The 57,671-nt window shown below is 71.0% G+C and carries 46 protein-coding genes, 11 pseudogenes and 2 riboswitches (2 of these 59 running past the window's edge); of the genes and pseudogenes, 31 read left to right on the top strand and 26 right to left on the bottom strand.

The window, feature by feature from the left end; genetic code table 11:
• The 3 genes and pseudogenes from ectB to thpD form a co-directional block, all read left to right on the top strand.
• Positions 1-58: pseudogene (ectB, locus tag BJF85_RS04340) on the top strand (diaminobutyrate--2-oxoglutarate transaminase) (it extends 1,195 nt beyond the left edge of the window).
• A gap of 117 nt (positions 59-175) precedes the next feature.
• Positions 176-568, top strand: coding sequence for an ectoine synthase (locus tag BJF85_RS04345; RefSeq protein ID WP_075845868.1), 393 nt, complete (start codon positions 176-178; stop codon positions 566-568).
• 224 nt (positions 569-792) lie between these two features.
• A complete protein-coding gene (gene thpD, locus BJF85_RS04350; protein ID WP_075845869.1) occupies positions 793-1,713 on the top strand; it encodes an ectoine hydroxylase in 921 nt (306 codons plus the stop codon).
• A gap of 322 nt (positions 1,714-2,035) precedes the next feature.
• On the opposite strand, the gene BJF85_RS04355 is transcribed toward thpD, so the two are convergent.
• From BJF85_RS04355 to BJF85_RS04375, 5 genes are all read right to left on the bottom strand, one after another.
• Positions 2,036-2,914, bottom strand: coding sequence for a hypothetical protein (locus BJF85_RS04355; protein WP_369822073.1), 879 nt, complete (start codon positions 2,912-2,914; stop codon positions 2,036-2,038).
• The gene (locus BJF85_RS04360; RefSeq protein WP_075845871.1) at positions 2,911-3,402 is read right to left on the bottom strand and encodes a hypothetical protein; all 492 of its coding nucleotides are present in this window, start codon (positions 3,400-3,402) and stop codon (positions 2,911-2,913) included. The genes BJF85_RS04355 and BJF85_RS04360 overlap by 4 nt, the downstream gene beginning before the upstream one ends.
• Before the next feature lie 73 nt (positions 3,403-3,475).
• Positions 3,476-4,024 carry a hypothetical protein gene (locus BJF85_RS04365; protein ID WP_075845872.1) on the bottom strand — a complete coding sequence of 183 codons (549 nt, stop codon included), beginning with the start codon at positions 4,022-4,024 and terminating at the stop codon, positions 3,476-3,478.
• Positions 4,025-4,056: 32 nt separating this feature from the next.
• Positions 4,057-4,710, bottom strand: coding sequence for an OmpA family protein (locus tag BJF85_RS04370; protein WP_075845873.1), 654 nt, complete (start codon positions 4,708-4,710; stop codon positions 4,057-4,059).
• A 157-nt stretch (positions 4,711-4,867) separates the two neighbouring features.
• Positions 4,868-5,644, bottom strand: a complete 777-nt coding sequence (locus tag BJF85_RS04375) for an SGNH/GDSL hydrolase family protein (protein WP_075845913.1) — start codon at positions 5,642-5,644, stop codon at positions 4,868-4,870.
• Positions 5,645-5,914: 270 nt separating this feature from the next.
• On the opposite strand from BJF85_RS04375, the pseudogene BJF85_RS04380 reads away from it, so the two are divergent.
• A pseudogene (locus tag BJF85_RS04380) lies at positions 5,915-6,565 on the top strand (DUF3159 domain-containing protein); the annotation flags it as partial.
• A 181-nt stretch (positions 6,566-6,746) separates the two neighbouring features.
• Here BJF85_RS04380 and BJF85_RS04385 read toward each other — a convergent pair.
• Together BJF85_RS04385 and BJF85_RS04390 are read right to left on the bottom strand one after the other, a co-directional pair.
• Positions 6,747-7,750: pseudogene (locus BJF85_RS04385) on the bottom strand (N-acetylglucosamine kinase).
• A complete protein-coding gene (locus BJF85_RS04390; RefSeq protein ID WP_075845874.1) occupies positions 7,747-8,763 on the bottom strand; it encodes an SIS domain-containing protein in 1,017 nt (338 codons plus the stop codon). The pseudogene BJF85_RS04385 and the gene BJF85_RS04390 overlap by 4 nt, the downstream one beginning before the upstream one ends.
• Before the next feature lie 154 nt (positions 8,764-8,917).
• Here BJF85_RS04390 and BJF85_RS04395 point away from each other — a divergent pair.
• A pseudogene (locus BJF85_RS04395) lies at positions 8,918-9,672 on the top strand (GntR family transcriptional regulator).
• Positions 9,673-10,935: 1,263 nt separating this feature from the next.
• Here the strand turns inward: BJF85_RS04395 and thiE are convergent.
• A pseudogene (gene thiE, locus BJF85_RS29595) lies at positions 10,936-11,633 on the bottom strand (thiamine phosphate synthase).
• Between the two features lie 31 nt (positions 11,634-11,664).
• A riboswitch (TPP riboswitch) is annotated at positions 11,665-11,786 on the top strand.
• Here thiE and thiO point away from each other — a divergent pair.
• The 4 genes and pseudogenes from thiO (at position 11,781) to BJF85_RS04425 (ending at position 14,445) form a co-directional block, all read left to right on the top strand.
• A complete protein-coding gene (gene thiO, locus BJF85_RS04410) occupies positions 11,781-12,905 on the top strand; it encodes a glycine oxidase ThiO (protein ID WP_187346863.1) in 1,125 nt (374 codons plus the stop codon). (Overlaps the previous riboswitch by 6 nt.)
• Positions 12,905-13,104, top strand: a pseudogene (gene thiS, locus BJF85_RS04415) (sulfur carrier protein ThiS). The gene thiO and the pseudogene thiS overlap by 1 nt, the downstream one beginning before the upstream one ends.
• A gap of 36 nt (positions 13,105-13,140) precedes the next feature.
• A complete protein-coding gene (locus BJF85_RS04420) occupies positions 13,141-13,911 on the top strand; it encodes a thiazole synthase (protein ID WP_075845877.1) in 771 nt (256 codons plus the stop codon).
• A 111-nt stretch (positions 13,912-14,022) separates the two neighbouring features.
• Positions 14,023-14,445 (top strand): MarR family winged helix-turn-helix transcriptional regulator, encoded by a 423-nt coding sequence (locus BJF85_RS04425; RefSeq protein WP_075845878.1) that lies wholly within the window; start codon positions 14,023-14,025, stop codon positions 14,443-14,445.
• On the opposite strand, the gene thiD (BJF85_RS04430) is transcribed toward BJF85_RS04425, so the two are convergent.
• Positions 14,446-15,279: a bifunctional hydroxymethylpyrimidine kinase/phosphomethylpyrimidine kinase gene (thiD, locus tag BJF85_RS04430; protein WP_075845879.1), complete on the bottom strand. Its 834-nt coding sequence runs from the start codon at positions 15,277-15,279 to the stop codon at positions 14,446-14,448.
• A 152-nt stretch (positions 15,280-15,431) separates the two neighbouring features.
• Here thiD (BJF85_RS04430) and BJF85_RS27065 point away from each other — a divergent pair, with 152 nt between their 5' ends.
• Positions 15,432-16,193, top strand: a complete 762-nt coding sequence (locus BJF85_RS27065) for a hypothetical protein (protein ID WP_139320455.1) — start codon at positions 15,432-15,434, stop codon at positions 16,191-16,193.
• The gene (locus tag BJF85_RS27070) at positions 16,190-17,152 is read left to right on the top strand and encodes a PstS family phosphate ABC transporter substrate-binding protein (RefSeq protein WP_158056763.1); all 963 of its coding nucleotides are present in this window, start codon (positions 16,190-16,192) and stop codon (positions 17,150-17,152) included. Before BJF85_RS27065 ends, BJF85_RS27070 begins: the two co-directional genes overlap by 4 nt.
• A 41-nt stretch (positions 17,153-17,193) precedes the next feature.
• On the opposite strand, the gene thiD (BJF85_RS04440) is transcribed toward BJF85_RS27070, so the two are convergent.
• From thiD (BJF85_RS04440) to BJF85_RS04450, 3 genes are all read right to left on the bottom strand, one after another.
• A complete protein-coding gene (gene thiD / locus BJF85_RS04440; RefSeq protein WP_075845880.1) occupies positions 17,194-18,039 on the bottom strand; it encodes a bifunctional hydroxymethylpyrimidine kinase/phosphomethylpyrimidine kinase in 846 nt (281 codons plus the stop codon).
• Positions 18,036-19,655 (bottom strand): phosphomethylpyrimidine synthase ThiC, encoded by a 1,620-nt coding sequence (thiC, locus tag BJF85_RS04445; protein WP_075845914.1) that lies wholly within the window; start codon positions 19,653-19,655, stop codon positions 18,036-18,038. The genes thiD (BJF85_RS04440) and thiC overlap by 4 nt, the downstream gene beginning before the upstream one ends.
• Positions 19,649-19,774: riboswitch (TPP riboswitch) on the bottom strand. Its footprint overlaps the gene before it by 7 nt.
• A gap of 89 nt (positions 19,775-19,863) precedes the next feature.
• Positions 19,864-20,421 (bottom strand): peptide deformylase, encoded by a 558-nt coding sequence (locus tag BJF85_RS04450; RefSeq protein WP_075845881.1) that lies wholly within the window; start codon positions 20,419-20,421, stop codon positions 19,864-19,866.
• Positions 20,422-20,599: 178 nt separating this feature from the next.
• Between BJF85_RS04450 and BJF85_RS04455 the strand changes: the two genes are divergently transcribed.
• Together BJF85_RS04455 and BJF85_RS04460 are read left to right on the top strand one after the other, a co-directional pair.
• Entirely contained in the window at positions 20,600-20,959 is a 360-nt protein-coding gene (locus BJF85_RS04455; RefSeq protein WP_075845882.1) for a DUF3263 domain-containing protein, read from the top strand.
• Positions 20,956-21,696, top strand: a complete 741-nt coding sequence (locus BJF85_RS04460) for a LytR C-terminal domain-containing protein (RefSeq protein WP_075845883.1) — start codon at positions 20,956-20,958, stop codon at positions 21,694-21,696. Before BJF85_RS04455 ends, BJF85_RS04460 begins: the two co-directional genes overlap by 4 nt.
• A gap of 48 nt (positions 21,697-21,744) precedes the next feature.
• Here BJF85_RS04460 and BJF85_RS04465 read toward each other — a convergent pair whose 3' ends face one another.
• From BJF85_RS04465 to glp, 4 genes are all read right to left on the bottom strand, one after another.
• Positions 21,745-24,054: an AAA family ATPase gene (locus BJF85_RS04465; RefSeq protein ID WP_075845884.1), complete on the bottom strand. Its 2,310-nt coding sequence runs from the start codon at positions 24,052-24,054 to the stop codon at positions 21,745-21,747.
• A 23-nt stretch (positions 24,055-24,077) separates the two neighbouring features.
• The gene (gene pssA, locus BJF85_RS04470) at positions 24,078-25,055 is read right to left on the bottom strand and encodes a CDP-diacylglycerol--serine O-phosphatidyltransferase (protein ID WP_075845885.1); all 978 of its coding nucleotides are present in this window, start codon (positions 25,053-25,055) and stop codon (positions 24,078-24,080) included.
• 6 nt (positions 25,056-25,061) lie between these two features.
• Entirely contained in the window at positions 25,062-25,757 is a 696-nt protein-coding gene (locus BJF85_RS04475) for a phosphatidylserine decarboxylase (RefSeq protein ID WP_075845886.1), read from the bottom strand.
• 92 nt (positions 25,758-25,849) lie between these two features.
• Positions 25,850-27,064 carry a gephyrin-like molybdotransferase Glp gene (gene glp / locus BJF85_RS04480; protein WP_075845887.1) on the bottom strand — a complete coding sequence of 405 codons (1,215 nt, stop codon included), beginning with the start codon at positions 27,062-27,064 and terminating at the stop codon, positions 25,850-25,852.
• A gap of 135 nt (positions 27,065-27,199) precedes the next feature.
• Between glp and BJF85_RS04485 the strand changes: the two genes are divergently transcribed.
• The 3 genes and pseudogenes from BJF85_RS04485 (at position 27,200) to BJF85_RS04495 (ending at position 30,031) form a co-directional block, all read left to right on the top strand.
• Complete coding sequence (locus BJF85_RS04485; RefSeq protein ID WP_075845888.1) at positions 27,200-27,790, top strand: AIM24 family protein; 591 nt, start codon at positions 27,200-27,202, stop codon at positions 27,788-27,790.
• Between the two features lie 265 nt (positions 27,791-28,055).
• Complete coding sequence (locus BJF85_RS04490) at positions 28,056-28,262, top strand: cold-shock protein (RefSeq protein WP_075845889.1); 207 nt, start codon at positions 28,056-28,058, stop codon at positions 28,260-28,262.
• 183 nt (positions 28,263-28,445) lie between these two features.
• Positions 28,446-30,031: pseudogene (locus BJF85_RS04495) on the top strand (serine/threonine-protein kinase).
• Positions 30,032-30,069: 38 nt separating this feature from the next.
• On the opposite strand, the gene BJF85_RS29600 reads toward BJF85_RS04495, so the two are convergent.
• Both BJF85_RS29600 and BJF85_RS29605 read right to left on the bottom strand, forming a co-directional pair.
• Positions 30,070-30,576: a hypothetical protein gene (locus BJF85_RS29600; protein WP_255375382.1), complete on the bottom strand. Its 507-nt coding sequence runs from the start codon at positions 30,574-30,576 to the stop codon at positions 30,070-30,072.
• Positions 30,498-31,061 (bottom strand): NAD(P)-dependent oxidoreductase, encoded by a 564-nt coding sequence (locus BJF85_RS29605; RefSeq protein WP_255375383.1) that lies wholly within the window; start codon positions 31,059-31,061, stop codon positions 30,498-30,500. The genes BJF85_RS29600 and BJF85_RS29605 overlap by 79 nt, the downstream gene beginning before the upstream one ends.
• Before the next feature lie 250 nt (positions 31,062-31,311).
• Between BJF85_RS29605 and groL the strand changes: the two are divergent.
• A pseudogene (groL, locus tag BJF85_RS04505) lies at positions 31,312-32,945 on the top strand (chaperonin GroEL).
• 221 nt (positions 32,946-33,166) lie between these two features.
• Here groL and BJF85_RS04510 read toward each other — a convergent pair.
• On the bottom strand, positions 33,167-33,574 hold the full coding sequence (locus BJF85_RS04510) for an NUDIX domain-containing protein (RefSeq protein WP_255375384.1): 408 nt from the start codon (positions 33,572-33,574) through the stop codon (positions 33,167-33,169).
• 169 nt (positions 33,575-33,743) lie between these two features.
• Between BJF85_RS04510 and BJF85_RS04515 the strand changes: the two are divergent.
• Positions 33,744-36,125 (top strand): annotated as a pseudogene (locus tag BJF85_RS04515) (xanthine dehydrogenase family protein molybdopterin-binding subunit).
• A 27-nt stretch (positions 36,126-36,152) separates the two neighbouring features.
• Here the strand turns inward: BJF85_RS04515 and BJF85_RS04520 are convergent.
• Positions 36,153-37,133, bottom strand: a complete 981-nt coding sequence (locus BJF85_RS04520; RefSeq protein WP_075845890.1) for an o-succinylbenzoate synthase — start codon at positions 37,131-37,133, stop codon at positions 36,153-36,155.
• A 76-nt stretch (positions 37,134-37,209) separates the two neighbouring features.
• Here BJF85_RS04520 and BJF85_RS04525 point away from each other — a divergent pair, with 76 nt between their 5' ends.
• The gene (locus BJF85_RS04525; RefSeq protein WP_075845891.1) at positions 37,210-37,788 is read left to right on the top strand and encodes a type 1 glutamine amidotransferase domain-containing protein; all 579 of its coding nucleotides are present in this window, start codon (positions 37,210-37,212) and stop codon (positions 37,786-37,788) included.
• A gap of 41 nt (positions 37,789-37,829) precedes the next feature.
• On the opposite strand, the gene BJF85_RS04530 is transcribed toward BJF85_RS04525, so the two are convergent.
• Both BJF85_RS04530 and BJF85_RS04535 read right to left on the bottom strand, forming a co-directional pair.
• A complete protein-coding gene (locus BJF85_RS04530; RefSeq protein WP_075845892.1) occupies positions 37,830-38,591 on the bottom strand; it encodes a DUF4253 domain-containing protein in 762 nt (253 codons plus the stop codon).
• A 64-nt stretch (positions 38,592-38,655) separates the two neighbouring features.
• Positions 38,656-40,332, bottom strand: coding sequence for a DNA repair helicase XPB (locus BJF85_RS04535; RefSeq protein ID WP_139320457.1), 1,677 nt, complete (start codon positions 40,330-40,332; stop codon positions 38,656-38,658).
• 190 nt (positions 40,333-40,522) lie between these two features.
• Here BJF85_RS04535 and BJF85_RS04540 point away from each other — a divergent pair, with 190 nt between their 5' ends.
• Positions 40,523-43,726, top strand: coding sequence for a nitrate- and nitrite sensing domain-containing protein (locus BJF85_RS04540; RefSeq protein WP_075845893.1), 3,204 nt, complete (start codon positions 40,523-40,525; stop codon positions 43,724-43,726).
• Between the two features lie 40 nt (positions 43,727-43,766).
• On the opposite strand, the gene BJF85_RS04545 is transcribed toward BJF85_RS04540, so the two are convergent.
• From BJF85_RS04545 to BJF85_RS04560, 4 genes are all read right to left on the bottom strand, one after another.
• Positions 43,767-44,606 carry an ABC transporter ATP-binding protein gene (locus BJF85_RS04545; RefSeq protein ID WP_083665913.1) on the bottom strand — a complete coding sequence of 280 codons (840 nt, stop codon included), beginning with the start codon at positions 44,604-44,606 and terminating at the stop codon, positions 43,767-43,769.
• A 30-nt stretch (positions 44,607-44,636) separates the two neighbouring features.
• Positions 44,637-45,404, bottom strand: coding sequence for an ABC transporter permease (locus tag BJF85_RS04550; protein WP_075845916.1), 768 nt, complete (start codon positions 45,402-45,404; stop codon positions 44,637-44,639).
• A gap of 95 nt (positions 45,405-45,499) precedes the next feature.
• Entirely contained in the window at positions 45,500-46,183 is a 684-nt protein-coding gene (locus tag BJF85_RS04555; protein ID WP_369822074.1) for an ABC transporter permease, read from the bottom strand.
• A gap of 101 nt (positions 46,184-46,284) precedes the next feature.
• Positions 46,285-47,313: an ABC transporter substrate-binding protein gene (locus BJF85_RS04560; RefSeq protein WP_075845894.1), complete on the bottom strand. Its 1,029-nt coding sequence runs from the start codon at positions 47,311-47,313 to the stop codon at positions 46,285-46,287.
• Positions 47,314-48,171: 858 nt separating this feature from the next.
• Between BJF85_RS04560 and BJF85_RS31080 the strand changes: the two are divergent.
• From BJF85_RS31080 to BJF85_RS30875, 11 genes and pseudogenes are all read left to right on the top strand, one after another.
• Positions 48,172-48,906, top strand: a pseudogene (locus tag BJF85_RS31080) (nitrate- and nitrite sensing domain-containing protein); the annotation flags it as partial.
• Positions 48,907-49,604: 698 nt separating this feature from the next.
• Positions 49,605-51,314 carry an ATP-binding protein gene (locus BJF85_RS29610; RefSeq protein WP_075845896.1) on the top strand — a complete coding sequence of 570 codons (1,710 nt, stop codon included), beginning with the start codon at positions 49,605-49,607 and terminating at the stop codon, positions 51,312-51,314.
• Between the two features lie 3 nt (positions 51,315-51,317).
• A complete protein-coding gene (locus BJF85_RS04575) occupies positions 51,318-51,776 on the top strand; it encodes a roadblock/LC7 domain-containing protein (protein ID WP_075845897.1) in 459 nt (152 codons plus the stop codon).
• Between the two features lie 160 nt (positions 51,777-51,936).
• A pseudogene (locus BJF85_RS27085) lies at positions 51,937-52,817 on the top strand (DUF742 domain-containing protein).
• On the top strand, positions 52,798-53,406 hold the full coding sequence (locus tag BJF85_RS04590) for an ATP/GTP-binding protein (protein WP_075845899.1): 609 nt from the start codon (positions 52,798-52,800) through the stop codon (positions 53,404-53,406). Before BJF85_RS27085 ends, BJF85_RS04590 begins: the two are co-directional and overlap by 20 nt.
• Before the next feature lie 121 nt (positions 53,407-53,527).
• Complete coding sequence (locus BJF85_RS04595) at positions 53,528-53,995, top strand: roadblock/LC7 domain-containing protein (protein WP_075845900.1); 468 nt, start codon at positions 53,528-53,530, stop codon at positions 53,993-53,995.
• The gene (locus BJF85_RS04600; RefSeq protein WP_075845917.1) at positions 53,988-54,698 is read left to right on the top strand and encodes a DUF742 domain-containing protein; all 711 of its coding nucleotides are present in this window, start codon (positions 53,988-53,990) and stop codon (positions 54,696-54,698) included. Before BJF85_RS04595 ends, BJF85_RS04600 begins: the two co-directional genes overlap by 8 nt.
• 35 nt (positions 54,699-54,733) lie before the next feature.
• On the top strand, positions 54,734-55,381 hold the full coding sequence (locus tag BJF85_RS04605; protein ID WP_075845901.1) for a DUF3558 domain-containing protein: 648 nt from the start codon (positions 54,734-54,736) through the stop codon (positions 55,379-55,381).
• A 132-nt stretch (positions 55,382-55,513) separates the two neighbouring features.
• Positions 55,514-55,951, top strand: coding sequence for a hypothetical protein (locus tag BJF85_RS04610; RefSeq protein ID WP_075845902.1), 438 nt, complete (start codon positions 55,514-55,516; stop codon positions 55,949-55,951).
• 23 nt (positions 55,952-55,974) lie between these two features.
• Complete coding sequence (locus BJF85_RS04615; RefSeq protein ID WP_222844436.1) at positions 55,975-56,580, top strand: DUF3558 domain-containing protein; 606 nt, start codon at positions 55,975-55,977, stop codon at positions 56,578-56,580.
• A gap of 15 nt (positions 56,581-56,595) precedes the next feature.
• Positions 56,596-57,671: the 5' portion of a hypothetical protein gene (locus BJF85_RS30875; protein ID WP_075845904.1), read on the top strand. The gene runs 367 nt beyond the window's last position; the window shows 1,076 of its 1,443 coding nt (coding positions 1-1,076); its start codon is at positions 56,596-56,598; the stop codon falls past the right edge of the window.

Raw genomic sequence — 57,671 nt, forward strand, 5'->3', positions numbered from 1 at the left:
CCTCACCAAGGGACTGGAGATCATCGCCGACGCCGTCGAGTCGGTGCTGGCCCGCTGACGCGGCCACGACACTGGAGCTGACCTGCTGGAGCCACCGCCCGGCCCTGTGCTCGAATAACGGGGCCGGGCGGTGGCTCGCGCGCCCCCAGAACACCTCACGACCTAAGGAGTCGCCTTGTTCGTCCGCACCATCGACGAGATCACGGACACCGAAGCCGACATCAAGACCGAGAACTGGCGCAGCAAGCGCATCGTCCTGGCCAAGGACAAGCTCGGTTTCTCCGTGCACGAGACCACGCTGTATGCGGGCACCGTCAACGACTTCTGGTACGCCAACCACATCGAGGCGGTGTTCATCACCGAGGGCGAGGGTGAGGTCGAGGACAAGGCGACCGGCGAGGTGCACCAGCTCAAGCCCGGTTCCATCTACGTGCTGAACAACGCCGACAAGCACCAGGTGCGCCCGCGCACGCAGATGAAGACCGTGTGCGTGTTCAACCCGCCCGTCACGGGCCGCGAGGTGCACGACGAGGACGGCGTCTACCCCCTCATCGTCGAGGAGGACTGAGCCCGGGCCGGCACCGCCGGCCGATCGAAACCGTTGCCGTGGGCGACGTTTCACTCCTGATTCGCGGGTACCCGGTCAGTGTGGCCGCGTCGTCGCCGACGGCGCCCACCGGCCGGGTACCCGCTTTTGCACGGCCTGCCGCAGGACGGCCGCACCTCGCGGTCCTGCTCCTGCGACGGATACGACCGAAAAGGACAGAGTGGAGAAAATTGTAGGAGGCGAACGTGACTCTCGCGTACGAGACCGCGACCGAATCCCGCATTTCCGACGCCTATCCGACGCGACTGCGCGGCGGCGAGGCGCGGCTGCTCGACCGGGGTGACCCGACCGTCTGGGGAACGGCAGGTGACGGCCCCTTCGGCAGCGCCGACCTCGCGGCGCACGACGAGAACGGCTACACGATCGTCGAGGGCCTCATCTCGCCGGCCGAGGTCCAGGAGTACTGGGCCGAGCTCGGGCGGCTGTCGTCGGACGAGCAGCTCAAATCCGACGAACGTGTCGTCACCGAGCCCTCCTCGGGCGAGGTTCGTTCCGTTTTCGAGGTGCACCGGATCAGCGAGCTGATCGACCGACTGGCCCGTGATCCGCGCATCCTCTACCGCGTGCGGCAACTTCTGGGATCCGACGTCTATCTGCACCAGAGTCGCGTGAACTACATGCCGGGATTCCGCGGAAACGGTTTCTACTGGCATTCCGACTTCGAGACGTGGCACGCCGAGGACGGCATGCCGAGGCCGCGCGCCGTGAGCTGCTCGATCGCGCTCACCGACAACTACCCCTTCAACGGCGGGTTGATGGTGATGCCGGGCTCGCACCGCACGTTCGTGCAGTGCCTCGGCGAGACGCCGGACGAGCACTACCGGACGTCGCTGCAGCAGCAGGAGATCGGCGTGCCGAGCGAACGCGACATCACCGCGCTCGCCGCCGAGCACGGCATCGACCAGTTCACCGGCCCCGCAGGGTCGGCGTTGCTGTTCGACGCGAACATGATGCACGGCTCGGGCAACAACATCACCCCGTATCCGCGGTCGAACATCTTCCTCGTGTTCAACAGCGTCGAGAACACGCTGGTCGAACCGTTCGCCGCGAACAGCAGGCGGCCGGAGTTCATCGCCTCGCGCGAGGTCGGGCCCCTCGGCCGCTGACACGGGACGCCGCTGGGCCCGCTGACGGCGATTCGGCCGATCGGGTAGGGCAGGCTCACGCAGGGTTGATTACTCCGGGGGCGGGTGTAGTCGACCTTGCGCAGCCTGTTACCGTGTCGCCACCTCATCGCGGAAGTGATGAGGCAGTCGCCCTCAGCGGCCTGGTGACTCCTTTGCTCGGGGTGGGCACTGCATACCGCGGCAGAGGCGGCGAAAGCACGACGAGTACGGCCCCGCGCCATCAGATCGGGACTGATGGCACGGGGCCGTATTCTGTTTCATGCCAAGGGAATGCGGCCTGCGGTCGCGTCGGTCGACGAGGTCAGTCGAAGAGGCTCGTCTCGCCGTGGTGGATGTCGAGCAGCTCGTACACGGGCCGGCCGCGGCGGCCGTCGATGGTCGTGGTTCGAACCACGCGCAGCCGCGCGGTGACCGGCCGATCGAGGTTCACCTTGATCTGGTCGAGCAGGTCGGGCACGACGGCGCCCTGGATGGTGCTGCCGGTGTCGCGCTCGAGGTAGAAGATCCGGCGGCGGGTGCGCACCCCGTCGAGCCGCCCGGTGACGGTCTCGTACCCGACGTCCTCCCGCGATTCCCGCAGGCTGCTGCCGAGGACGCGAGCCTGATCGGTCGTCATGCTGCGCGTGACCTCCTCGCCGGTGGTCGGCATGAGCGTCAGGCCCAGGCTCGAGGTCTTCGTGACCGCGCTGACGATGTCGCTGACGGCGTTGCGGATCGTGTCGCGCTGCAGCAGCACCGCGTCCAACGCGCCGTCGTCGGAGCCGTTGATCGGCAGGAAGTCGCACAGTTCCTTCACCGCGCGTTCGGACAGCGTCTCGATGCCGTCGTTGATCAACGCGTCCGGATCCGAGGTCTCCGGGAAGCCGAAGAACAGCGCGTTGCCGGCCTGGCCGCGCTGCAACAACGGCGCCTTCTCGCGGTCGGCGGGCTGGACGTAGGTGATCTCGGTCTGCGGATTGCGGACGATGTGGCCGACCTTGGCCGTCGCGTCCTGGAACGCCCTGCTGATGTCCGAGAAGGCGTAGGCGTCCATGCGCGGCGAGTCGAGCATCGACACCCGCAGCAGCGCCGAACGTCCCGTGCGCTCGAACTTCGCGTGCGCCGCGCGGGCGCTCGCGCGCGCGAGGTCGTCCAGCCAGGTGCCACCGGGAATCGCGTCGGCGACGTCCTCGAAACTCACCACGTCACCTCCGCGAAGCCCTTCACCACACCGTGTCGCGGGCCGCGTGCCCACGTCGGTTCCCACGCCTCCTCGTCACCGGGGCGACACAGGAATCCGTCGAGCAGTCCGCTCATCGGCCTTACCCGATCGAGGTACATCGCGGGTTGTTCGGCGATGACGCCGTTGAGCGTGAGCATGCCGTACAACGCCTCGCGTGCCGGTCCGCCGAGTCGCTTCAGGCTGCCCCATTCGTCCGGGATGAGCAGGACGTCCACATCGCGCGGCACGTTCTCCGAGCGCACCGCGAGCTCCCCGGACACCCATGCCCTGCCCGACGGGATCAACCCGCCGACGACGCCGAGATAGCCGGACAACGCGCTGAACAGCACCTCGCGCTCGTTGCGGTGCGGACAGTCCCAGACGAAACGTTCGTACAGGTCGGACAAATCGGCGGGGTGGCGACCGGGCGGCAGAACGTTGTGCGGAGTCCAGTAGGGGAGCGGCATCCACGTTCCTTACATCGCCGACGGAGCGCCGCAAGCGGCGGAGCGAACTTATCAGCCGCTACGCAGCGCGTCCTCAGCCGCCTGAACGGGGGATATCGTGCTCACTGGCGTGTGCATCGGCCTCGTCGGGCCACTCGTTGCGTGCATGCCAGGCGCGTCGCGGCGGCAGCGTGCCGGACGTGCGTCCGGTGCCCGCCCCCTCGTCGAGTGCCCCCAACACGGTGCCGTCCCTACCCTCGACGGGCTGTTCGACGTCGGGGGTGCGCGGCGTGCGCGCGCGGGTCGAGCGGTGGTTCGCGCGGGCGCCGGGGTGCCGGGTGTGGGCCGTGGCGTCCGTCGGGTCGGTGGTCGGGTCCGGTTCGTCGTCGAGCGTGCCCGTGGCGGGCAACATCCCGGTCTGCTCCTCCGCCCGCTCCCCCGCGGGGATCGGCGGCAACGCCGTCCAGGTGCGTTCGCGGCGGTATCGGTTCGCCCGCGGGGCGGCATCGTCAGGGTCGTCGTCTCGGTTGTCGTATCGGTCGTCGCGGAGCTGCGTCGCGCGCTGTACGAGCGCCATGGACAGCGCGCCGAGCGCGAACGCGATCAACAGCCACAGCCACATCTGTCCGAACAGCCACAGCATCGCGGTTCCCCTTCGTGATCGCTCGTGTCCGCCTACAGCACCGTGATCTCGACGCGCCGGTTCTGTCTCTTCTCGTTCTCGCTGGCCGGCTGGGTGTCGCTGTGTGCGACGGTCATCAGCCTGCGGTGGTCCACACCCGCCTCGACGAGCGCCGTCGCGACGGCCTCGGCGCGCTCGCGCGACAGCTCCCGCGCCTCCCGCTGGGTCAGCTCCTGGGACTGTGCGGCGTGCCCGCCGATCCGGAACCGCAGCTCCGGCGGTGTGGACCGCAGCACGTCGGCGAGCTGCTCCACGGCCCGTTCGCTCGCCGGCGTCAGCGTGGCGCGGTGGGCCGCGAAACGAATCGGGGCGCGCTGCAGCACGTGGTCCACCGACGTCTGCGCGGCACGTTGGGCCTCCGTCATCTCCCGCTCACGGACCTCGACCGCGCGGACGCCCTCGACACCGCCGACGACGGCCCGCACCCGGTCGGCCCGTCCCTCGGGCACGCCCGACACGATCGCGTCCCTGCCGTCCATCGTCACGTCGGCCGACTGCATGCCCGCCTCGTCGACGGCGCCGCGAACGTGGGGATGCAGGGCGTTCTCGATGCGGTCGGCCGACGCCCACGTCGCGGCGAAGGCCAGGACTCCCGACACAGCGAGCGCGAGCGGAATCAGCCAGAACCGGACGTTGTCCCTGGCCATGTCTCGACGATAGGCGCAGCCGACCGCGTTCGCGAACGGTGCGAACGCTGGTGCGCATGTGGGTGCACCACGCCGCCGGATGCCAACACGGCGCCGCCAAACGCTGACACGGCGACGCGAAGTGCTGACACGGCGACGTGGGGTGCTGACACGGTTGTCAGTCGACCAGTTCCTGCAGGGGGGTCAGGCGGGGGCGCTTGGGGGTGACGCCGTCGCCCATGGACTCGCCGCGCAGGTGGCGGCGGATCCACGGCAGCAGGTGGATGCGCGTCCATTCCAGGTCGCTGCGGCGCAGGGTGAGCCAGTTGTGGTGGTCCTCGGTCTCGGGCCACGGCTCGCGCCAGTCCGCGGAGGTGGGCACGCCCAGCACCTCGGCCGCGCGCAGCGCGATCCGGCGGTGCCCCTCGGCGGTGAAGTGCAGGCGGTCGTCACTCCACGCACGGACGTCGTGCAGCGCGTCCATCGCCCACAGGTCGACGACCTCGGCGCCGTGCCGATCGGCGATCGCGCGCAGGTTCACGTTGTAGATCGCGACCTTGCCGCGCAGCACGCCCATCAGCGAGAGGCCCTTGGTGTCCGGACCGGTGAAGATCAGCACCTCGATGCCCTCGGCGCGCAGCGCGGCGACGCCCTCCTCGAACTCGGCCGCCTTCTCGTCGGGGTCGGCGCCCGGCACGATGATGTCGTTGCCGCCCGCGCACAGCGTCACCAGGTCGGGTTTGGTCTCGAGCGCGACGGGGAGCTGTTCGGTGAGGATCTCGGAGAGCATCTTGCCGCGCACCGCGAGGTTCGCGTAGGCGAAGTCCTCGGACCCGCCGGCGAGGATCCCGGCCAGCCGGTCTGCCCAGCCGCGGTAGGTGCCGTCCGGACGCTCGTCGTTCAACCCCTCGGTGAAGCTGTCGCCGATGGCGACGAAACTGCGATATCCCGTCACGACGTCTCCCTCCGCCTGGTTGCGCGCATCCCCACGGCCGCCGATGCCGCTTCTCGTGCCCTCCGTCTCCTGATCAACGTCCGGCGGTGAGCGCATAGTCCCCGCAGCGCGCTCGCCCGAGAATCTCCGGTCGGATCGAGGAACCCACAGTCTCCTCCTTCGAGGTCGACCTACGCAGCCGTAATCCGTCCGCCGGCCGGGTGGTTGTGGCGTAACTAACGACGACCGGCCGGGGCCGGCGGCCACGGGGGATCAGGCAAGGTGGAGAGCGTGAACGAGACCCCGTCCGAGAACCCCCGGCCGCCGGTCGCCCGTCGTGAGTCGCTGGCGAGTCTGCTCGGCGGCCGCAAGGGCGCCCTCGACGCGAGCCTGCCGCCCGTCGCGTTCGTCGTCGGCTGGTTGGTGTCGGGCTCGTCGATCGGCTGGGGCGCGGCCGCGGCGATCGTGTTGAGCGTGGTCGTGGGCGTCGTCCGGCTCGTGCGGGGCGACAAGATCAGGGCGGTGTTGATCAGCCTCGCCGCGGTGGTCGTGGCGGCGCTGATCGCGTTGCGGACCGGGCGCGCCGAGGACTTCTTCCTGATCCAACTGCTGTCCAACGTGGCCAGTGCGCTCGCCTGGGCGGTGAGCATCGTGATCCGCTGGCCGCTGCTGGGCGTGGTGGTCGGCACCGTGCTCGGGCAGAAGACGCGCTGGCGGAAGGACCCCGATCTGCTGCGCGCCTACTCGCTGGCCAGCTGGGTGTGGGTGTTCGGCCAGTACACGGTGCGGGTCGTGGTGTTCGGCGCCCTGTGGTGGGCGGGCGAGGTCGTCGCCCTCGGTATCGCGCGCACCGCGCTGTCGTGGCCGTTGGTCGCCCTGACCGTCGCCGTCAGTGGCTGGGTGCTGCACAAGGCCCTGCCGGAGCGACACCCCGGCCTCCGGCATCCCGTGCTGCCGGGCGCGCGGACGAGACCGCGGGGGACGCCGGAACCGAGCGCGCCGCCACCGAGGACGCTGCGGACGAGGCGGCCGTGGACCCGGGCGGCGACACGGGGGCCGAGACCGGAGGAGGTCCGGAAAAGTAGGTGGCCCCCGGCGAGGGGGGAGGTCCGGGGGCCGGTGCTCATCTTACTCTGTTCGGGTGAGTCGTGTGGGGGCCGAACCCCTGTAATGCGGCCAGCCACGCGGCTCCCATTACACCGTCCTTGCTTTCGCGCACGTCATGGCCCTGGAGCCGTCGGTGCACCCGACGACGCACCGGACTGTCGGCCCCGAGGACGCTTCCCACCAGAACGATGGGGGTCGTTTCGTCCGATTCGCGCGCTGCCAGCGCCGTGTCGGAGAGCCACGCCGCCGCGTCGTCGGCGATGCGCGTGGCCACCGGATCGGCCCCGGCCTGCCCGTCCGTCGTCCCGTCCGTCGTCCCGTCCGTGGTCTCGTCCGCCCGGTCGCTCGCGGCGGCGCTGACGAGTGGTGCGAACCGGGCGAGCCGGACGGGCGGATCCTGGTTGACGACCGTGATGAGCCGATGGAACGCGCGCGGTTCGTGCGCCTCGACGCCGGCCTCGGCGAGCACGGCGGTGGCCAGCCTGCCGAGCGGTGCACGCCCGGACAGCGCGTCCAGGGTGGCCCGGACCGCCTCGCGGCCGATCCAGTACCCCGAGCCCTCGTCGCCCAGCAGCCAGCCGTAGCCGCCCGCCACCGACACCATGCGGTGCTCGCGGATGCGGCCGGCGATCGATCCGGTGCCCGACACCAGCACCGTGCCGTCGGCGGCGTCGGTGGCCGAGGCGAACGCTGTCTCGCGTCCGACACGATGTGCGGCGACACCGTCAGCCCCGCCTCGCGCCAGGTGTGCTCGAACAGCTCCGCGATCGCCGGATCGGTCAACTTGCTCGCGCCCGCCATGCCGACGACGCAGCCGACGAGTGCGGCCGGGTCGAGTTCGGCCGTGGCGGCCCGGACGGCGTCGGCGATGGCGGCGGCCGCCTTCTCCGGCGGGTGCGAGTTCGGGTTGGCCCCGCCCGCGCGGCCGGTGCCCAGCACCCGGACATCGGCGTCGACGGCGCACGCCCGCGTGCTGGTGCCGCCGGCGTCCACGCCGACGACGTACGTCCGGCCGGTCACCGTGTCTTCGTCACTTTGCGCAGGCCACGCGGGTTGTCCGGGTTGCCGCCCCTGGCCAGCGACAGCTGGAGCGCGAGCCGTTGCAGCGGCAGGATCTCCAGGACCGGGGCGATCTCCTCGGCCGTCTCGGGGACGTCGATGCGCAGCGCGGACGGCATGCGCGCCGCCGCGGAGCCGACGGCGAGGACGTCCGCACCACGGTCGCCGACGGCCGCGAGCACGTCGCCCATGACGTCGCCGCCCTTGCCCGTGCTGGTCACGCCCACCACGGCGGTCTCCTCGTCGACCGCGGCGACGGGGCCGTGCAGCAGGTCCGCACCGCTGTAGGCGCGCGTCTGCAGGTAACTGGTCTCGGCGAGTTTGAGCGACGACTCCAGCGCCGTGGCGTACGAGTAGCCGCGGGCGGCGGCCACGACGCGGGTCGCGAACCGGTAGCGGTCGACGGCCCTGGCGACCTGGTCGGCCGACCCGCGCAGGGTCGCGTCGGCGCGTTCGCCGATGTCGGCTGCGGCCTCGCCCTTCCCGCCGCGAATGGCGTCGACCAGCAGGTACAGGCTCAGCAGGGTTGCCGTGTAGGTCTTCGTGGCGGCGACGGCGTCCTCCTGGCCCGCGCCGATGTCGACGGCGAGGTCGGCGGCGGTGAACAGCTGGGACGACGGGGTGTTGCTGACCGCCACCGTGCGCGCGCCCGCCTCGCGCGCGGCCTGGGTGACCTCGAGCAGGTCGGGCGAGCCTCCGCTCTGACTCACCGACACCAGCAGCACGTCCCGCAGGTCCGGACGTGCGCCGTACAGCGTCGTGGTGGACGGGGACACCAGGCCGACCGGCAGGCCGAGGAGCACCTCGATCAGGTACTTGGCGTAGATCGCCGCGTGGTCGCTCGAACCACGGGCCGCCAGCAGGGCGAACCGCGGCGGACGGGCCGCGATGTCGGCCGCGACGGCCGCGATGTCGGCGCGATTGCGGGCGATCGTGGCCAGCATGTCCGGCTGCTGGTCGATCTCCGCGGTCATCAGGCGCCGGGCTCGGCATCTGTCACGATGTTCCTCTCATTGCGCCTCGTTCCTCTCGCATTAAGGTCTAGACCAATAGTAAACCGGTTGAAACTGGCGCGCGAAGGGTAGATTTGTGGGGAGGCGTTCGGGGCGCTTGAGTGGAGGGCTTGCCATGTTGGAGGTTTTGGGGGCCAAGGGCGGTACCGCTACCGTCGCGAGGCCGGGACGTGAGCCGAAGTACTGGGCTCTCAAACAGCATCTGCTGGATCAGCTGGATTCGCTACCCGCGGGGGCGCGATCCCCACCGAGCGGGCGTTGGCCGGGGAGTTCCACGTCTCCCGCACCACGGTGCGGCAGGCGTTGGCCGACCTGACCGCCGAGGGCAGGCTGCACCGCGTGCAGGGCAAGGGCACGTTCGCCGCGGAGCCCAAGGTGGCCCAGCGGCTGCAGCTGTCGTCCTACACCGAGGACATGCGGGCGCAGGGTCTGGAACCCTCGTCGCAGCTGCTCGAGGTGGACGAGGTGTTCGCGGAGGGTGACCTGCCGAAGCTCCTCGGTGTCCGCACCGGGGCGAAGGTGCTGCTGCTGCGGAGGCTGCGGCTCGCCGACGGCGAGCCGATGGCGCTCGAGACGACCCACCTGCCGCTGGCCCGGTTCCGCGGGATCCGTAGGCACGTCGTCGAGGGTGGGTCGCTGTACGAGGCGCTCGCCGAGCGGTACGGCGTCGAGATGGACAAGGCCGAGGAGACGATCGAGACCTCGCTCGCCGGGCCGGAGGAGGCCGAACTCCTCGGTGCCGACGTCGGCGTGCCGGTGTTGCTGTTGAACCGACAGACGTTCGGTTCCGACGGCAAACCGGTGGAGTTCGTGCGCTCGATCTACCGCGGCGACCGCTACAAGTTCGTCACCACCTTGACGCGTCCTTGACACCGACCGTCCCGGCTGTCCGAAATGGACAGTCGGGACGTGTTCGCGCTCACGCCGAGTAATCCGGATTTCCGGAAACGCCCGGAACATCAACAGCGATGGTTCTGGTGAGAGCGGGAGCGGGGAGTGCGGACAGCGGACCATGGACGACAGAAGACGAATCGACAGGACACCCGGCGGTGCCGGTCCCGGCGAGCAGCGTGCCGGTGACGGCCCGGGGGACAAGAGTGCAGGGGACGGCTCCGGGGAGAAGGAGAAGTCCGGTCTGCGGCCGGCCCAACTCGCGGCCGGTGGGATCGCCGCGACGACGGCGGCGTTCCTGTGCTCGTTCTTCGGCGTGTACGGCACGGTGATCGGCACCGGGCTGATCAGCGTGCTGAGCACCGTGGGCAGCGAGTTCTACCTGCGTTCGGCGCGCAAGTCGAAGGAGGCGGCGCGCAAGGCCAAGGTGAAGGCCTCGGAGCTGGCCTCGACCAAGACGGGCCGGACGGCGGTCCTGCCCGTCACCGGGGCCGGTCCGCAGCGCACGCTCCGGCCGGAGGGGCCGGGTCGTACGGAGGGCACGGTGCGGCCGGAGGGGCCGGGTCGTGCGGAAAGGCCGGAGGGGCCGGACCTGCCGACGCAGCGCATGTCCTACGCCGACCAGCCGACGGTCTACCTGAACGCCGATCAGCCCACGGACTACCTGGGCGTGCCCGCCGCGGCGGACACGTCGGGTGGCGACTCCGCGAGGGGGAGTCGGCTGAGGCGGCGGTGGCCGATCCTGGCGGCGACGAGCGCGGTCGTGTTCGCGATCGGCCTGTTCCTCGTCACCGGTTTCGAGCTGGCGACCGGGCAGTCGCTGAGTGGTCAGGGCCGCAGCACGGTCAGCGAGATCGTCGGCAACACCGGACAGGAGTCCGGGACCGACCGGGGCGGGCAGCAGGGCGGCTCCGGCGAGGGTGACGGCGGTTCCGGGGACGGTTCCGGCGGCTCGGACGGTTCGGACGGCTCCGTGGACGGCGAGCGCAGGGACGTCGAGACCGGTGGTTCCGACGACGGTGCCCCGGCGACGACGACCCGTCCGGCCCCGGCCGATGGCACCGACGGCGAGCAGGACGGACGTCCGGCGCGACGGAGGCCCCGGCGGACACCCCACCGGCGGAGCAACCGGCCCCGACCGAACCCCCGGCGGACCCCCAACCCCCGGCCGAGCCGGCCCCGTAAAAGCTCCCGAGGGCCCTATGGTCGCGTTGAACGCGACTATGGGGCCCTCGGGAGCAGTCAGGGGAGGGCGGCGCGGAGGGTGCTTGCCGCTGCCGTCGGGTCGTCGCGTCGGTGATGGCTCGGACCACGACGGCTCGGGTCGCTCCCGCCTCGACGACCTCCGGCATACGCTCCGCGTCGATCCCGCCGATCGCGAACCACGGCCGCGCCTCCGCACCGCCGGCCACCATGGCCCCGCCGTCCACGGCGCCGCCGACCACACCGGAGCCCGACGCGACTCGACGGACCAGCTCGAGGCCAGGGGCGGAGCGGCCCGGTTTGGTGGGCGTGGGCCAGCAGGGACCGACGCAGAAGTAGTCGACGCCGGGCTCGACGGCCGCGGCGGCGGCCTGGTCGGCCGAATGCGTCGACCGGCCGATGACGACGTCGTCGCCGACGACGCGGCGCGCCACCGGCACGGGCAGATCGTCCTGGCCGAGGTGCAGCACGTCGGCGCCGGAGGCCAGCGCGATGTCGGCCCGGTCGTTCACGGCCAGCAGCGCGCCGCGGGCGGCGCAGACCTCGGCGAGGCGCTCCAGCGCGGCCAGTTCGTCGCGCGCCTCGAGCGCCGGTTTCTCCCGCAGCTGGACGATGTCCACGCCGCCGGCGAGCGCCGCGTCGACGAACTCCACCAGGTCCGGTCGCATCGGCGTGCACAGGTACAACCGTGCGTCGGCGAGACGTGTGCGAATCTGATCACCGCTGAGGCCGGGCATGGCGTCACCGTAACGCGTCGGGGTACGTTGGTGGTGTCCGCACGGGAGCCTGGTGGGCTGAGAGGGAGCACCGGCCGCGACGTCCGCGGCCCGACTCCGACCGTGGAACCTGATCCGGATCATGCCGGCGCAGGGAGCGTGAATCGTATGCATGAACTCGCCGTCGTCGGTGGCGGCGTCATCGGCCTGGCCGTCGCGTGGAGGGCCGCGGCCGCGGGTCATCGCGTCACCGTGTTCGACCCCTCCCCGGAACGGGCCGCGTCGCGCGTCGCGGGCGGCATGCTCGCCCCGGTCACCGAGGCGTGGCCCGGTGAGGAGGACGTCCTCGCTCTCGGCGAGGAGTCGCTGCGCCGCTGGCCCGAGTTCGCGACCCGGCTCGCGTCGGACGGCTACGACCCGGCCCTGTCGACGGCGGGCACCGTGGTCGCCGCGTTCGACCGCGCCGACGCCGACACCCTCCGCACGGTCGCGTCGTACCTGCACGACCTCGGTCGCGACGCCGACTACGTCCAGGCCCGGCAGTTGCGGCGGCACGAACCGGGCCTGTCGAACGCCGTCACGGGCGGGCTCGTCGTGCCGGGCGACCTCGCCGTCGACACCCGCCTGCTGCTCGACTCGCTGCGGATGGCGGCGCTGCAGAGGGGCGCGGCGTTGCTGTCCGAAGAGGTCACCGCCGTCGAGCCGGGCGAGGGCGACCGGATCGAGGTCCGGACCCTGGCCACGACCCGTCGGTTCGACCGCGTCGTCGTGGCGGCGGGCGCGTGGAGCGGCCGACTGCTGCCCGACCTCGCCCAGCACATCCGCCCCCTCAAGGGGGAGATCCTGCGGCTGCGCGCCCGGCCGACGACGTTGCCCCCGCCGGCCAGGACCGTGCGCGCGATGGTCGAGGGCGAACCCGTGTATCTCGTGCCGCGCGCCGGCGGGCACGACGGCGACATCGTCCTCGGCGCGACCCAGTACGAGGCCGGGTTCGACACGGCCGTCACCGCACGCGGCGTGCGCAGGCTCCTCGACGCCGCCGAGCGCGTGTTCCCCGGCATCGCCGAGTACGAGGTCGTCGAGACCGCGGCGGGTTTGCGTGCGGGCAGCGCCGACAACCTGCCGCTGCTGGGCGAGGTCGGCGGCGGCGTGTACGCCGCGACTGGACATCACCGCGGCGGGTTGTTGCTGGCCCCCGTCACCGCCGACGCGATCGCCGCGTGGCTCGCTGGCGAACCGGTGCCGCCCGCCGTCGACGCCGCCCACCCGAACCGCGTGAAGGAGCGAGTCTGATGCGCCTGCACGTCAACGACGAACCCCGCGAGTTGCCGGACGGGTCGACCGTCGCCGACCTGCTGGCCGCACTCGACGTGCCGCAGCGCGGTGTGGCCGTGGCGCTCGACGCGCCGTGGTCCGCAGGGCGGAATGGGACGAGGTCGTCGTCGCCGACGGCGCCCGCGTCGAGATCCTCACCGCGGTGCAGGGCGGCTGACCCGCGCGTGCGAAGAGCTGAGCTCGAAAGGCTGACATGACCGCTGACACCTCGGCCGATCCACTGCGGATCGGCGATCACAAGCTCGCCTCCCGGCTGATCATCGGCACGGGCGGCGCGGCGAACCTGGACGTGCTGGAACGCGCGCTCGTCGCGTCGGGCACCGAGTTGACGACCGTGGCGATGCGGCGCGCCGACCTGGGCGCCGGGTCCGGTGTGCTCGACCTGCTGCGCAGGTTCGGCATCACGGTGCTGCCCAACACCGCGGGCTGCCGCACGGCCGCCGAGGCGGTGCTCACGGCGCGGCTCGCCCGCGAGGCGCTCGAGACCGACCTGGTGAAACTCGAGGTCCACGCCGACGACCGGACGCTGCTGCCCGACCCGGTCGAGACCGTCGACGCGGCGGCGCAGCTCGTCGACGACGGCTTCACCGTGCTCGCCTACACCAACGACGACCCGGTGACCGCGCTGCGCCTGGAGGAGGCGGGCTGCGCCGCCGTGATGCCGCTGGGTTCGCCGATCGGCACCGGACTGGGCATCCGCAATCCGCACAACATCGAGCTCATCGTGTCCAGGGCGAACGTCCCGGTGATCCTCGACGCGGGCATCGGCACCGCATCCGACGCCGCGCAGGCCATGGAACTGGGTTGCGCCGCGGTGTTGCTGTCGACCGCCGTCACGCGCGCACAGGACCCGGAGCGGATGGCCCAGGCCATGAGCGCCGCCGTCACCGCGGGCCGACTCGCGCGGGAGGCCGGCCGGATCCCGCAGCGGTTCTGGGCCCAGGCGTCCAGTCCGCCGCGCTGACCGGTGTCCCATTCAGTCGTCGAGCTGTTGCGTTGTCGAGCCACCGTGGCCGGCCCGGGAACGTATGGTGAACGTTCCACGCAGGCAGGTGTGAGAAGTGAAGGAGCGTAGGTGGCCACGCCGAACGACATCCCGCACAGGCTGTTCCTGACCATCGGCCGGCTGTCACGGGCGCTCCGACAGGCCGGGGCCCCGGGCCCCGGGCACGGCGCGATCTCCGCCATGGCCACGCTCGCCACGCACGGAGAGCTGCGGCTGGGGGACCTCGCGCTCAAGGAAGGCGTTGCGGCGGCGACGATGTCGCGCATCGTCGCCACGCTCGTCGAGGCGGGGTACGTGACGCGCCAACCCGACCCCGTCGACCGCCGCGCCTGGCTGGCCGCCATCACCGACGAGGGGCAGCGCATCCTCGGCGACGTCCGGTCGGTACGGATCCGCGAACTGTGCACCCGCATCGAACGGCTCCCCGACGATCAGCGCAACGCCCTCGAAGCGGCCCTCCCCGCCCTGGAAGCCCTCCTCGACGACGAGTGATCAGGCGTCGAAGTCTTCCGGGGCGAGGCGCCAGAAGGCGGACACCGGGCCGATCTTGGCGCCCATCGGGTAGGAGTGGGCGACCGCGCCGGCGACGAACCACTTCGCGAACCGTGCCGCATCGACCATCGACATCCCACGCGCCAGGCCCGCGGTGAGCGCCGAGGCCATCGCATCGCCCGCGCCGTGCGTGTGCGGGGTGTCCAGTCGCGGTCCCGGCAGCTCGACGAAGTCGGAGCCGTCGTAGAGGACGTCGACGCATTCGCTGTCGTGCACCAGGTGGCCGCTCTTGACCAGCACGTACTCGGGGCCCAGGTCGTAGAGGGCCCGTGCCGCGTCGCGCATGTCCTCGCGGCGGGTGACCTCGATGCCCGTCAGCAGCCGCACCTCGTCGAGGTTCGGCGTGACGACGGTGGCGCGGGGCAGCAGCCGGTCGCGCAGCGCGGTCAGCCCGCCGTCGTCGAACAGCGGATGCCCGGTCATCGACGCCGCCACCGGGTCGACCACGAACGGCACCGCGGCGCCGCGGCCGATGCCCGCGTCGTCGACGGCGCCGGCGACCTCGTCGATGATCTCTCCGGACGCGAGCATGCCGGTCTTGGCCGCGTCGACGCCCATGTCGGCGGCGACCGCCTCGATCTGCCCGGCCACGATCCGCGCCGGGATGTCGGCCCGGTCGTGCACGCCGAGGGTGTTCTGCACCGTCACGGCGGTGACGGCGACGAGGCCGTGCACGCCGCAGGTCAGGAACGTCCGCAGGTCGGCCTGCAGACCCGCGGCCCCGCCGGAGTCGGAACCGGCGATCGTCAGTGCGGCAGGAGGTCGGGTGCTCATCCCTCCAGTGTCGCCCCCGCGATGCGCACGCGACCAGCGGGCACCGGGATACCGGGCAGCACCGGCCCGAACGAACCACGCGTGAACACACCGTGAACGGTCGATTCTCGGCGGTCATGAATGTCGGTCGCCGCTCCTAGGCTTCGACCACTATGAAAATCGCGGAGACGCTGCAGGTGTTCGCCTCGGTGCTGGGATCGGGCCAGGGCATGGTGGCCGTCCTGGTCCTCTCGGTGCTGGCGATCGCGGCGCCGTTCGCGGACCGCTATCTGGTTCGCCGCAAACGGTTGACGTACCGGGTTCTGTACAACTCGAAGCTCGGCATCAACCCCGACGTGGACGACGAGGACGTCACCGCGGGCGTGCCGCCCGGTGCCGACCCGGCCATGCGCCGGTTGGCCGACGAGATGAGCCGGATGACGAGCGTCGTCGTCCGCCTGCGCAACGCCGGCATCGAGGACATCCGCCCCGACGATCTGCAGGACCACCCGTTGACGCTCGAGTTCGGCGGTCGCGTCATCTGGAACGCGCGGATCTCCGATCCCAGCGTCGAGACCCACCGCGGCGCACACAAGCGGAGCCTGAGGTTCCTGCCCGCCGACGGTGCCGAGGCCACGAGGCCGGACGCGCCGTCGGCCGAGCTCGACGAGGTGCGCAAGACGTCGCGGCGCACGTTCCCGTGGACACGCAAGGCGGCGGCCGTGGCCGAGAGCGTGCCTGTCCCGGACGTTCCACAGTGGACCCGGCTGCAGTTGCGGGACTTCTCCTTGCAGCGCAAGGAAAGCCTCAAGATCGCCATCGTGCTCCGTGAACCGCGCGCCGCCGCCCGGATTCCGCGCACACCAAGGACATCAGCATCCAGGGCCGGCTCGCGGGTGGCCGGATCGTCGACGAGAAGGAGCAGACGGGGGTGACGTGGCCGCGCGTCGTGACGACGCTCGGGGTGCTGCTCGTCGGCGTGCTGCTCGCCACGCTGCTCGCCAACGCCTCCCGTCCGGCCGCCGATCCCGCGCTCGCCTGCGGTGACGGCGAACTGCGGGTCGTGGGCTCGAGCGCGTTCGCCTCGGCGATGGAGAACATCGCCGAGTCCTACGGCCGGGCGTGCCCGGGCGCCGAGGTCGTGGTCACGCCGACCGGCAGTAACGCGGGGGTGCGGGAACTGACGAGCGACGCCGTGGAGCCCGGCAGCGCGGTCGCGTTGTCCGACGGCCCCGCCCGCGCCGACAGCGACGAGCTGCACGCGACCCCGCTCGCCGTGATCGTCTACACCGTGGTCGTCCACGAATCCGTCGGCATCGACGATCTGTCGACCGACGAGATCCGCGGCATCTACTCCGGCCGCTACACCGACTGGGCCGAGGTCCGCGACGGGCCGTCGTTGCCGATCCGCATCGTGGGCCGTGGCGCCGAATCCGGTTCGCGGACGACGTTCGAGGAGACCGTGCTCGGCCGCTCGGAGGGGGCGCTGACGTCCGACTCGTGCGACGGCGCCGACCGGGTCTCGGACGCCGATGTCGTCCGGTGCGAACGCGGCAGCGAACCCCAGGTCGTCGACGAGGTGTCCGGCACCCGCGGCGCGATCGGCTACGTCGACGTCCCCTCGGCCAACGACGCGCGCTCCGACGGGCGCGAGCTCACCGTCGTCGAACTGGACGGCAACTATCCCGACGCGGGCACCGTCCAGGACGGCTACCCGTTCTGGACGATCGAGTACCTGTACAGCAAGGGCGACCCCGAGTCGGACGCCGTCCCGGTGCAGTCCGGGTTCCTCGAGTACCTCGGCGGCGGCACCGCGCGCGACGAGCTGCACAGCGCCGGGTACCTGCCGTGCCTGCGGCACGACGGCCAACTGCACGAACTCTGCCGCTGGTGAGCCGGGCCGCTGGTGAGTCGGGCCGCTGGTGAGCCCGGCGGTCAGCCGTCGAGGCGCCAGAACGGCGACACCGGGCCGATGCCGCGGCCCAGCGGGTAGGACGCCGCGACCGAGCGCTCGATGAACCGCTTGCCGTCGCGCACCGCCGTCCGCAGATCCGCACCGTGGGCCAGCGACGCGGTGATCGCCGAGGCGAGGGTGTCCCCGCCGCCGTGCGTGTGCGGGGTGTCGTGCCGCGGGCCCTCGAGGTCGATGTGCTCGGCGCCGTTGGACAGCAGGTCGACGCACGTCGGGCCGTCGTCGAGGTGCCCGCCCTTCACGAGCACCCACTCCGGTCCCAGCGCCAGCAGCGCGTCCGCGGCCTCACGCCGGCTCGCGGCGTCGGTCACCTCGACCCCGGTGAGCAGCCGCACCTCGTCGAGGTTCGGCGTCACCAGGGTCGCGCGCGGGAAGAGCTCGCTGCGGATCGCCTCGAGCGCCTCCTCGCGCAGCAGCGGATCGCCGTGCATCGAGGCGGCCACCGGGTCGACCACGAACGGCGTGTCCGTCTGCCGTCCGATGTGGACGTCGTCGAGCGTCTTCGCCACCGCCGTGATGATGTCGGCGGTGGCGAGCATGCCCGTCTTCGCCGCGCCCACGCCCATGTCGCCCACGACCGCGCGGATCTGGGCCGTGACGATCTCGGTGGGGATCTCGGCGAAGTTCTCCACCCCGACCGAGTTCTGCACCGTCACGGCCGTCACCGCGGTCATCCCGTGGACCCCGCAGGCGAACATCGTGCGCAGGTCCGCCTGGATGCCCGCGCCGCCACCGGAATCGGACCCGGCGATGGTCAGTGCCGTCGGCGGCGCGGGGTTGCCCGCGGTGGTGTTCGGTGTCGCGGTCATTCGACCACCGGCAGGTACACCTTGTTGCCGCGCTCGGAGAACTCCTCGGACTTCTCCTGCATCCCGGCCTCGATGGCCTCCACGGAGGACAGACCGTGCTCCTCGGCGTACTTGCGGACGTCCTGGGTGATGCGCATCGAGCAGAACTTCGGCCCGCACATGGAGCAGAAGTGGGCGGTCTTCGCGGGTTCGGCCGGCAGGGTCGCGTCGTGATACGCCCGCGCGGTGTCCGGGTCGAGGGACAGGTTGAACTGGTCGATCCAGCGGAACTCGAACCGCGCCTTCGACAGCGCGTCGTCCCGTTCCTGCGCCCGCGGGTGCCCCTTGGCCAGATCGGCCGCGTGCGCGGCGATCTTGTAGGTGATCACGCCGGTCTTGACGTCGTCGCGGTCCGGAAGGCCCAGGTGCTCCTTCGGCGTCACGTAGCAGAGCATTGCCGTGCCGTGCCTGCCGATCTCGGCGGCGCCGATGGCCGACGTGATGTGGTCGTAGGCGGGCGCGATGTCCGTCGTGAGTGGACCGAGTGTGTAGAACGGCGCCTCGCCGCAGAGCTTTTCCTCGAGCTCCACGTTCTCCTTGATCTTGTGCATCGGCACGTGACCGGGGCCCTCGATCATCACCTGCACACCGTGATCGCGGGCGATGTGCGTGAGCTCGCCCAGGGTCTCCAGCTCGGCGAACTGGGCACGGTCGTTGGCGTCGGCGATCGAGCCCGGCCGCAGGCCGTCACCGAGCGAGAAGGTGATGTCGTAGGCGCGCAGGATCTCGCACAGCTCGGAGTAATGCGTGTACAGGAACGATTCCCGGTGGTGTGCCAGGCACCACGCGGCCATGATCGACCCGCCGCGGGACACGATGCCGGTGACGCGCTGGGCCGTGAGCGGCACGTAGCGCAGAAGCACTCCCGCGTGGACGGTCATGTAGTCGACGCCCTGCTCCGCCTGCTCGATGACGGTGTCACGGTAGAGCTCCCAGGTGAGCTTCTCCGGTTCGCCGTCGACCTTCTCGAGCGCCTGGTAGATCGGCACCGTGCCGATCGGCACCGGCGAGTTGCGCAGGATCCACTCGCGCGTCTCGTGGATCCGCTTGCCCGTCGACAGGTCCATCACGGTGTCGGCGCCCCAGCGGGTCGCCCACACCATCTTCTCGACCTCCTCGGCGACCGACGAGGTCACGGCCGAGTTGCCGAGGTTGGCGTTGACCTTCACGAGGAAGTTCTTGCCGATGATCATCGGCTCGGCCTCGGGATGGTTGCGGTTGACCGGAATCACCGCCCGGCCCGCGGCCACCTCGGCCCGGACGAACTCCGGCGTCACGCCCTCGCGGGTGGCGATGTACTCCATCTCCCGCGTCGTGACGCCGTCACGGGCCCACTCGAGCTGCGTGCGGTGCTCGGACGCCCAGCCGCGCCGCAGCGGATACAGTCCACTGTGGACGTCGATCTCGGCCTCGGGATCGGTGTACGGGCCGGAGGTGTCGTAGACGTCGAAATGTTCGCCGTTGGTGAGCGAGATCCGCCGCACCGGAACGGACAGTCCCGATTCGGTGGGGATATATGTCTTCGCCGAGCCCTCGATCGGGCCGGTGGTGACCTGGTCGGAAACAGGTGTCTGCAACGACGTTCACTCCCTACGCTGGCATTACCCAGTCAGGTTCGTGCGGTCGGCGACGCCGGGACCCGGTCGTCCAGTCGCCCTCTCAGCCCGCCATGGCGCGAGCTCCCGCGTTGGATGTAGTTGTTCCGATCTCCGACCCTGCCATCTACGGCAGGCCCAGGCAACCGCCGTCACGGCGACGCGGTGCCGGGCGAGCGTTCGGGATCGGTCAGAGCTGCTTGGGCGGCATCCAGGTGTTGCCCGCCACGGCCCACTCGTTCTTCTTGATCATCTTCTTCGCGGCGCGCGCGTACCGGCCGATCAGGCGGTCGAGGTAGAGGTAGCCGTCGAGGTGATCGGTCTCGTGCTGCAGGCACCGCGCGAAGTAGCCGGTGCCCTCGACCTCGATCGGCTCACCGTCGACGTCGAAGCCGGTGACCTTCGCCCACGGCGCGCGACCCGTCGGGTACGCCTCTCCGGGCACCGACAGGCAGCCCTCCCAGTCGTCGTCCGGGTCCGGCATCGTCTCCGGGACCTCGGACGTCTCCAGCTTCGGGTTCACCACGACACCCTTGTGGCGCACGCGCTCGTCGTCGGGGCAGTCGTAGACGAACAGCCGGAGGTCGAGGCCGATCTGGTTCGCGGCCAGCCCCACGCCCTCGGCCGCGTACATCGTCTCGAACATGTCATCGACCAGGGTGCGGAGCTTGTCGTCGAACTCCGTCACCTCGCGGGTGGGGTTGTGCAACACGGGGTCACCGGCGATGACGATGGGATGAATGCTCACCCGGCTATTCAAACAACCGGCGGTCCCGGTGACCTCCGGAGGGTCGGGACTGACCCGGTCGGACTACCGGTGCGGCGCGCCGGGCCGGGTTCCACCACTCGAGGTGGTCCTGCGTGATCTAATGGCGCCCGCGGAAACCACACGCGTGTTATTCGCCGAGAACGTTGCGAGGAGTCACATGGACGCCGCGGAGTCGATGGCGGGCGCATCCACGCCTGAAGCGGCCGGCACGCGTGGCGGGTCGAGCGCGCCGACGCCCACCGAACTGCCCGGCGACGACGTGAGCGGACTGTCCGAACGCGAGCGGGAGGTGCTCGCGTTCGAACGGCAGTGGTGGAAGTACGCCGGCGCGAAGGAACAGGCCGTCCGCGAACTGTTCGCGATGTCGCCGACCCGCTACTACCAGATTCTGAACCGGCTGATCGACAAGCAGGACGCCATGCGCGCCGACCCCATGCTGGTCAAGCGGTTGCGGAAGGCCCGGGCGTCGCGGCAGCGGGTGCGTGCCGCGCGGCGGTTGGGGATTGAGCTGACATGAGCATCTTCGAGGGCCTGTCCAGGCCGATGCGCGCCGCGGGACTGGGTCTGCTCGCGGTCGCGGTGATCGCCGCGGTCATCGGCGGCGTCACCGTCGTCACCGGCGGCGACGACACCGAACCCGCCGCGCACGAGACCACACAGCCCGCCGACCCCGACGGCAACGGCAATGGCGACGGCAACGGCAACGGTGACGGTGACGGCGGGAACGGCGGGAACGGCGACACCGACGAGCAGTCGCCGACCGCCGGCAACGGCCAGGACGGCAACGGTGCCGACGGTCAGAACGGTGACGGCGCCGGCGAGGACGGCCGCGACGACAACGGCAACGGCGGCAACGGCGCCGACGGCCAGAACGGCAACGGCAACGGCACGGGCAACGGCGAGTCGGCCGACGACGGCAACGGCGGTGCGGGCGTCGACGACGGCGGCAGCAAGCAGGTCGGTGCCGGTGCCGTGGGCGTGCGCGTCTACAACAACAGCACCGTGTCCGGCCTGGCCCACGAAGCCGCGAACGACCTGCGCGACCAGGGCTGGAACGTCATCGAGGTCGGGAACTACGCGCAGGGCACGATCCCGGTGAGCACCGTGTACTACCGGCCCGGTACCGACGAACAGGGCGTCGCCCGCGAACTCGGCGAGCGCACCGGCATGCGCGTCGAGGAACGGTTCGACGGCATCAAGGACTCCAGCCCGGGCGTCATCGTGATAGTGACCAGGGATTACGCCGACAACTGACCCCGGCAACCGACGCCGGTGCCCGGTGCGCTCCCGGCTCCGCCGGGGTCACCGGTTCCGGGCGTACTCCTCCAGCGCGGCCAGCTGGGCCGGGTCCAGCGACGGTTTGACGACCGCGCGGGCCGTGTCCAGATGCGCCGCGGTGACCTCGGTGGCCTCCAGCGACTCCCGCATCGCCGTGAGCGCGGCCTCGCGGATCAACGCCGAGCAGTCCGCCGCCGAATAGCGCTCCAGCGACGTCGCCAGCTCGTCCAGGTCGACGTCGTCGGCCAGCGGCGTGTTCCTCGCCGCCGAGCGCAGGATGTCGGCGCGGGCCTCCACCGCGGGCGGCGGGACGTACACCTGCCGTTCGAGGCGGCCCGGCCGCAACAGCGCCGGGTCGACGAGCTCGGGCCGGTTCGTGGCACCCAGCACGACGACGTCGCGCAGCGGTTCGACGCCGTCCAACTCGGTGAGCAGGGCCGCGACGACCCGATCGGACACACCCGAGTCGCTCGACGCCCCGCGCCGCGGCGCGAGCGCGTCCACCTCGTCGAGGAAGATCAGCGCCGGCGCCGCCTCGGCCGCACGGTGGAACAGCTCCCGCACCGCGCGTTCGGACTCGCCGACGAACTTGTCCATCAGCTCGGCACCCTTGACGGCGAACACGTTCAGCGCGCCCTCACCCGCGAGCGCGCGCACCAGGAACGTCTTGCCGTTGCCGGGCGGCCCGTACAGCAGGACCCCGCGCGGAGGTGCGACGCCGAGCCGCGCGAACGAATCCGGGTAGCGCAGCGGCCACAGCACGGCCTCGGTGAGCGACTGCTTGATGTCGGCCATGCCGCCGACGTCCTCGAGCGTGAGACCACCCGTGGCGAGCGTGTCCGATTCGGACATCGACAGTGGACGCACGGACGTCACCGCGTCGAGCAGGTCCTGGTGCGAGATCCGGGGCTCCTTGTCGGCGGTGTCGCTGTCGGCGACGTCGCTGTTGCGCTGGCGCAGCGCCGCGCGGACGGCGGCGTCGCGGCGCAGGGCGAGCAGGTCGGCGGCGACCCAGCCGGGCGTGCGCTCGGCGATCTCGCCGAAGTCCACATCGGAGCGCACCGGCACGTCCCGCAGCAGGATTCGCAGCAGTTCGGTACGGACCCCCGCATCCGGCTGGGACAGGGTGAGCTCGCGATCCAGCAGGTCACCCGTCGTCAGCCGCGGGTCGACCGACTCCGGGTGCGCCGTGGTGGCCACGAGCGCGAAGCCCGGCTCTGCCAGTGCGGCGCGGAGCCGGTCGAGCAGGATCGTCGCGACGGGCGGCTGGTTGTGCGCCGGCAGCAGGGCATCGACGTCGGTCAGCAGCAGGGCACCCGGGTCGTCGCCGGACGTCGCCGATTCGATGGCCTGCGCCAGCCTGCTCACCGCGGCGTCGGGTTCGAGGACGGCGATCGTGGGCGCGGCGAGCGTGACCAGCCGGACCCGTTCGGCGCGGGCGACCGAACGCACCAGCGTCGCCTTGCCGACACCCTCCGGCCCGGCGAGCAGCACGCCGAGCCGCGCGGACGTGCCGAGCCTCGCCAACAGCTCGGGACGGTGGAACGCGAGGTCGAACCACTCGGACAGGGTCCGTGCGGGGCCCGCGTGCCCGGCCAGTTCGGACATCGGAGGGGCGTCGGACTCGGCGATCGGCTCGGTGACCGTCATCTCCGCGACGTCGGGCTCGGCCTGCGGCTTCGGCTGCGCGGCGGGTGCGGACGTCGCGGTGCGGGTCGGCCCGCTGCCGACGGGCTCGGTGGCCGGCGCCGGTTCGACGGTCTCGGTGCCGCGCCAACGGACCACTGTGGACGACCCGACGACGACCGGCCCCTCGGCGGGTTCGACGGCCGTGACGGTGAGCAGCTCGGTGGTCCACGTCGCGCCGATCGCACGGGACAGGGTGCCGCGGACGGCGGCGACGTCGGCGCCCGGTGGCGGCGCCAGATCCTGCGGGAGCAGCGACACGGAGTCGCCGACGGTCAGCACCTTGCCGGCCAGTGCCTGGCGCAGGGTCGGAGCCGTCAGCGACATCGTCGCGAGCCGGGAACCCGACACGGTGACCGTGCGCGCGACCGGCGCCTCGCACGGAGCGACGACCACGTCGGCGCCCTCGGTGACACCCAGGTTCGACAGGGTGATCTCATCGGCGAGCAGCACACCCGGCGCACCGCCCGCGGTGTCCGGCGCGGCGAGCGCGGCGCTGACCCGCGCCCCGGTGAGCCGCACGGCGTCCCACTCGCGCAGGCCGAGCGCGTCGAGAACCTCTGGATGGAGCCGGACGACCCCGCGCCGCGAATCGAGCGCGGACGGCGCGTGGCGGACGGTGAGCGTGATCTGGGCAGAGGACGTCACACCGCCACCCTATGGGCAGAGCGTCAGCGGCCGCGTTGGCGGAGGCCGATTCGGCGCCAGTCTCGTTTGCGGGTCGTCGGCCGGGACGTGGTGTCCGCCGGCGGGTAGACCCGGGAGACGTGGCCGCCGCCTGCACTCGGGTCCGTGTCGCCTCGTTGGACGGCTCGGCGGGCGGCGCCGGCCACCCGGCGGAGGCGGGGCTTGCGCAGGCCCAGCCTGCGGCCGCGGCTGCTGCGGCGGATGGCCCTGCGTTCGTGGCCGGGCACGCCCCACGCCTCGGGGTGCGCGGCGAGCCACTGGTAGCGCCGCACCGCGTAGGGGATGTGCGCCAGGTACAGCACGAGGGCCGTGGCCAGCGAGATCAGCGGGTACTGGATCACGGCGGCCGCCAGCAGGCCGACACCGACGAGCAGCGGTGCGACCGCCTTGGCCGGGGCGTTCAGCTTCTTCAGCGACAACGTCGGGATGCGGCTGATCAACAGGGCCGCGGTCGCGATCGTCCACACCACGACGACCACCTGCGACGACCACCAGCCCTCGCCGAACTGCAGCGTCAGCATCACCGGCAGCAGCGCCACGAGACCGCCGGCCGGTGCGGGCACGCCGACGAAGAACTCCCCGGCGAACGGGGGCTGGTCCTCGTCGAGCAGCGTGTTGAACCGCGCCAGGCGCAGGACCATGCACACCGCGAAGATCAGCGTGACGAGCCAGCCGAACCGGTCGTCGCCCGGCATCCACACGTACAGCACCAGCGCGGGAGCCACGCCGAAGGAGATCGCGTCGGACAGCGAGTCCAGTTCGGCGCCCATCTTCGACGACGCGTCCAGCAGCCGTGCGATGCGGCCGTCGAGGCTGTCGAGGATCGCCGCGATGCCGATCGCGCCGATCGAGAGCAGGTAGTCGCCCGTCAGCGCGAACTGGACGGCCGAGAGGCCCGCGCACAGCGCGAGAACCGTGATGGCGTTCGGCAGCAGCCGGACGCCCGCCGTGGCCCGGGACATAGCTCGTCAGCCCTTCGCGGCCGGTTCGGCGATGACGGTCTCGCCGCCGACGGTGCGCTGTCCCTCCCGCACGAGCACGCGGCTGCCGCGCGGAAGGTACGTGTCGACGCGCGAACCGAACCGGATGAGCCCGTAGGTGTCGCCGGCGTCGAGGCGTTGGCCCTCGCCGACCTCGCACACGATGCGGCGGGCCACCAGGCCCGCGATCTGCGTGACGACCAGCTGCCTGCCGTCGTCGGCGCGCACGAGCAGGGAGTTGCGTTCGTTGTCCTCGCTGGCCTTGTCGAGGTCGGCGGACAGGAACTTGCCCGGCCGGTACACGGCGCGTTCGACGACGCCGGTGACGGGCATGCGTTGCACGTGGACGTCGAACACCGACAGGAACACGCTCACCCGGGTGAGCGGTTCGGCGGGCAGTCCCAGCTCGATCGGCGGGACGGCCTCCTCGATGAGCGACACGAGCCCGTCGGCGGCGGCGACCACCACGTCGGTGCGCACCGGCGGCACGCGTACCGGCTCGCGGAAGAACGCGGCCGTGGCGAGCGTGCCCAGGCCGGCGAGGACGCCGAGCGGCTTGGAGACCTTGCGCAGCGCCAGTGTGGCGGCGATCCCGCCGAGCACGAACGGCCTGCCCGCCGGATGCATCGGCGGCAGTGTCTCCTTGGTGATCGACGCGGCGTGGCCGAGCGGGGTGGAACCCATCGGTGTCGTATCCCGTTCGCGTAGGTGGCTCCTCGAACGTGCACACGCTACTCGGCGCGGGTAACGGCCCGGCCGCCCGCCCGTGCCTGCGCTCACAGCAGCAGGACGTCGACCTCGGATCCCTCGGGCGCCTCGGTGACGTCCTCGCCGAGCACGATCAGGCAGTTGGCCTGGGTGAAGGCGGCGAGCAGATGCGAGCCCGGTCCGCCGCGCGGGCCGACGACACCGGTGACCTCGCCGTCGGTGCGGCTGTGGAAGCCGCGCCGGAACTGCCGTTTGCCCGCGGGCACGTGCAGTGTCTCGAGCAGGCGCGCGCGCACGCGCGTGCGCTCGACGTCGGTGTGGCCCAGCGACGTCAGCAGCGCCGGCCGCAGGAACGCCTCGAACGACACCAGCACGCTCACCGGGTTGCCGGGCAGGGTGACGACGGGGACGCCCTCCCACGTGCCGTGTCCCTGCGGCCCTCCCGGCTGCATCGCGACCTTCGTGAACGTGACGCCCGCGCCGGTGAGGGTGTCCTTGACGACCTCGTAGGCGCCCGCGCTGACCCCGCCGGAGGTGACGACGAGGTCGACCGGCGTCGTGCCGCCGAGCCACGGCTCGATGGCGCCCCGGAAGCTGTCGACGTCGTCGGCGACGCTGCGCACCGTCGTCACCTCGCAGCCGAGCGAGCGCAACGCCGCGGCCAGCATGATGCTGTTCGACTCGTAGATCTGCCCGTGCGCGAGCGGTTCAGGCGGCAGGACGAGCTCGGTGCCCGTGGACACGACGAGTACCCGCGGCGGGGTGTGCACGGCGAGCGTGTCCCTGCCGACGGCCGAGGCCAGGCCCAGCTGCGCCGGTCCGCACACGGTGCCCGCGGTCAGCGCCACCGTGCCGCGGGCGACGTCCTCGCCCGCGCGACGTACGTGCGTGCCCGGGGCCGACTCGGCGAACACGCGCACGGTCTGCACGCCGCCGTCGGTGCGTTCGACCATGACCACGGCGTCGGCGCCGTCCGGCATGGGCGCCCCGGTCATGATCCGGTGGGCGGTCCCGGCGGGCAGGGCGGGCACGTCGACGCGGCCCGCGGGGATGTCCTCGCCGACCCGCAGCTCGACGGGGCTGTCCTCGCTCGCCCCCGCGACGTCGGCCGAGCGCACCGCGTAGCCGTCCATGGCCGAGTTGTCGAAGGGCGGCAGGGACACCGGCGCCGCGACGTCCTCGGCCAGGACGAGGCCGGCGCAGTCCGGTACGGGCCTGCTCACCGCGGGCCTGCGGCCCAGCAGCTCGGTCACCTGCGCGCGATAGTCGTCGACGGAGATCATGTCGCGCCACCCCTTCGGTGTCGGTCGGGTTCGCCGCGCTCGAGCAACTCGAGCGCGGCGCTGTGTCAGACTCTCCCCGCCCGGCGCCCGTGGGAGAAGGCCCGGCACCGCACTGGGGAGATGGGGAGATTCTGTATGGAGGTCCACACCCGGCACACTCCGACGTTCGGGGTCGCACGGATCGTGCTGGCCGACGGCGAGTCGGTGCAGGCGCCGGACGAGGCGGTGATGGCCAACGGCTTCGGCGTGTCGGTCAGTCATCCGCGCGGCGACCTCCCCGTGTACACGGCGCCCTCCGGCGGCGGCTGGGTCGACCTCGCGCCGCAGACGCCGGGTGATGTCTACCCGCTCGCGTTCGACGGTCGCAGCGGTTGGTGCGTGTCCACGATTCCCGAGCCCCGGGTGCTGGCCAGGCCCGCCTCGATCCACCGCGACGCCGAATGGCCCGCGCTGCGATCGCTGTTCGGCGGCACCGTGGGGTTCCTCGAGCACTACAGCGGTTCCGGTTCGTTGGTGATCAGCGCCAGGGGCGCGGTGGACCTGCTCAACCTCGACGCCGGCGAGATGATCACCGTGCGTCCCGCGTTCCTGGTCGCCTATCCGGACACGATCCAGGTCCGGCTGCGGGCGATCGACCCGTCGGCGCCGCAGTCCGTGCGCACCGGCGAGGGGCTGGTGTTGGACTTCGCCGGGCCGGGCACCGTGCTGCTCCAGGCCAGGCGCTGAGCGGTTCGGGGCCTTCGCGTCGTTCGTGGTTTTCCGAATAGGCGCACGTGTGGTTGATCCTTGATGGCGAATGGCGTGGGCTGTGTGGGTGACGCGCATTCCGCGGAAACTACGCAGCGCGCAGGTCGCGCCGCCGCGCGACCAAGATCCGGTTACCGCAAATTGACCATTGCTGAGCCGTGTGATTCCGGTAGCGTGATCGTCGCTTGGAGCGCGGACAGGCTCGGTCTGGAGGCGCTTTTCGGTTTGGCACAAGGAGGACGCCGTGGCAGTCGGCACGGTCAAGTGGTTCAACGCGGAAAAGGGCTACGGCTTCATCGAGTCCCCTGAGGGGCCCGACGTTTTCGTGCATTACTCCGCCATTCAGGCAGAAGGATTCCGCACCCTCGACGAGGGCGATCGCGTGGAGTTCGAGATCACGTCGGGACGTGACGGCCGCAGCCAGGCCGCCGACGTCAAGAAGGTCTCCTGACCTCACGACCGGAGTTCCCCCGCGCATCTGGTTCGTCGAACCTTCGGCGGACGTTCGGGCACGTGACGTTCGACCTGCGGTCCGGCCGCTAGGCTCCACGCTGTGTCAGGCGATGTGTCGGGGGACCTCACCGGTCGGCAGCTGGGCAATTACCGCATCGACGGTGCGCTCGGCCGCGGCGGCATGAGTGTGCTGTACGAGGCCACGGACGTGCGTCTCGGGCGCAAGGTCGCCCTGAAGGTCATCGGTGAGCATCTGGGCGCCGACGACGAGTTCCGCAGGCGGTTCGTCGAGGAGGCGCGCAACACCTCGGCCGTCGACCACGCCAACATCGTGCCGCTGTACGACTTCGGCGAACTCGACGGCCTGCTCTACATCGCGATGCGCTACGTCGAGGGCGCGACCTCGCGGGCCTCGGCGCGGAAGGGCCGATGGAGCCCGCGCGCGTCACGGGCCTGCTCGACCAGGTCGCCGACGCCCTCGACTCGCTGCACCGCGACGGGCTCGTGCACCTCGACGTCAAACCCGCCAACGTGCTCGTCTCGAGCCGCAGGCGCACCCGCGACGACGTCGAGCACGTCTACCTGGCCGACTTCGGCCTCACCGAGCGCGACGCCGCGACGAAGGGCTCCCGCAAGGGCGACTTCCTCGGGTCGCCGACGTACGCGGCCCCCGAACACCTGCGCGGCGAGCCGCTCGACGGGCGCACCGACCAGTACGCCCTCGCGTGCATGCTCTACGCCTGCCTCGCGGGCAGGCCACCGTTCACCGGCGACGTCCAGACGGTGATCGCCGGCCACCTCAATCGCGAACCGCCCACGCTGTCCGGCGTCGTCCCCCGGTTGCCGGACGGAATCGACACCGTGGTGCGCAAGGGGATGGCGAAGCGGCCCGAAGAACGGTATGCCTCGTGTGTCGAACTGGTCGGCGCGGCGAGGAACGCCCTCGGCCCGAACTCGGGAGCGACGTCCGTGGTGGGGTCGACGAACGGGCACGCCCGAGCCGCAGGGGTCGTCGCCGCGGCCGGCGACCAGGTGGACGCCGGTCAGGCGGCTACGCCACCATCCGGTACGGACCAGGCGGCGGTCCGCGAGGCCGTCTCGCACGCAGGGGTCTCGCAAACAGGAGTCGCGCAAGCAGGAGAGGCAGGGCCGGTGCACCCCCAACACCCCGATCCCCAGCAGCCGGGATGGCAGGGGCCGTACGGCCAGCAGGGCGGTCCACCGTCCGGCCACGGCGGTCAGCCCGGTCAGCCCGGTCAGTCCGGACCCGGTCAGCCGGGTCAGCCGGGTCAGCCCGGTCCGGGTGGTTCGCCGTACGGAACGCCGCCCCCGGGCACGCCCGTCCCGCCCGGCACCCCTCCGCCCGGGTTCGGCCAGCAGCCCGGGATGCCTCCCGGGACACCGCCGCCGGGGATGCAGCAGCCCGGGATGCCACCGGGACAGCCTCCGGGCATGCAACCGGGGATGCCTCCCGGGATGCAGCCGGGCGGCTATCCGGGTGGGCCGTCCGGCCCCGACTCGGGCACGAAGGGCAAGGGCTGGCTCTGGGCCGTCATCGGTGCGGTTGTCGTCATCGCCGCCGTCGTCGGGGCGATCCTGCTGTTCGGTGGCGGCGACGAGGAGGGCGGTGGCGGCTCCGGCGGGGAACCGTCGAGCAGCGTGCCGCACATCCCCGTCGGCCCCGACGGTTCGCAGCCGGCCGAGACGGGGACCGAAACCGACGACAACGCGCCGCCGACCCACATCCCGGTCGAACCCGGCGACTGAGCACCCGAAGGTCGAGTAGCCGGGTCCGGCCGGGGCCGTTACGTCGTGTAGACCCCGGTCGGCTCGGAGTGGTAGCCCTTCGCGCCGACGACGGTGGCCAGCGGGCTGCGCACCGCGCCCGTGGTGCGGGCGAGTTCGAGGGCCGCGCGGATGTCGTAAGCCGGCTCCCAGCCGAGCACCGTGCGGGCGCGTTCGTTGGAGTAGACGCGGTCGAGCGCGGGCAGCATGCGCCAGCCGCGTCGCCGGTACTCCGCGGCCACGTCGGGCAGCACCCGGTCGAGCACCGCGGGGGCGTCGACGGCGAGCTCGGCGGCGTCGTCGCGGGTGAACGGGGGTGTGGCGGTGATGACGAACCGGTCGAAGCGGTGGTCGGGGCTGCCCAGCCGCGGGGCGCGTTCGGCGGCCAGCAGGTGCGCCTCGACGACGTCGGTGAGGTCGACCCTGCGGTAGGCGAACTCGCTGACCTTCAGGTTGGTGTCGTCGAAGGCGGCGCGGACGTCGTCGCGGTCGTCGGCCTCGGGGAAGAACCGCGAGGTGCGCAGCACGACCGTCGCAGTCCCAGGTCGCGCGCGAGCAGTTCGCACAGCTCCTCGGCCGCGATCTTCGTGGCGCCGTAGATGTTGCGCACCACCGGGCGGACGTCCTCGGTGATCCACGCGGCCGGTTCGCCCGGCGCCGGCGTGAGCGCGCGGCCGAACGCACTCGTGCTGCTGGTGAACACCACGCCGGCCACGCCCGCGGCCGCCGCCTCCTCGAGGATCGTCAGTGTTCCGGTGACGTTCACGTCGACGAAGTCCTGCCGCGCGTGCGAGCCGACGTGCGGCTTGTGCAGGGTCGCGGTGTGCAGGACGTGGGTGACCCCGTCTAGGGCGTTGCGGACGACGTCGCGGTCGGCGACCGATCCGACCACGGTCGTGAACGGGGAGTCGAGGATGTCGAGTCCGACCACGTCGGTACCGCGTTCGCGCAGCGTACGGACCAGGGCCTCGCCGAGATGGCCCGCACTGCCGGTGACGAGATAGCGCTCCATGGGCGCTATCGAAGCCGTTCTGGTACGGCCGTGTCAATCCGTTTCGGGGACCCCTTTCTTGCACTCTCCCCCGGAGAGTGCTAAACACGAGATTGGCACTCGGCACCGTCGAGTGCTAGGCCGCCGGTCGCCGACCGGCGCCTGAAGGTCGGGACGGTGAGGCCACGTTCGGGAGATCCCGGACTGGTCGTCCGTCGCGGGCACCGAGCCTGGCCTGTGACGTGTCCGATTACCGGAGGACCACACCCCAATGGCCAAACTGATTGCGTTCGACGAGGACGCCCGCCGCGGGCTCGAACGCGGACTCAACACCCTCGCCGAGGCCGTCAAGGTGACTCTCGGCCCGCGTGGCCGCAACGTCGTGCTCGAGAAGAAGTGGGGCGCGCCGACCATCACCAACGACGGTGTCTCGATCGCGAAGGAGATCGAGCTCGAGGACCCGTGGGAGAAGATCGGGGCCGAACTCGTCAAGGAAGTCGCGAAGAAGACCGACGACGTCGCGGGTGACGGCACCACGACCGCCACCGTGCTCGCCCAGGCCCTCGTGAAGGAAGGCCTGCGCAACGTTGCCGCCGGTGCCGACCCGATCGCCCTCAAGCGGGGCATCGAGCAGGCCGTCGAGGCCGTCACCGAGCAGCTGCACAAGGCCGCCCAGGAGGTCGAGACCAAGGAGCAGATCGCTGCCACCGCCTCGATCTCGGCCGCGGACCGCACCATGGTGAGCTGATCGCCGAGGCGCTCGACAAGGTCGGCAAGGAAGGCGTCGTCACCGTCGAGGAGTCGAACACCTTCGGCCTCGAGCTCGAGCTCACCGAGGGCATGCGCTTCGACAAGGGCTATGTCTCGGGCTACATGGTCACTGACGCCGACCGTCAGGAAGCCGTGCTCGAGGACCCGTACATCCTGCTGTTCGGATCGAAGATCTCGAACATCAAGGACATGCTGCAGCTGCTCGAGAAGGTCATGCAGACCAACAAGCCGCTGCTGATCATCGCCGAGGACGTCGAGGGCGAGGCCCTGGCCACGCTCGTCGTCAACAAGATCCGCGGCACCTTCAAGTCCGTCGCCGTCAAGGCCCCGGGCTTCGGTGACCGCCGCAAGGCGATGCTGCAGGACATGGCCATCCTCACCGGTGGTCAGGTCATCAGCGAGGACGTCGGCCTCAAGCTCGAGAACGCCGACATCTCGCTGCTCGGCCAGGCGCGCAAGGTCGTCGTCACCAAGGACGAGACCACGATCGTCGAGGGTGCGGGCGACGCCGACCAGATCCAGGGTCGCGTCAACCAGATCCGCGCCGAGATCGACAACAGCGACTCGGACTACGACCGGGAGAAGCTGCAGGAGCGTCTCGCCAAGCTCGCCGGCGGCGTCGCGGTCATCAAGGCCGGTGCCGCCACGGAGGTCGAGCTCAAGGAGCGCAAGCACCGCATCGAGGACGCGGTGCGCAACGCCAAGGCCGCCGTCGAGGAGGGCATCGTCGCCGGTGGTGGCGTCGCTCTGCTGCAGGCGTCCAAGGCCGCGTTCGACGGCCTCAAGCTCTCGGGCGACGAGGCCACCGGTGCGAACATCGTGAAGGTCGCCGTCGAGGCCCCGCTCAAGCAGATCGCCGTCAACAGCGGTCTCGAGGGCGGCGTCGTGGCGGAGAAGGTCAAGAACCTGCCGCAGGGCCAGGGTCTCAACGCCGCCACGGGCGAGTACGAGGACCTCGTCAGCGCCGGTGTGCTCGACCCGGCCAAGGTCACGCGTTCCGCGCTGCAGAACGCCGCGTCGATCGCCGGCCTGTTCCTGACCACGGAGGCCGTGGTCGCGGACAAGCCGGAGAAGAACGGTGGCGCCGGTGCCGACCCCACGGGCGGCATGGGCGGCATGGAAGGCATGATGTGATCCACGCCTGAACGAAACGGGCCCCGGGTGCTGTGTGCACCCGGGGCCCGTTCCGTTTCCGCCGTGTCGGCATCCCACGTCGCCGTGTCAGCAACCCACGTCGCCGTGTTGGCATCCCGCGTCGGGCGTGTCAGCAACCCACGCGGGCGTGTCAGCACCTCAGGTCGCCGTGTCAGCAGTTGGCGTCGCCGTGTTGGCGCTTCGCGTACGGGTGCGCCTGGTCAGCGGGCGTTCATCTCGAACCAGGTCGTAATCGAGCGCTTGTATCCGTCCGGCATCCGAAGGGTCGCGACGTCGGTGGGGCTGAAGAGCTCGGCGGCGTCGTGCTCCGGCGATACGACAGGCGCTCCGTCCTCTACGAGCGTGCAGCCGTAGGTGACGATGAAGACGCTCCTCCCGACCGCATCGATGTGGTACGTCCAGGCGTCGAGTAGCTCGTTCGCGCGCACGAGCAGTCGTGTTTCCTCGGCGATCTCGCGTACGACGCATTCCTCAGGGGACTCGCCCGGTTCGATGCGCCCTCCTGGAAGCTCCCACTCGTCGCGCTCGTTGTGCAGCAGCAGGACGCGCCCGTCGTGGATGACAACGCCCTTGACGGAGACGGGGTAGGTGGTCGCTTCTCCGGTCACCGATCCATCCTCCATGCCGTTGTGCACGGAGGCACGAAGCTATTCCATCGCTGTGTTGGCGCCTCGGGGGGGGGGGCAGCCGTCCGGTTTGGGCTGTTCGGGGGAGGCGACGGCCGTGACGGTGGGTCATACCTAGCATGATCAACGTCACGGGGTTAGTGTCGATCACATGGCCGGATCTGTGCTGGGAACCGAAGTCCGCCGGGTCGAGGACCCCGAACTGCTCCGCGGCGAAGCCACCTACGTCGACAACCTGCCGATCCCCGACGCGGCGCACATCGCGTTCGTCCGCTCGCCGTTCGCCCACGCCGAGATCACGGGCATCGACACGGCCGAGGCGCTGCAGGCCGACGGGGTGCTCGCCGTCTACACCGCCAAGGATCTCGACCTCGCCCCGGTGCGTCCGTTCATGGTCGTCAACGCCGCCTGCGAACGGCCCCCGCTGGCGATCGACCGGGTGCGCTTCGTCGGCGACCCGGTCGCCGTGATCGTCGCCGAGACCCGCGCCGCCGCGGTCGACGCCGTCGAACTCGTCGACGTCGACTACGAACCGCTGCCCGTGGTCGCCGACCCCGAGGCGGCCCTCGCCGACGATGCACCGCTGCAGTTCCCCGACCTCGGCACCAACATCGCCGCCGGCGAACGCGACGAGGACGGCGCCGAGATCCTCGCCGACGCCGACGTCGTCGCCCGCGCGCGCATCGAGAACCAACGGGTCGCCGTCGTACCGCTCGAGGGCAACGCCATCGCCGTCGAACCCGGCGGCGGACATCTCGGCGGCGACTACGACCTGACGATCCACGTGTCGACCCAGATGCCGCACGTGGTGTGGAAGCGTGCCGCCAAACAGCTCGGCCTCGACGCCGACCGGCTCCACCTCGTCACCCCGCACGTCGCGGCGCGTTCGGCGGCAAGATCGGCATCATCGCCGAGCACCACGTGGTGATCGGCGTGGTGCAACGACTCGGCCGGGCCGCCAAGTGGGTGGAGACCCGGTCGGAGAACATGCAGGTGATGCCGCAGAGCCGCGCCCAGGTGCAGTACGCCGAGCTGGGCCTGAAGGCCGACGGCACGATCACCGGGCTGCACTGCAACGTGCTCGGCGACTGCGGCGCCTACGCCGGGTTCGGCGGCGGGTTCGCGCTCAGCTCGACGCGGCTGATGGCGCAGGGCGTGTACCGGATCCCGCGGATCAGCTTCGGCTCGATCGCCGTGCTGACCAACACGACGCCCACCGGTGCGTTCCGCGGGGCGGGCAGGCCCGAGGCGGCCGCGATGCTCGAGCGGATCATCGACGTCGGCGCGGCCGAACTCGGCATGGACCCGGTCGAACTGCGGCGGAAGAATTTCCTGCCGCCCGACGCGTTCCCGTACACGACGCTGCTCGGCGCCACCTACGACTCCGGCGACTACGACCTGCCGCTGCGCGAGGCGTTGCGGATCGCCGACTACGACGAGCTGCGCACGGAACAACAGCGGCGCATCGACGCCGGCCAGACGCGGCTGCTCGGCATCGGCGTCAGCACGTACGTCGAGATCACCGGCGGTGGTGGCGCCGAATTCGGTGCCGTCGAGGTCGGTGCCGACGGGCGCGCGACGGTCAAGGTCGGCACCTCCGGACACGGCCAGGGCCATGCGACGTCGTTCGCGATGCTCGCCTCCGACGCTTGGGCATCCCGCTGGACCGGATCGACTTCGTCCAGTCCGACACGGCGCAGGTTCCGCGCGGCGGCGGCACCGGCGGGTCCCGGTCGTTGCAGATCGGCGGCAGCGCGGTGCGCGAGGCGAGCGAACTGCTGCTCGCCAAGGCCAAGGAGCTGGCGGCGGCCAAGTTCGAGGCCGGCGTCGAGGACATCGAGGTCGACGCGAACGGACACGGCGGACTGGGCGTGGCCGGCGTTCCCGGTGCGTCGGTGAGCTGGGCGGAACTGGCCGAGTACGCCACCCAGAACGGAATCCCGCTGGCCGTCGACACGAACTTCACCCCGGGCGGTGCGACGTTCCCGTTCGGCGCGCACGTGTCCGTCGTCGAGGTCGACACCGAGACGGGCCGGGTGGAACCGGTGCGGCACATCGCCGTCGACGACTGCGGCCGGGTGCTCAACCCGCTGCTCGTGCGCGGACAGCAGCACGGTGGCGCGGTGCAGGGCATCTCGCAGGCGTTGTGGGAGCACTTCACCTACGACGAGGACGGCAACCCGTCCACCGGAACGCTCGCCGACTACCTCGTCCCGTCGGCCGTGGAGGTGCCGCCGCTCGAGGTGTCGAACACGGAGACCGATTCGCCGCTGAATCCGCTGGGTGCCAAGGGCATCGGCGAATCGGCCACGATCGGTTCGACGCCCGCGGTGCAGAACGCGGTCGTCGACGCGGTGAAGCATCTCGCGTGCGCCACATCGACATGCCGCTCACCCCGCAGCGCGTGTGGAAGGCGATCCGCGCGGCGCAGGGCGGTCGGCCCGACGACCCGTGGACCGAGCCGCCCGCCGCGTTCTCGACACTGCCGTTGCGCGACGGACCGGACCCGCACGCCGACGAAGCCGTCGCCTGAGCGAGCGGCGGTCAGGGGCGGCGCCGGTCAGCCGCCGGCGAGGGCGGTGACGCGGTCGAGGCGGTCGTGCCACCACCGGGTGGTGTCGTCGTCCGCGGCGTGCTCGGTGATCAGGTCGGGTTCCGGGGCGGTGCGCGGCACGGAGAGTCGTCCGTCCACAGGGGATAGTGGCGTGCTCGTGACGTCGGCGGTCAGCAGGCTCGCCGTGCCGAGGCCGCAGGCGAACTCGGCCGTCGGCAGGGCTCCGGCGAGGGCCAGTCCGGCGGCGAGTCCGACGCTGCTGTCCACGGCGGACGACACGACGCACGGCAATCCGCACGCCTCCGCGACGTCGAGGGCCCTGCGCACCCCGCCGAGCGGCGCGACCTTCAGCACGGCGACGTCGGCGGCGCCGGCGACGGCCACGCGGAGCGGGTCCTCGGCCCTGCGGATCGACTCGTCAGCGGCGATCCGGACGGCGACGCGGCGGCGTACGGCCGCGAGCTCGTCGACGGTCGGGCACGGCTGTTCGGCGTACTCCAGTCCCTGCGCGGCGCGGTCGAGCTCGCGCAGCGCCGCGACGGCGTCGTCGACGTCCCAGGCCGCGTTCGCGTCGACGCGGATCGCGCCGTGTGGTCCGAGTGCGTCGCGTACGGCCTCGACGCGCCGGCAGTCGTCGGCGAGCGACGACCGCGGGTCGGCGACCTTCACCTTCGCGGTGCGACAGCCCGATGCCGCGACCATCGCGTGCGCCCGCTCCGGTGTCACGACGGGCACGGTCGTGTTGACCTCGACGGTGTCGCGCAGCGGCTCGGGCCAGCCGTCGTCGCTCGCCTCGCGCGCGGCCGCGAGCCAGGGCGCGGCTTCGGCGTCGGTGTAGTCGCGGAACGGGTTGAACTCACCCCATCCCGCAGGTCCGCGCAGCAGCACGCCCTCCCGCACGGTGATCCCCCGGAAGCGGTTGTGCAGCGGCAACGCGAACACGGCCGGCCGGCGGCGCACGGGAACGGTGGACGTCACGTCGCTCATTGTCGCCGCTGCGGCTCGGCGTTTCGGCACCGGCCGGGCCCGGGTATGCGCGGGACGACGCGATAGGAGAGGAGTGATGACCGTGACCGACAGCCTCAGCGGCCGTCGAGTGGCCTTCCTGGTGGCACCGGAGGGAACCGAGCAGGTCGAGCTGACACAGCCGTGGAAGGCGGTGCAGGACGTCGAGGGTCTGCCCGAGCTCGTCTCCTTCGGGCCCGGCGACATCCAGGCCTTCAACCACCTGGACAAGGCCGACGTCTTCGCCGTCGACAAACCGGTGTCCGAGGCGTCCGTGGACGACTACGTCGGCCTCGTGCTGCCCGGCGGAGTGGCGAATCCGGACCTGCTGCGGACCGACCGGCGTTCGGTGGAGTTCGTGGCCGAGTTCTTCCGCGCGGGCAAACCCGTCGCGGCGATCTGTCACGCCCCGTGGATGCTGATCGAGGCCGATGTCGTCCGCGGCAAGCGGCTGACCTCGTACCCCAGCTTGCAGACCGATCTGCGCAACGCGGGCGCCGAGTGGGTGGACTCCGAGGTCGTCGTCGACGGCACCCTGGTGACGAGCCGAAATCCCGACGACCTGCCCGCCTTCTGCCGGGCGATGATCGAGGCGATGTCCCAACGGGCCGAGGAGGCCAGGGCCGCCCGCGCCTGACCGGGCGCCGGCCGTCGGCACCGCCGTCGTCAGCGCCGACGTCACTGCCATCGGAACGTCCACATCCGCGCACCGACGAGGTCGGCGCCGACGTCGGCCAGCGTTCCCGCCTGCGTGGTGAAGTCCTCGAGGCAGAACGCCCGGTGCTCGGCGGCCAGGAGCTCGGCGCGCCTGCGGGACTTGGGCGGGGCGGCGACGGACAGGCTCAGCGCGTCGAAGCCGAGGCTGAGCAGCACCGCGCCGAAGCGGTCCTCCCAGCTGCGCAGCACCGCCGACACGAGTTCGGCGCGACCGGACATGGGCAGCATGCCCTGCCAGCCGAGCGCCGCCGGCACGTCGGCGGGGCGGTCGACCTCGACGATGCCCAGGCGATTGCGCCCGTTCGCGACGAGCTGGGAACCCGTGTTGCCCGCCTCGGCGAGCGGGTCCGACTTCACCGGCGACTTGCGGGCCAGGCCAGGGAACTCGGCGCCGAACGGGGTCAGACAGGTGCCGTCGCAGCACGGGCCGAGCCACCAGGACTCGAGCACGTCGGCCGCGTCGTAGGCAGCGACGTCGCCGACGGTGGGGCGGTCCCACGGGCGGTCGTCGATCCAGTCCTGTCCCGCGGCGGTAAACCGCGGGTCGTGCGGGATGAGGATCGGCCACCGTCCGGTGCGGGGGAAGGCCGCGACGCAGGCCAGGTACAGGGACGGGTCGGTCAGGGGACCGTTCGACACCCACATCCCGTGGTGCATGCGGCCGGGCGGGAGGGTGAGCGAGGTCGACGTGGACGGCTGGGGTGCAGTGGTCGGTGTGTTCATGGGTCGAACGCTAGTTCGACCCTCCGACAGTTTCCCGGCCCTCGACAGGCGGCCGTCCACAACGTCACTCGAACGGGTGGTCGAGCGGGCGAGCTTCAGAGGGGGCGGAGGAGGTCGTCGCGTCGATGATGCGGTAGGCGTAGCCCTGTTCGGCGAGGAAGCGCTGGCGGTGGGCGGCGTAGTCGGTGTCGACGGTGTCGCGGGAGACCACCGAGTAGAAGTGGGCCTGGCGGCCGTCCTCCTTCGGACGCAGGAGGCGGCCGAGGCGCTGGGCCTCCTCCTGGCGGGAGCCGAACGTACCCGACACCTGGATCGCCACGGACGCCTCGGGCAGGTCGATCGAGAAGTTCGCGACCTTCGACACGACCAGTTTGTCGATCTCCCCGCGGCGGAACCGGTCGAACAGCGCCTCCCGTTCGCGGTTCTTCGTCGAACCCTGGATGACGGGCGCGTCGAGTGCCTCGCCGAGCTCCTCGAGCTGGTCGAGATAGGCGCCGATGACGAGCGTCGGCTGGCCTTCGTGCTGCTTGACGATGTTGTTGATCACCGCGGTCTTCGTGTGCGCGGTCGCGGCGAGCCGGTAGCGCTCCTCGGCGTCGGCCGTGGCGTAGGCGAGCCGTTCGCCCTCGGTGAGGGTCACGCGCACCTCGATGCAGTCGGCGGGCGCGATCCAGCCCTGGGCCTCGATGTCGCGCCACGGCACGTCGAACCGCTTCGGCCCGATCAGGGAGAACACGTCGCCCTCGCGGCCGTCCTCGCGCACGAGCGTCGCCGTGAGCCCGAGCCGGCGCCGCGACTGCAGGTCGGCGGTCATCCGGAACACGGGCGCGGGCAGCAGGTGCACCTCGTCGTAGATCACCAGGCCCCAGTCGCGCGAGTCGAACAGGTCGAGGTGCTTGTACTCGCCCTTCGACTTGCGTGTCACCACCTGGTACGTGGCGATCGTGACCGGCCGGATCTCCTTCTTCTCGCCGGAGTACTCGCCGATCTCGTCCTCGGTCAGCGACGTGCGCGCGACGAGCTCGCGCTTCCACTGCCGGCCCGCGACGGTGTTGGTGACCAGGATCAGCGTCGTGGCCTGGGCCTGCGCCATCGCCGCGGCGCCCACGAGCGTCTTGCCCGCGCCGCACGGCAGGACGACCACACCGGAGCCGCCCGCCCAGAACGACTCGGACGCCTGCCGTTGGTACTCGCGCAGCGACCAGTCCTGCTCGTCGAGGGCCATCGGGTGCGCCTCGCCGTCGACGTAACCCGCGAGGTCCTCGGCCGGCCAGCCGACCTTCAGCAGCGCCTGCTTGAGCCGACCCCGTTCGGACGGGTGCACCGCGACGGTGTCCTCGTCGACGGTCGCGCCGAGCATCGGCTTGATCTTCTTGTTGCGCTGCACCTCGGCCAGCACCGCCCGGTCGGTGGTCGTCATGACCAGGCCGTGGGCGGGATGGTTGTGGATCTGCAGCCGGCCGAAACGGCCCATCGTGTCGACGATGTCGATCAGCAGCGGCTGTGGGACCGGGAACCGGGAGTACGTCGTGAGCGCGTCCACGACCTGTTCGGCGTCGTGTCCGGCCGCGCGTGCGTTCCACAGCGCGAGCGGCGTGACCCGGTAGGTGTGCACGTGCTCGGGGGCGCGTTCCAGCTCGGCGAACGGTGCGATCGCGATCCGGGCGTCGTCGGCTCGGTCGTGGTCGACCTCGAGCAGGACGGTCTTGTCGGACTGGACGATCAGGGGGCCATCACTCACGCCCTCCTTTATACGTTCCCCCTCCGACAGGTTGCGCCGTCCGGTGAGAGGGTGGCGGACATACTGGAGCTTGACCGGCCGGCGCAATACCATCGCCCGGCGTAATGTGCGCCACCGGACGGTGTGGATCTTGGTCCCCCGGTCGTGGCTACCATCCGAGTGTCTTTCGCGTTGACATGAAGGAAGTCAGTTGCCCCGTCGCAGCCAGGCCCCCCGGGATGAGGCGGCGGACATCGAGCGGTCCGGCGGACGCTGGCGACTGCGCAACTGGCGGCTGAGGACCCGGCTGCTGGTCGCCCTGCTGGTGCCCGTGGTCGCGATGCTCGCGTTCGCCGGCTTCCGCGTCGAGGCCAACCTCTCGAGCGCCCGCGAGTACGCCAGGGCCGCCGAGCGCGTCCAGGTCGACGACCGGGTGGCCGCCACGGTGCACGAGCTGCAGCGTGAACGCGACCTCACGGTGCGGTACGTCGCGGGCGGCAGGCAGGGGCCCGCCGAGGACGTCATGGGCCAACGCCAGGCCGTCGACGACGCGCGCGGCGCCTTCAACAGGGCGTTCACCGCCGCGCGCTCCGAGCTGTCGCCGGAGGCGGTCGCGTCGTTCCGGCAGTGGGACCAGCGGTTCGGCGACCTCACCGACGCCCGGTACGCCGGGGAGCACACACAGCAGCCGACGGGGCAGATCCTCGCGGCGTACGACGAGCTGATCGCGGGCCTGCTGGACATCGGCGACCAGGCGGCCGTCGACACCGCCGACCGCGAACTCGCGCGCACGTACCTGGCCGCCGGTGCGGTCGCGCGCGTGAAGGACGCCCTGTCGATCCGCAGGGCCCTCGTTGCCGAGGCGCTCGCCGCGCCGGGGCCGAACGAGGAGCGCACGCGGGCGATCGCCGGGGTCGACGTGCAGGTCGACGACTCGCGCCGCGAGTACGCCAAGTTCGCCACCGAGGGGCAGCGGCGGCTGCTCGAGGACACCCTCGCCCCGCGGGTCGAGGAGACGAACCCGACGGCGAGCGCCGTGCTCGACGGCAACCAGGGCGCCGATCCGCAGGCGTGGGACGAGCAGGCGACCGGCGCCGTCGACGCCGCGAAGGACGTCGAGGACTCCCTCCGCGGCGAGATCGGCGAGCGGTCGGAGGAGCTGGCCTCCTCGACGCGCACGCACGCCCTCATCGACGGCGCCGTGATCCTCGGCGTGCTGCTGCTCGCCGGACTGTTGGCCGCGGCCATCGCGCGTTCGCTCGTGCGGCCGTTGCGGACCCTGCGCACCAGCGCTCTCGACGTCGCCCACTACCGGCTGCCCGAGGCGGTCAAGGGCATCCTGGCCGACCCGGATCCGAAGCCGGAGGACACGCACCGCCGTTCGATCGAGCCCGTGCCGGTGTACAGCAGGGAGGAGCTCGGCCAGGTCGCGCGCGCCTTCGACGCCGTGCACGGCCAGGCGGTGCGGCTGGCAGGCGAACAGGCCATGCTGCGGGAGAACGTCAACTCGATGTTCGTGAACCTGTCGCGGCGCAGCCAGGACCTCGTCGAGCGCCAGCTCACCGTGCTCGACCGGATGGAGGAGCACGAACAGGACCCCGACGTGCTGGGCGGGCTGTTCGAACTCGACCACCTGGCCACCCGCATGCGGCGCAACAGCGAGAACCTGCTCGTGCTCGCCGGGCAGGACGTCGGACGTCCGCTGCCGGGCGCCGTGGCCGCCGAGGAGATCGTCGGAGCGGCCCTGTCGGAGGTCGAGCACTACCAGCGCATCAACGTCGCCGCGACGCCGCAGATCGGGGTGCGCGGCGACATCGTCGGCGACCTCGTGCACGTGATCTCGGAGCTGTTCGAGAACGCCACCGACTACTCGCCCGCGGACGCCCCCGTGTCGGTCGTCAGCGCCGTCACCCAGGACGGCGAGTGGCGCATCGACATCACCGACCGCGGCGCCGGCATGCCCGAGACCGAGATCCGCAGGGCCAACGCGCGCCTGGCCGAGGTGCCCGACGTCGACGTCGAGGTCTCGCGCCGGATGGGCCTGTACGTGGTCGCGCGGCTGGCCCGCCAGCACGACATCCGGGTGTGGCTGTCGTCGGCCGAACTGGTGGGGCTGACCGCGACCGTCGTCGTGCCCGCCGCGTTGATCGCCCGCGCCGACGAGCTGTCGAGCGAGTCGCCGGTGGCGCTCGAGGACGCCGGTGACCAGCGGCAACAGGCGCAGCCGGTGGTGTTCGGCCCGGCGGAGGTCGCCCGCGCGCGGACCGCGCTGCCGTCGGAACCCGAGCAGTCCGAACCCCTCGCCCCCGCCGACGAGCCCGAACCGTCGGAGCCGTTGCCCGGGCCCGTCCGGGCGCAGCCGGCACCCGCACCCGCACCGGAGCCCGAACCGGAACCGGCGCCGATTCGCGCGGAGCCGGAATCCGAGCCGGAACCCGAGCACGAGCACGAGCACGAACCGATGTTGTCCGAGGTCGAGGAGACACCCATGGGGCCGCCGGTCCGCACCGAATCGGACGAGCGGGCGACCGAGGAGATCCCGCTGCCGACGCGGCGTCCGCCGCGGTTGCGCCCCGCCCTGCCGCAACAGGACGAGCCGCGGACCGAGGAACTGCCGCGCATCGTCGGCGCCCAGCACGAGCTGCCTCCCGAACCGGAGCCCGCGGACCCCGAACCGGAGCCCGAACCGGAACCCGTGGTCGACGACGCCGCACCGGCCGAGCAGCGGCCGTCCGGCGGCGTGCGACTCGACCTCGAACCCGTGCGCCCGCGCCCGACCCGCGAGCCGGAACCGGACCCGGCCGAGCAGACCGACGTCTCCGGGTGGGGGCCGGGCCCCACCTGGCCGATGCGCGACGACGACGAACGTTCCCGCTCGGCGGCGCCGCCACCGCCGGCGACACCGTCGGCCCCGCCACCGCCGGCAGCGACACCGCCCCAGGCTCCGCCGCCCGCCACTCGACCGCAGCAGCCCGTCGCCCAGGCACACCAGCAGCGGCCGGAGCCCGGACACGAACCCGACCACGGCGTGGACCGGGACGGCGAGGTCGACGCGGAGGCGCCGACGCGCCGCACCGAGGCGTACGAGGAACTCGTCAGCCGCTGGTTCGACCCCGACACGAACGGACGCGGCGACCCCGGTGGACGCAACGATTCGAGCGGACGCACCGATATGGGCGCATGGAACGGCACGCCCCAGCCCGCACCCGCGAACGGCGCCGCACCCCCGAACAGCGCGTCCGCGAACACCCCGCCCCCGAACAGCGCCGCACCGGCGGACAGCGCCCCGGACGGGGCGGGGCGCGGCGGTCCGAACGGGGACCCGACGTCGATCGACCGCTCACCGGAGGCCATCCGCCGGCGGATGGCGGGCCTGCAGCAGGGAACGCACGAGGGCAGGCACGCCCGCCGGTGACGTGAGCACCCGCCGGCAGGGACCACCCGCCCGCCGGCGATCACCGGTCGGCGGTCGTCAACTCCGATTCGACCGACACGGCCAGGCCCGACGTGGGCGTGGTGCGCTGCACCTGCGGGCTCTGCAGCAGGCGGGCGACCTCGCCGCGCAGGGCGACGAACCGCTCCGACTCGCGCGTGGTGATCTGATCACGGTCGGCGGGCAGGTCGATCGTCAGGTCGGCGACGATCGACGCGGGCGACTTGGACAGCACCAGCACGCGGTCGGCGAGGTAGACGCTCTCGTCGATGTCGTGGGTGACCAGCAGGATCGTGCTGCCGAGGTCGCGCTGCACGGTACGGGTGAGGTCCTCGAGCTCGCCGCGGGTCTGTGCGTCGACGGACGCGAACGGCTCGTCCATCAGCAGCAGCGACGGCCTGCCCACGAGCGCCCGCGCGATCGACACGCGCTGCTGCATACCGCCCGAGAGCTGCCACGGGTACTTCTTGCCGACGCCGGACAGGCCGACGGCCTCGAGCACCTCGGCGCTGCGCCGGGCGCGCTGCGCCCGCGACACGTTCTGCCAGCGCAGCGGGAACTCGACGTTCTTGGCGACGGTCAGCCAGGGGAACAGCGACCGGCTGTAGTCCTGGAACACGACGGCGAGGTCGTCGGGCACGCCGTCGACCTCGCCGCCGTGCAGGCGGACCGAACCGCCGGAGGCGGGGATGAGGCCCGAGATGCACCGCAGCAGGGTCGACTTGCCGCAGCCGGACGGGCCGACGATGCACGCCAGCTGACCGGCCTCGATGGAGAACGTCAGGTTCTGCACGGCGACGTGCGCGTGCTCGCCCTTGCCGTACTGGTGGGTGAGCCCGGAAACGTCGAGCATGGTCGACACGGTCAGCCTCCTACAGGATGTGTCGATCGGTCAGACATCGTCGCCGCGGCCGGGTTGCCAGCCGAGGACCAGGCGCTCGACTGCGAGCAGCGCCGTGTTGAGCGTGTAGCCGATGGCGCCGAGCATCAACACCCAGGCCCACATCAGGGGGTAGTCGGAGCCCAGTTGGGCCGTCAACAGCTCCCGGCCGATGCCGCTGCTGCTGACCATCTCGGCGACGACCATCAGCAGGATCGCGATGGACAGGCTCAGCCGCAGGCCCGCGAAGACCTTCGGCATGGCCGCGGGCAACACGATCATGCCGATCCAGTAGCGGCGCGGGGTGCCGAGCGAGCGGGCCGTGTCGATCTTCACCGAGTCGACCGAGCGCACCCCGTCGACGGTGTTGAGCACGATCGGCCACAGCGTCGAGAACACGATCGCCGCGACCCGCATGTCCGTGCCGAGGCCGAACAGGATGAGGAACACCGGCATCAACGTCACCGGCGGGATGGACCGGAAGAACGAGATCAGCGCCCCGAAGTAGTCCATCGCCCACGGCGAGCGGCCCAGCGCGGTGCCGATGATCACGCCGGCCAGCGCGGCCAGCAGCCACGCGCCCAGCGCCAGCCCGAGGCTCGGCACGAGCACGCCGAACACGGCCTCGCCGAGGAACAGGTGCGACGCGGGACCCGAGAACAGCACCTCGGTGGCGGCCGCGTCGAGGATCTCGGTCATCCGCGGGAAGTAGAAGCTGTCGGCGGCGAGCGCGATCAACTCCCACGCGACGAGCGCGGTGAGGAACACCAGCCACGTCATCAGCGACGAGCCGAGGAACGACCGTGCCCGGTCCTTGAGACCGCGCGAGCCGTCCGAGCTCCCTGCGACGGCTGCGGTGCGGGTCTGCACGGCCATCACGCGGCCCTCTCCTCTGCCTCGGCCCAGCGGAACAGGCGTTTGCCGGACGCCTCGAGCGCGGCGTTGATGCCCCACCCGGCGAGCCCGGCGAGCACGGTGCCCGCCATGACCTGGTCGAGATGTCCGCCGCTCTGGCCCATCATCAGGATGAACCGGCCGAGCCCGATCTCCGAGCCCGCGATGTACTCGACGCTGATCACGGCGATCAACGCGATCGAGGCGGACACGCGGATGCCGGTGAAGATGAACGGCGCGGCGTGGGGCAGCGCGACCCAGGTCAGCATCTGCCTGCGGTTCGTGCCCGACGCGCGGGCCGAGTCGAGCAGGACGCGGTCGATCTCGCCGAACGCGTAGACGGTGTTGAACAGGATCGGCCACACCGCCGCGTACACGGCGAGGGTGATCTTGGCGTCCGGTCCGCTGCCGATCGTCACCATGACCAGCGGGATCAGGGCGACCGCGGGGATCGGACGGAGGAACTCGATGAGTGCCCGGCTCGCCGACTGCAGCATCGGGACGTTGCCGAGCACGAGTCCGAGCGGCACGCCGATGGCGACGGCCACGCCGAGCGCCAGCAACCAGGCCAGCAGCGTCGCGATCACGTCACGCAGGAAGCCCTCGTCGCCGAGGAGCATGCCCAGCGCGAGCACGACGTCGCTGGCAGGGGGGATCCGGCGCACCGGCAGCAGGTCGCCTGCACGACGATCTCCCAGACGAGGAAGAAGGCGAGCAGGCCGACCAGGCTTTTTGCAAATTTGCTCACGGCGGTACCCGAACTCCGTTACTTGGAGTCGGTGGCGTCATCCGCGCGCTCCGGCGGGATGATCATGTCGTTCACGTCGATCGGGTCGTCGATGGCGCCGCGCTCGAGCATCAGGTCGGGCACGCGCTGGATGCGCTCCGGCTCGAGGCTGCTCTCGAAGGTCAGCAGCGTCGTCATCGGCGCCAGTTCCTCGGGGATCTTGGCGTGCTCGACCAGCAGCGGGTCGATGACCTCGGTGCGGTCGGCGGTCTCGGCCTCGTCGCTGGCCTTGGCGATCGCGCGCTGGAAGGCGGCGACCGTCTTCGGGTTCTCCTCGGCGAACTCGGCGCTCGTGCCGTAGCCGGCCATCGGCAGGTCCTTGAGCGGGCCCGTCATCGGGTCCCAGCGCGCCTCGGCGCCGAAGTCCTGCTGGTTCATGGCGATGAACGGGTCGGGCATGAAGGCCGCGTCCAGGTCACCACGCTCCAGCATGGCGCCCATGTCGCCGAAGCCGATGGCCTGCCAGTCGACCTTCTCGAGGTCGACGTCGTTGGCGTGCGCCCATGCCTTGGTGAGGATGTCGGCGAGAGTGTTCGGCGGCGTCACGCCGACCGTCTTGCCCTCGAGGTCCTTCGGGTCCTCGAGCGGCGAGTTCTTCGGGACCATGATCGCGTTGGACTTCGGCGCCGCCGACGAGGCGTCGGCGATAAGCTTGATGTCCTGCGCGCCCGCGTCCTGCTCGGAGAAGAAGCCCGTGTAACCCGAGTAGATGATCTCGGACTCGCCGCTGTTGAGCCTGGCGAAGCCCTTGTCGGCGCTGTCCACGAGGACCGGGTTCACCTTGAGTCCCTCGTCGGCGAAGTAGCCCTTCTCATTGGCCAGGTGGAAGGCCGCGAGGTCGATCGTGCCCTGGATGGACACGTTGATCTCGGCCTGCTCGACCTGCTCGTTGCCGGTGTCTTCGTCGTCGGAGCCGCCGAGGAGGCCGCAGCCACTGATCGATGCGAAGACGGCGAGGCCGGCGGCAACTGCGGTCAGGCGCCGGCCGCGGCGTAATGATGGGCGCAAGGCAACTCCTCGTGGGACTTCAGCGTATGCGTGATGGGTGGGTGTCGGCCGTGGCAGGTGGCAACGTCACTGGTCCGGACCTGACACGCCACCGGGTGGCGGTCCCACTGTATTAACCGCGCAAAGCGATCACAACGGGTACTCACTACCAAAGGATGCGTGGTGGAACTCACCCTCCCGGCAGTCAGATGGATTATGAAACACTACGGACGGTATCGCCGCTACTCGAGCTTGACGAGCTAAAAGTGAACGCTCAGTAACCTGTGGGTTGGTTTCGCCCCCTTCTGACCTAAGAGGGTTACGTCTTCACATGACGTTCGCTACTCTCTGCCTCTGTCGACTCGAGGTGCGGGGAGGAGTGGTCGCTGAACCGAGTGGCTCAGCCCATGTCGAGGGCCGACTCCCGCGACGTGGGTGATGTCCGGCCATGTCCGTTGTGTCCCGGCGGTTGCCGCCGAGGCGGGCCGGAGGCGAACTCGGTCGGTGAGGTGTGCCACTCGGCGCGCGGTGCCGGAGGCAGTCGACGTTCGACCGCCACCGGTGTCGTTGGTGGTCCGACCTCGGGGTCGGTGGAACAGGTCCCGGTCGGGACGGCAAATCGGTAGGAGTCGCAGGGCTCGAACTTTTGGGAGTGTGCTCGTAGTGCGCGACGAGAAGGCGGAGGAAGGGCAGGTCGGCGGCGACGGCCCCCAAGGCCTGGCCGCCGAGGCGGCGTCCTCCCCGTCGGCCCGCGAAGGGGCCACAGGCGGTGACTCCGGCAGCGGCTCCGGCGGCCTGCGGAACTGGCGGATCCGGTCGAAGCTCGCCCTGATCATCATCATTCCGACCATCACCGCGCTGGTTCTCGGCGGTCTGCGCATGTGGGAGTCCCTCGACCGCGCCGACCAGCTCGCGCAGACGGCCGACCAGGTTCAGCTCGCCGACCAGATCAGCAACGTCGCCCACCATCTGCAGTCCGAACGGGAACTGGCCGTGCTCAAGCTCGGCGCGCCCGCCGACGGGAGCCGCGGCCCCGTCTTCGACGCCCAGGTGGAGCAGACCGACCGCGCCGTCGACCGGCTCAACACCATGGCCTCCGACCTCACCGTCGACGACCCCGAGATGCAGGCCCGCTACCAGGCCGGCGTCTCCCGGCTCGCGGCGCTCAGCTCGATGCGCACCGCGGTCTCCGACAACCAGATGACCCCGCGGACGCTGCTCGACCAGTACTCGCTGCTCATCACCATGCTGGTGCAGCTCGACCGCGAGGTCACGACCGCCATCTCCGACCAGGAGCTGCTCAGGGACAGCAACGCGATCCACGCGCTGTCCGAGAGCAAGGAGTACATCTCCCTCGAAGGCGCGATCGTCGCGCTCGCCGCCCAGTCGAACGAGTTCCCGCAGTACCTGCTCGACGACGCCCGCAACGCCATGGCCAGCGGCGAGTCCGCGCTGGACGACTTCAACGCCTTCGCCTCGCTGGAGCAGCGGCAGTTCTACACCGACACCGTCGCGGGCGTGGAGCTCGACCGGTGGCAGACCCAGCGTGACCTCGCGTACGCGCGCGTCCAGCACGACGCCCCGCCGCAGCTGAACGAGGAGTCGTTCACCAACGACATCGCCGCCTCTCGCGACATGTACCGCCAGGCGGAATCGGGCCTGCTCGACCGGCTGGAGGCCGAATCGGCCGGTCTCGCCGACGACGCGACGTTCGCCGCCTGGCGCGACGCCGCCATCGTCGCCGCGGCCCTCATCGCCGCGCTGGCCCTGATGCTGCTGGTCTCCCGCACGCTGCTCGCGCCGCTGCGCACGCTGCGGGAGAACGCGCTCGAGGTGGCCTACGTCCGGCTGCCGGAGACGGTGCGCCGCATCCTGGCCGACCCGGACCCGATGGAGGCCTCGCGCAAGGCCATCACCCCGGTGCCGGTGAACACCAAGGAGGAGATCGGCGAGGTCGCCCGGTCGTTCGACGTGGTGCACGAACGCGCCGTCCGCATGGCCGCCGAACAGGCGCTGCTGCGCGAGAACGTCAACGGCATCTTCGTCAACCTCTCGCGGCGCAGCCAGCGGCTGGTGGAACGCCAGCTGTCGGTCATCGACAGCCTCGAGTCCGACGAGCAGGACCCCGACCAGCTGGCGCATCTGTTCGAGCTCGACCACCTCGCCACGCGACTGCGCCGCAACGGCGAGAGCCTGCTGGTGCTCTCGGGCGCCGGGCTGTCGAAGTCGATGACCAAGCCGGTGCCCGCGGGCGACGTCGTCGGCGCGTCGTCTCGGAGATCGAGCAGTACGCGCGGGTCGAGGTCGGCGGCGTGCCGGACATCGCCGTGCACGGCCGGGCCGTCAACGACCTCGTCCACCTGCTGGCCGAGCTGCTCGACAACGCGACCTACTTCTCCGAGCCCGACACCAGGATCAGCGTGCGCGCCGCCGTGACCCGCAAGCGGTCGCTGGCCATCCAGATCACCGACCGCGGTGTGGGCATGACCGAGCAGCAGCTCGGCGAGGCCAACGAGCGCCTGGCCGACCCGCCGGACCTGGACGTGTCGGTGACCAGGCGGATGGGTCTGTACGTGGTCGCGCGGCTGGCCCAGCGCCACGGCATCGACGTCCGCCTGCGTGAGAACGAGGACATCGAGGGTGGCGTCGTGGCCCGCGTGGTCGTGCCGCGCGAGCTGCTCACCGACGTCCAGACCCCGGGCGACGGCGGCGTGGAGCCCGCCCGGCCCTCGCAGCACAACGGCTCGTACGCCGGCGTGCCCGCCGCGGCCGAACTGCCCATGCGCAGGCTCGACGGCGCCGACGCCGCGGTCGACAGCCCTGCGGACGGCTACGCGCAGCCCGCGGGCGGCGGGCCGAGCGCCGAGGACGCCCGCTGGCCGGGTGCCGAGGACGTCCCGGAGGACGCGTCCGCGCTCGACTACATGGCGGGTTCGTCCGGCCGCGACCAGGCCACGACCGTCATGCCGGCCGCGGGCGGGCAGCCGGGCCAGGACGACGACGGACAGCCCGAGCTGGTGCCGCTCGACCAGCCGATCAGCCTCGACGACCTCGTCGGCGGCGGCAGCAAGGCGGCGGGGCCGTTCGTCAGCCCCGCCCCGGCCGAGGAGCCCGAGCTGCCCAAGCGCACCCCCGGTGCGTCGACCGGGCAGGCCGCGGGATCGTCGACGTCGGCATGGCCGACCCGCTCCGACGTGTCCGAGCCGCCGCAGCCGGTGAACCCGGGCAACGGCACCGGGCCCGGCCACCACGGCGCGGGCGACGGAACGGGGTCCGGCGACAACCCGCTGGCCCTGCCGAACCGTCAGCCCCGCTACGTCGCGCCGGAGACGGCACAGGGAGCACACGGAGCAGGCGCCGGGACCGACACGTCGCAGGGGGCGACCGGCCCGGCCCAGGGTGGGGCACCCACCGGAACCGACGGCGCCGCCCTCGAGGAAGAGGCTCCGACGAAGCGGCTGCCGATCTACCAGTCGGTCCTGTCGCGCTGGTTCAGCGAGGAAGAGGATGCGCCGGAGGCAGGGGCCGGCGACGAGTCCGGCGAGACGGCGGTCGCGACCGCCCGCGCCGGCGCTTCCTCCGGTGGCGCCTCCGCCGGGGGAGTACAGGAGGACTGGCGGAGCGTGTCGGACACCGGTTGGGAAGCAGCACAGTCGCTGCTCGAGCCGAAGGGCGAGGAGATCACGACGGCGGGTCTGCCGAAGCGTGTCCCCAATGCCTACCTCGTGCCGGGCTCGGTCACCGAAGCCGGTGCAGGCGCCGGCGGCGGTGGCGATACCTTCACGGACAGTGGTGCGAGCGCCGCGGACACGTCCGCGCCGCCGACCGCGCCTGCAGCCGTCGAGAAGCCGGCCGTGTCCCGGTCGGCCGAGGCGGCCAGGAACCGCATGGCCGCGTTCCAGCGCGGCTTCACCAGCGGCCGGCACGCATTGCGGGAACAACCGGAAGATGGCACACAACAGGCTGAGTCGGGCGGATCGGCCGACTCGGGCGTCCAAGGCGTTCACGGGGCGAAGGAGTAAGAGTTGACACGCGCTGGTTCGATGCAGCCGGGTACGCCCCGGCCGAGCAATTCCGGCCCGGCCGGGAGCTTCTCCTGGCTCATCACGGACTTCGTGCACCGGGTGCCGGGCGTCGCGCACGCGGTGGTCGTCTCCGCGGACGGCCTGCTGCTCGCCTCGTCGAAGGGGCTGCCCAAGGACCGGGCCGACCAGCTGGCGGCGGTGGCGTCGGGGCTGACGTCGCTGGCCCGCGGTGCGGCGCAGGTCTTCGAGGGCGGGCCGGTGGCCCAGACCGTCGTGGAGATGGGGAACGGGTTCCTGTTCCTCATGTCGGTGTCCGACGGGTCCTGTCTCGCCGTGCTCGGAGCGCCGGACAGTGATATCGGTTTGGTCGTGTACGAAATGACCCTCCTCGTGGACCGAGTCGGCCAGCAGATGACGCCCGAGCTGCGCGCCCAGCTCCAAGGCGCCACGCGCCGGTGAGCTCACCGCTGAGAACGCATGAGACAGAGCCAGTCGATGACGTATCCGCCGACAGTGAGCACACACCGAGGAGACCGCCGTGGATTCCGGGCACTCACCAGGTGATCGTCGGCCGGGCCGGGGTCAAGCCCCCGGCGGGCCGGACGGGCAGGACGACCGCGTGGGCGAACGCGCCGACGAGGCGTGGCGGCCGATCCGTCCCAGCAAACGGGTAGACCGCGGCGGGGACTGGTTGTACCAGTCCGACGAGGCGGGCGACCCGGCTGCGTTCAGCGTGTCCGAGTACCGGGAGCGGCTGCTCGGCGGCCCCGGTTCCGAACTGTACGGCTCGCACGGCGCGGCCGAGCCGAGCGACGCGCCGTACCGCGAATCCCCCGATTTCAGCAGCGGCTACCACGTGCCGTACTCCGAACAGTCGCTGAGCGGCCGGAACGACCTGGCGCGCGACGTGGACGGCTACGACACCGGCGGCCGGTACGACGACCCCTACGACAGCGGCTACCGTGAGCGGCGCAGCGGTTACGACACGGGCGAGTTCCACACCGGAGGCTTCGGGACGGGACAGTTCCGGTCGGTCACCGACACGGGCAGCTTCACGCCCTCGCCGGTGCCGCGGCAGTCGTCGAACGATTCGTACGGTGCCGAGCGGATCAACCTCGGCGGCTCGGGTGCCACGTACGACGAGCGCCCGCGGAGAGCTCGGGGCTCGTGCGGCCCTACTTCCGTACGAAGGGCCGGACCCGGCCGAGCCAGGACCTCGCCATCGAGACGCTGATCTCGACGTCGGAGCGGGGCAGGAGGCTCGACGGCGTCCGCGTCCCCGAGCACAGGTCCATCTGCGGGTTGTGCCTCGACACCCGCTCGGTCGCCGAGGTGGCCGCCCTGCTGAAGATGCCGCTCGGCGTGGTGCGGGTTCTTGTTGGTGACGTAGCCGGTCTCGGGTTGGTGCTGGTGCACTCCCCGAACACGAATGCCATGGTGGGCGACCGGCCCAGTATCGAATTCATGGAAAGGGTTCTCAGTGGCCTTCGGCGAATTTGACTCCGACCCGTCCACGCCTGCCGCTGCGGGACCCACGTCCTCGACGAAGATCGTGGTCGCAGGCGGTTTCGGGGTCGGGAAGACGACGTTGGTCGGAGCGGTGTCGGAGATCGACCCGCTGACGACCGAGGCGTCGATGACCGAGGCGAGCGTCTCGGTCGACGATCTGAGCGCGACGCCGCAGAAGGCGACGACCACGGTCGCGATGGACTTCGGCCGGATCTCCCTCGACTCGGACCTCGTGCTGTACGTGTTCGGCACGCCCGGTCAGCACCGGTTCTGGTTCATGTGGGACGACCTGGCCAAGGGCGCCATCGGCGCGGTCGTGCTGGTCGACACCCGGCGGCTCGCCGACGCGTTCCCCTCCATCGACTTCTTCGAGAACCGCAAGCTGCCTTACATCGTCGCGATCAACTGCTTCGACCGGCTGCTGCACCATTCCATCGAGGACGTCCGGCACGCGCTGACGATCTCGCCGTCCGTGCCGATCATGGCGTGCGACGCGCGGGACAAGGAGTCGGCCAAGCAGGTGCTGATCTCGGTCGTCCAGCACGCGATCGCGCACGACTCCGCCCTGCAGGCCGGCTGAGCGCGCGCGCCCGGTTGCGGCCGGTCGCGTGAACCCGGGCGTGGGAAGGGGTACGAGGTCGAACCGGTGCGGTGCGGCCTAATACTCTGTCCGGTACGTGTGCGCGTGCGAAGGAGGGATCGTGACGGAACCGGGGCAGCAGGGTGACTTCGGCTGGCTGCTCACCGATTTCGTTCGCAGGGTCCGCGGGGCCGCGCACGCGGTGGCCGTGTCCGCCGACGGGTTGGTGCTGTCGGCCTCGGAAGGGTTGCCCCGGGATCGGGCCGAGCAGCTCTCGGCCGTGGCCTCCGGCCTGGTTTCCCTCACCGACGGCGCGGCGCGCTCGTTCAACGGCGGTCACGTGAATCAGACTGTGGTCGAGATGGACCGTGGCTATCTGTTCCTCATGGCCATCGGGGACGGCTCGTGCCTGGCCACGCTCGCGGCTCCGTCGACCGACATCGGCGCCCTGGCCTACGAGATGGCGTTGCTCGTCGACCGCGTCGGCCGCGAGCTGACCCCCGAGCTCCGCAGTGCTCCGGGGTCCAGGGTTCCGGTCCGCAGGGTTCCGATGTCCAGGGTGGTGGTGCGCCGTGACGCCGATGCGTGACTGGGACGCCGCCGACTGGGATGCCGCCGACTGGGACGTCCTGCACGAGGGCGACGAGCGTTCCCACGACGCCCCCGACCGCTTCGACCTGGGCAGCCTGCCGCGCCAACTGCCGCGCGCCGAACCCGCCCCGGTCCCGCCAACCCGGCCCGCCCCGGCGGCACCGCAATTCCCGACACAGGACCAGTTCCCGACGCAGGACCAGTTCCCGACGCAGGACCAGTTCCCGACGCAGGACCAGTTCCCGACGCAGGACCAGTTCCCGACGCACGAGCAGTTCCCGACGCACGAGCCGCCGACGCCGCCGGTGCCCGGGGTCCTGCCGCAGCAACCCCAGGAGCCGCCGCAGCGCCGCCGCACCCATCGCTCGCTCGTGCGCCCGTACGCGCGCACGGGCGGACGGGTGCGACCTGCGACGGATCTGCAGCTCGAATCGCTGGTCTCGACCTACGACGTCGCGGGCGCGACGGCCGCCGGGGCGGTGGCCACCACCGTGCAACGCTTCATCTGCGACCTGTGCGTCGAGATCAAGTCCGTCGCCGAGATCGCGGCGTACGCCCGGCTGCCGCTGGGCGTCGTGAAGGTCATGGTCTCCGACCTCGCCGACGCAGGCGCGCTCACGATCCACCAGCGCCCCGGCATGACGGGCGACCGCTCCCAGGCCTTCATGGAACGCATCCTCGACGGCCTCAAGGCCCTCTGAGCCCGCCGATCCGGCTGTGGGGGAGGCTTGATCCAGTGAAGCAGTCGTTGAAGGCCGTGGCGGTCGGTGCCGTCGGCTTGCTGGTCGTGGGCTGCGGTGGCGAGACCGACGGAGAGGCGGAGCCAGGTCCCGGTCGGCAAGCCTCGCCGCCGACTTCGGCCGACGCACCGTCGTCACCTGCAGCCCAGGACGAGCTGCCACACAGCGGAGCGCCCGCGGTCTCGAATCCGCTGCCGGAATCTGTGCTGTCCGGCGACCCGTGCATTGATCCGCTGACCGACGAGCAAGCCACAGAGTTGCTTGGGGACGGCGTGCAGACCGCGCCCGACAACCTCGACGCGCTCGGACCGGGATGCCGATGGTCGAACCTCGATACGGGCGCGTCCTTCTCCCTGTCCTACGACACCGTTACTCGACAGGGTCTGAGTTCTGCGTATGCCAACGCCCAATCTCAGCGCGCGGTTTTCAACGAGATTGGGCAGATCGAGGGCTTTCCCGCGGTTGAGTACAAGAACGCCGAAGACGACGTCATGTGCACGACTGTCCTGGGCCTTGCCGATGAGTACGGCCTTGTCCTGAGCCTCACGGTCGGAGATCGAGGCGAGGAGCAGGGCGACGACCCGTGCGAGGGCGGTCGGATCGTGATGGGCCAAGTGGTGACCAATTTGAAGGCGAAGGCCTGATCCGAGGGCTGGATCTCGTAGCGGGCCATGCTGCTCCCGGGTTTGCCGTTTTTGCCCGCGGATGGTGGTTGAACCGTTACGCTAGGCTCCGGCACACGTGTGGGCGGAGACTGATCGGGGGAGGTCAGCACCATGACTGAGGCTTCTGGTGGCTTCTTCAACAACTTGACGTTTGCAGTCAAGGGCGAGAAGGGCATCGCGACCGGAGACGGCTGGGTGAAGGGCGTAACGAGCGTCGGGACTGCTGTTGGCGGACGGTTCGAGCTTGATCCGGAGAGCGCCCAGTCGATGGTTGAAACGGCCGACTGGGTGGCCTCGACCATGCGAGACCAGATGATGAAGGCGCGGTCGCTGATTTCGGCGCGGCCGCCGGCCGAGGACCCGGCGAGTCTGAGCTTCCAGAAGGTCGCAGCAGCGTCGTTCACGACGGGGGCTGGGTATGTGGAAGAGTCGTATAACTACCACCGTGAGCTTGCAGAGAAGCTCAAGAAGGCCCTTGACGTCTACAAGGGATCTGACGAACAAGCGGGCCAGGACGTGAATGACTCTGGTGGAGGCGTAATCCGGTGAGGCGGTCGTTGAAGCTCCTGGCCGTGGGTGGCGTTGCCCTGCTGGCCGTCGGTTGTGGCGGGGAGACGGACGGACAGCCCGCTCCGGCACCAGCGTCGCCGGAGACATCGGCCAGTGCGCCGGCGTCGGGTGACGACGGTCTGCCGCACAGCGGGGCGCCCGCGGTGACGAATCCGTTGCCGGAGTCGGTGTTGTCCGGCCATCCCTGTGACGAGGCACTGACGGAGGACCAGGCCAAGGAACTGCTTGGCGACGCAGTGCAGAGCAAACATGAGGATATGCCGGAGATCGGCCCCGGTTGCAATTGGTCGAGCCCGGATAGTGGCGCCGCCTTCCTGCTGAACTACGACACGGCGAGCCACGAAGGGCTCAGTGACAGCTACAAGAACGCTCAGTCGCAGGTGGAGATCTTCAACGAGATCGAGCCAGTAGGGGGATTCCCGGCGATCGAGTACAAGAGATCTCAGGACGACCACACCTGCACCACGATCGTCGGGTTGGCCGATGAGTACGGACTTGTATTGACCCTCACGATCGGGACACAGGGTGAGGAGCAGGGCGACGATCCGTGTGATGGTGGTCGGATCGTGCTGGAAGAGGTCGTCGACAACTTGAAGGCGAAGGCCTGATTCGAGGGGGACGCGATGGGGAGCATGTTCGATGGCGGCAGCCAGGAGCTGAACGCGGCCAAAGCCGAGGCCCTGATGAGGCAGTACATGGCACAGCTCGGGGCGCAGACGATGCCCATGCATGAGCTGGTTCGTCGCGTGCGCGAGGGCAACCCCGGCGAGTGGGACCGGACCGCGAACGAGATGAATGCGGTCGCCCGAATCCACAACGATGCCGCCGAGTCCAGCCGGCAGATGCAGCAGGCCCTGGAAGCGTCCTGGTCCGGTGAAGGCGCGCAGTCGGCGGCGAAGGCGATCAGCGCCGGGCAGAAAGCCAACGAAGCAGCCAGCGAGGTGTACGGGCGGAACGCGGAGCACTTCACCTCGAACGCCGGTTCGTTCGAACGCATCAAGAACTCGCTGCCCGATGTGCCGGCCGAGGTGCCCCAGCCCGGGTTCACGGATGCGATGTGGCCGTGGGAGACCGACGTCGAGGCCCAGCATCGCGAAGCGATGGCCGCGACCGAAGCCGCTCGGGAGATCTACTCGGGCCACGAGAGTGGCGTGCACAAGTCGGCCTACTCGGTGGACGGTGATTTCGGGCAGATCCGCTCCCTCGGTGGTGACTTCGGTGGCATCGAGCGTGGCGGTGGTTCCGGTGACGGTTCCGGGGTGATCAGCATCAACGAGCCCGGTGGCGGCGGTGCGAACGGTGACCCCGGTGGCGGTGGTCCTGTCGGCGGCGGTGGTCCCGTGGGCGGTGGCGGCCCGGTGGGCGGCGGTTCGGTCAACAGCGGCTCCTACCCCGGTGGCCCGTCGACGGGTGCGGGCTGGTCGCCGTCGACCTCGCCGAACGACTCGACCGGCTCCTCGGGCTTCACGTCTCCGCAGACCGGTCAACCGCCGGCGGCCAACTATCCGGGCGGCAACATCCCCGGCGGCGGAGTGAACACCCCGGGCACGAACACGCCGGGCGCACCCGGTTCAAACGCGACTGGTTTCGGTCCGCTCGGTGCGCCTCGCGCTGGTGGCGGCGGGTTCGGTTCGACCGGGTCCCCCACCGGTGGTGGCGCCGGTAGCGGCAGTGGTGCTGTCGGCGGACGGCTGCCCGG

Origin of the sequence: Saccharomonospora sp. CUA-673 (assembly GCF_001942305.1) — a bacterium.
GTDB lineage: Bacteria > Actinomycetota > Actinomycetes > Mycobacteriales > Pseudonocardiaceae > Prauserella.

Bases quoted from the DNA above. Each gene is read 5' to 3' on its own strand.
- BJF85_RS04365 (WP_075845872.1), bottom strand. From the start codon at position 4,024: ATGCTGTGGCTGTTCGGACAGATGTGGCTGTGGCTGTTGATCGCGTTC.
- BJF85_RS04390 (WP_075845874.1), bottom strand. From the start codon at position 8,763: ATGACCGCGGAGATCGACCAGCAGCCGGACATGCTGGCCACGATCGCC.
- BJF85_RS04530 (WP_075845892.1), bottom strand. From the start codon at position 38,591: ATGAACACACCGACCACTGCACCCCAGCCGTCCACGTCGACCTCGCTC.
- BJF85_RS04550 (WP_075845916.1), bottom strand. From the start codon at position 45,404: ATGACGTGGCTGGTGTTCCTCACCGCGCTCGTCGCGTGGGAGTTGATC.
- BJF85_RS04370 (WP_075845873.1), bottom strand. From the start codon at position 4,710: ATGGCCAGGGACAACGTCCGGTTCTGGCTGATTCCGCTCGCGCTCGCT.
- thiD (WP_075845879.1), bottom strand. From the start codon at position 15,279: ATGAGCACCCGACCTCCTGCCGCACTGACGATCGCCGGTTCCGACTCC.
- BJF85_RS04600 (WP_075845917.1), top strand. From the start codon at position 53,988: ATGCGTGACTGGGACGCCGCCGACTGGGATGCCGCCGACTGGGACGTC.
- BJF85_RS04460 (WP_075845883.1), top strand. From the start codon at position 20,956: ATGAGCATCTTCGAGGGCCTGTCCAGGCCGATGCGCGCCGCGGGACTG.
- thiO (WP_187346863.1), top strand. From the start codon at position 11,781: ATGCATGAACTCGCCGTCGTCGGTGGCGGCGTCATCGGCCTGGCCGTC.
- BJF85_RS04360 (WP_075845871.1), bottom strand. From the start codon at position 3,402: ATGCCGCTCCCCTACTGGACTCCGCACAACGTTCTGCCGCCCGGTCGC.
- BJF85_RS04455 (WP_075845882.1), top strand. From the start codon at position 20,600: ATGGACGCCGCGGAGTCGATGGCGGGCGCATCCACGCCTGAAGCGGCC.
- glp (WP_075845887.1), bottom strand. From the start codon at position 27,064: ATGATCTCCGTCGACGACTATCGCGCGCAGGTGACCGAGCTGCTGGGC.
- BJF85_RS04520 (WP_075845890.1), bottom strand. From the start codon at position 37,133: ATGAGCGACGTGACGTCCACCGTTCCCGTGCGCCGCCGGCCGGCCGTG.
- BJF85_RS04475 (WP_075845886.1), bottom strand. From the start codon at position 25,757: ATGGGTTCCACCCCGCTCGGCCACGCCGCGTCGATCACCAAGGAGACA.
- BJF85_RS04420 (WP_075845877.1), top strand. From the start codon at position 13,141: ATGACCGCTGACACCTCGGCCGATCCACTGCGGATCGGCGATCACAAG.
- pssA (WP_075845885.1), bottom strand. From the start codon at position 25,055: ATGTCCCGGGCCACGGCGGGCGTCCGGCTGCTGCCGAACGCCATCACG.
- BJF85_RS27065 (WP_139320455.1), top strand. From the start codon at position 15,432: ATGAAAATCGCGGAGACGCTGCAGGTGTTCGCCTCGGTGCTGGGATCG.
- BJF85_RS04485 (WP_075845888.1), top strand. From the start codon at position 27,200: ATGGAGGTCCACACCCGGCACACTCCGACGTTCGGGGTCGCACGGATC.
- BJF85_RS04610 (WP_075845902.1), top strand. From the start codon at position 55,514: ATGACTGAGGCTTCTGGTGGCTTCTTCAACAACTTGACGTTTGCAGTC.
- BJF85_RS29605 (WP_255375383.1), bottom strand. From the start codon at position 31,061: ATGGAGCGCTATCTCGTCACCGGCAGTGCGGGCCATCTCGGCGAGGCC.
- BJF85_RS04525 (WP_075845891.1), top strand. From the start codon at position 37,210: ATGACCGTGACCGACAGCCTCAGCGGCCGTCGAGTGGCCTTCCTGGTG.
- thiD (WP_075845880.1), bottom strand. From the start codon at position 18,039: ATGACCGCGACACCGAACACCACCGCGGGCAACCCCGCGCCGCCGACG.